At 31.2% G+C, this 57,671-nt stretch carries 54 protein-coding genes, 1 other RNA gene and 1 riboswitch (2 of these 56 only partly in view); of the genes, 30 read left to right on the top strand and 25 right to left on the bottom strand.

Going from position 1 to position 57,671, the window contains the following annotated elements; translation table 11 throughout:
- Positions 1-380: the start of an amidohydrolase family protein gene (locus tag ABHQ57_RS10135; protein WP_389863570.1), read on the bottom strand. Its footprint begins 2,566 nt before the window's first position; the window shows 380 of its 2,946 coding nt (coding positions 1-380); its start codon is at positions 378-380; its stop codon lies off the left edge, out of view.
- 178 nt (positions 381-558) lie between these two features.
- On the bottom strand, positions 559-1,605 hold the full coding sequence (locus ABHQ57_RS10130) for a WD40/YVTN/BNR-like repeat-containing protein (RefSeq protein WP_389863567.1): 1,047 nt from the start codon (positions 1,603-1,605) through the stop codon (positions 559-561).
- A gap of 150 nt (positions 1,606-1,755) precedes the next feature.
- Between ABHQ57_RS10130 and ABHQ57_RS10125 the strand changes: the two genes are divergently transcribed.
- Both ABHQ57_RS10125 and ABHQ57_RS10120 read left to right on the top strand, forming a co-directional pair.
- Entirely contained in the window at positions 1,756-2,715 is a 960-nt protein-coding gene (locus tag ABHQ57_RS10125; protein ID WP_125344893.1) for a patatin family protein, read from the top strand.
- Positions 2,712-3,605 (top strand): DUF72 domain-containing protein, encoded by an 894-nt coding sequence (locus tag ABHQ57_RS10120; protein WP_389863564.1) that lies wholly within the window; start codon positions 2,712-2,714, stop codon positions 3,603-3,605. Before ABHQ57_RS10125 ends, ABHQ57_RS10120 begins: the two co-directional genes overlap by 4 nt.
- A 162-nt stretch (positions 3,606-3,767) precedes the next feature.
- On the opposite strand, the gene ABHQ57_RS10115 is transcribed toward ABHQ57_RS10120, so the two are convergent.
- Complete coding sequence (locus ABHQ57_RS10115) at positions 3,768-5,216, bottom strand: S41 family peptidase (protein ID WP_389863561.1); 1,449 nt, start codon at positions 5,214-5,216, stop codon at positions 3,768-3,770.
- A 157-nt stretch (positions 5,217-5,373) separates the two neighbouring features.
- On the opposite strand from ABHQ57_RS10115, the gene ABHQ57_RS10110 reads away from it, so the two are divergent.
- From ABHQ57_RS10110 to ABHQ57_RS10075, 8 genes are all read left to right on the top strand, one after another.
- Positions 5,374-5,883: an RNA polymerase sigma factor gene (locus tag ABHQ57_RS10110; protein WP_253056514.1), complete on the top strand. Its 510-nt coding sequence runs from the start codon at positions 5,374-5,376 to the stop codon at positions 5,881-5,883.
- Entirely contained in the window at positions 5,870-6,340 is a 471-nt protein-coding gene (locus tag ABHQ57_RS10105; protein ID WP_047788703.1) for a hypothetical protein, read from the top strand. Before ABHQ57_RS10110 ends, ABHQ57_RS10105 begins: the two co-directional genes overlap by 14 nt.
- Before the next feature lie 40 nt (positions 6,341-6,380).
- Entirely contained in the window at positions 6,381-6,896 is a 516-nt protein-coding gene (locus ABHQ57_RS10100) for a DUF4252 domain-containing protein (RefSeq protein ID WP_047788704.1), read from the top strand.
- Positions 6,897-6,953: 57 nt separating this feature from the next.
- Positions 6,954-7,514 carry a DUF4252 domain-containing protein gene (locus ABHQ57_RS10095; RefSeq protein WP_281979225.1) on the top strand — a complete coding sequence of 187 codons (561 nt, stop codon included), beginning with the start codon at positions 6,954-6,956 and terminating at the stop codon, positions 7,512-7,514.
- Positions 7,515-7,596: 82 nt separating this feature from the next.
- Positions 7,597-10,329, top strand: coding sequence for an IPT/TIG domain-containing protein (locus ABHQ57_RS10090; RefSeq protein ID WP_167713771.1), 2,733 nt, complete (start codon positions 7,597-7,599; stop codon positions 10,327-10,329).
- 103 nt (positions 10,330-10,432) lie between these two features.
- The gene (locus tag ABHQ57_RS10085) at positions 10,433-12,880 is read left to right on the top strand and encodes a M1 family metallopeptidase (RefSeq protein ID WP_167713772.1); all 2,448 of its coding nucleotides are present in this window, start codon (positions 10,433-10,435) and stop codon (positions 12,878-12,880) included.
- Positions 12,881-12,964: 84 nt separating this feature from the next.
- Positions 12,965-14,161 (top strand): hypothetical protein, encoded by a 1,197-nt coding sequence (locus ABHQ57_RS10080; protein ID WP_159490994.1) that lies wholly within the window; start codon positions 12,965-12,967, stop codon positions 14,159-14,161.
- Positions 14,162-14,292: 131 nt separating this feature from the next.
- The gene (locus ABHQ57_RS10075; RefSeq protein ID WP_159490996.1) at positions 14,293-14,901 is read left to right on the top strand and encodes an alpha-ketoglutarate-dependent dioxygenase AlkB; all 609 of its coding nucleotides are present in this window, start codon (positions 14,293-14,295) and stop codon (positions 14,899-14,901) included.
- Positions 14,902-14,944: 43 nt separating this feature from the next.
- Here ABHQ57_RS10075 and ABHQ57_RS10070 read toward each other — a convergent pair whose 3' ends face one another.
- The 7 genes from ABHQ57_RS10070 to ABHQ57_RS10040 form a co-directional block, all read right to left on the bottom strand.
- Positions 14,945-15,265, bottom strand: coding sequence for a hypothetical protein (locus tag ABHQ57_RS10070; protein WP_047788709.1), 321 nt, complete (start codon positions 15,263-15,265; stop codon positions 14,945-14,947).
- A gap of 81 nt (positions 15,266-15,346) precedes the next feature.
- Positions 15,347-15,808: a hypothetical protein gene (locus tag ABHQ57_RS10065; RefSeq protein WP_047788710.1), complete on the bottom strand. Its 462-nt coding sequence runs from the start codon at positions 15,806-15,808 to the stop codon at positions 15,347-15,349.
- 89 nt (positions 15,809-15,897) lie between these two features.
- On the bottom strand, positions 15,898-17,004 hold the full coding sequence (locus tag ABHQ57_RS10060) for an ABC transporter substrate-binding protein (protein ID WP_167713773.1): 1,107 nt from the start codon (positions 17,002-17,004) through the stop codon (positions 15,898-15,900).
- Positions 17,005-17,016: 12 nt separating this feature from the next.
- A complete protein-coding gene (cobC, locus tag ABHQ57_RS10055) occupies positions 17,017-17,544 on the bottom strand; it encodes an alpha-ribazole phosphatase (protein ID WP_167713774.1) in 528 nt (175 codons plus the stop codon).
- On the bottom strand, positions 17,529-18,299 hold the full coding sequence (locus ABHQ57_RS10050) for an adenosylcobinamide-GDP ribazoletransferase (protein WP_196781624.1): 771 nt from the start codon (positions 18,297-18,299) through the stop codon (positions 17,529-17,531). The genes cobC and ABHQ57_RS10050 overlap by 16 nt, the downstream gene beginning before the upstream one ends.
- 2 nt (positions 18,300-18,301) lie before the next feature.
- Positions 18,302-19,339 carry a nicotinate-nucleotide--dimethylbenzimidazole phosphoribosyltransferase gene (gene cobT / locus ABHQ57_RS10045; RefSeq protein ID WP_167713775.1) on the bottom strand — a complete coding sequence of 346 codons (1,038 nt, stop codon included), beginning with the start codon at positions 19,337-19,339 and terminating at the stop codon, positions 18,302-18,304.
- Between the two features lie 3 nt (positions 19,340-19,342).
- Positions 19,343-19,846 (bottom strand): bifunctional adenosylcobinamide kinase/adenosylcobinamide-phosphate guanylyltransferase, encoded by a 504-nt coding sequence (locus ABHQ57_RS10040; protein WP_167713776.1) that lies wholly within the window; start codon positions 19,844-19,846, stop codon positions 19,343-19,345.
- 101 nt (positions 19,847-19,947) lie between these two features.
- On the opposite strand from ABHQ57_RS10040, the gene ABHQ57_RS10035 reads away from it, so the two are divergent.
- The 3 genes from ABHQ57_RS10035 (at position 19,948) to ABHQ57_RS10025 (ending at position 24,092) form a co-directional block, all read left to right on the top strand.
- The gene (locus ABHQ57_RS10035) at positions 19,948-20,886 is read left to right on the top strand and encodes an ABC transporter substrate-binding protein (protein ID WP_167713777.1); all 939 of its coding nucleotides are present in this window, start codon (positions 19,948-19,950) and stop codon (positions 20,884-20,886) included.
- Positions 20,887-20,895: 9 nt separating this feature from the next.
- Positions 20,896-21,091: riboswitch (cobalamin riboswitch) on the top strand.
- A 30-nt stretch (positions 21,092-21,121) separates the two neighbouring features.
- Positions 21,122-23,002, top strand: coding sequence for a TonB-dependent siderophore receptor (locus tag ABHQ57_RS10030; protein WP_167713778.1), 1,881 nt, complete (start codon positions 21,122-21,124; stop codon positions 23,000-23,002).
- Positions 23,003-23,006: 4 nt separating this feature from the next.
- Positions 23,007-24,092, top strand: a complete 1,086-nt coding sequence (locus tag ABHQ57_RS10025; RefSeq protein WP_047788716.1) for a YncE family protein — start codon at positions 23,007-23,009, stop codon at positions 24,090-24,092.
- Between the two features lie 63 nt (positions 24,093-24,155).
- Here the strand turns inward: ABHQ57_RS10025 and ABHQ57_RS10020 are convergent, their stop codons facing one another.
- The gene (locus ABHQ57_RS10020; RefSeq protein ID WP_167713779.1) at positions 24,156-24,569 is read right to left on the bottom strand and encodes a thiol-disulfide oxidoreductase DCC family protein; all 414 of its coding nucleotides are present in this window, start codon (positions 24,567-24,569) and stop codon (positions 24,156-24,158) included.
- 149 nt (positions 24,570-24,718) lie between these two features.
- On the opposite strand from ABHQ57_RS10020, the gene ABHQ57_RS10015 reads away from it, so the two are divergent.
- The 4 genes from ABHQ57_RS10015 to ABHQ57_RS10000 are packed head-to-tail and all read left to right on the top strand — an operon-like array spanning position 24,719 to position 29,031.
- Complete coding sequence (locus ABHQ57_RS10015) at positions 24,719-25,423, top strand: ABC transporter ATP-binding protein (protein WP_073183911.1); 705 nt, start codon at positions 24,719-24,721, stop codon at positions 25,421-25,423.
- 2 nt (positions 25,424-25,425) lie between these two features.
- A complete protein-coding gene (locus tag ABHQ57_RS10010) occupies positions 25,426-26,655 on the top strand; it encodes an ABC transporter permease (RefSeq protein WP_159615007.1) in 1,230 nt (409 codons plus the stop codon).
- A 2-nt stretch (positions 26,656-26,657) separates the two neighbouring features.
- The gene (locus ABHQ57_RS10005) at positions 26,658-27,902 is read left to right on the top strand and encodes an ABC transporter permease (protein ID WP_159491010.1); all 1,245 of its coding nucleotides are present in this window, start codon (positions 26,658-26,660) and stop codon (positions 27,900-27,902) included.
- Positions 27,903-27,924: 22 nt separating this feature from the next.
- Complete coding sequence (locus tag ABHQ57_RS10000; protein ID WP_047788721.1) at positions 27,925-29,031, top strand: efflux RND transporter periplasmic adaptor subunit; 1,107 nt, start codon at positions 27,925-27,927, stop codon at positions 29,029-29,031.
- Between the two features lie 259 nt (positions 29,032-29,290).
- Here the strand turns inward: ABHQ57_RS10000 and gcvT are convergent, their stop codons facing one another.
- On the bottom strand, positions 29,291-30,373 hold the full coding sequence (gene gcvT, locus ABHQ57_RS09995; protein ID WP_073183917.1) for a glycine cleavage system aminomethyltransferase GcvT: 1,083 nt from the start codon (positions 30,371-30,373) through the stop codon (positions 29,291-29,293).
- A 300-nt stretch (positions 30,374-30,673) separates the two neighbouring features.
- On the opposite strand from gcvT, the gene ABHQ57_RS09990 reads away from it, so the two are divergent.
- The 4 genes from ABHQ57_RS09990 to priA all read left to right on the top strand — a co-directional run bounded on the left by ABHQ57_RS09990 (position 30,674) and on the right by priA (position 34,721).
- Positions 30,674-31,219 carry a TlpA disulfide reductase family protein gene (locus tag ABHQ57_RS09990; RefSeq protein WP_073183919.1) on the top strand — a complete coding sequence of 182 codons (546 nt, stop codon included), beginning with the start codon at positions 30,674-30,676 and terminating at the stop codon, positions 31,217-31,219.
- 18 nt (positions 31,220-31,237) lie between these two features.
- The gene (locus ABHQ57_RS09985; RefSeq protein ID WP_173360259.1) at positions 31,238-31,459 is read left to right on the top strand and encodes a VF530 family DNA-binding protein; all 222 of its coding nucleotides are present in this window, start codon (positions 31,238-31,240) and stop codon (positions 31,457-31,459) included.
- A gap of 107 nt (positions 31,460-31,566) precedes the next feature.
- Complete coding sequence (locus ABHQ57_RS09980) at positions 31,567-32,277, top strand: hypothetical protein (protein ID WP_389863542.1); 711 nt, start codon at positions 31,567-31,569, stop codon at positions 32,275-32,277.
- Positions 32,277-34,721: a primosomal protein N' gene (gene priA / locus ABHQ57_RS09975; RefSeq protein WP_389863540.1), complete on the top strand. Its 2,445-nt coding sequence runs from the start codon at positions 32,277-32,279 to the stop codon at positions 34,719-34,721. The genes ABHQ57_RS09980 and priA overlap by 1 nt, the downstream gene beginning before the upstream one ends.
- An 83-nt stretch (positions 34,722-34,804) precedes the next feature.
- On the opposite strand, the gene ABHQ57_RS09970 is transcribed toward priA, so the two are convergent.
- The 6 genes from ABHQ57_RS09970 to ruvX form a co-directional block, all read right to left on the bottom strand.
- Positions 34,805-36,406, bottom strand: a complete 1,602-nt coding sequence (locus tag ABHQ57_RS09970; RefSeq protein WP_389863537.1) for a YecA family protein — start codon at positions 36,404-36,406, stop codon at positions 34,805-34,807.
- 108 nt (positions 36,407-36,514) lie between these two features.
- Positions 36,515-37,240, bottom strand: coding sequence for a (S)-benzoin forming benzil reductase (locus ABHQ57_RS09965; protein ID WP_389863534.1), 726 nt, complete (start codon positions 37,238-37,240; stop codon positions 36,515-36,517).
- Positions 37,241-38,280: 1,040 nt separating this feature from the next.
- Positions 38,281-39,060, bottom strand: a complete 780-nt coding sequence (mazG, locus tag ABHQ57_RS09960) for a nucleoside triphosphate pyrophosphohydrolase (RefSeq protein WP_121146917.1) — start codon at positions 39,058-39,060, stop codon at positions 38,281-38,283.
- Between the two features lie 3 nt (positions 39,061-39,063).
- Positions 39,064-39,486 (bottom strand): DUF5606 domain-containing protein, encoded by a 423-nt coding sequence (locus ABHQ57_RS09955; protein ID WP_273695109.1) that lies wholly within the window; start codon positions 39,484-39,486, stop codon positions 39,064-39,066.
- Positions 39,487-39,514: 28 nt separating this feature from the next.
- On the bottom strand, positions 39,515-40,099 hold the full coding sequence (gene def, locus ABHQ57_RS09950) for a peptide deformylase (protein ID WP_099214309.1): 585 nt from the start codon (positions 40,097-40,099) through the stop codon (positions 39,515-39,517).
- Between the two features lie 54 nt (positions 40,100-40,153).
- Positions 40,154-40,564 (bottom strand): Holliday junction resolvase RuvX, encoded by a 411-nt coding sequence (gene ruvX, locus ABHQ57_RS09945; protein ID WP_274639970.1) that lies wholly within the window; start codon positions 40,562-40,564, stop codon positions 40,154-40,156.
- Between the two features lie 120 nt (positions 40,565-40,684).
- Here ruvX and ABHQ57_RS09940 point away from each other — a divergent pair, with 120 nt between their 5' ends.
- The 5 genes from ABHQ57_RS09940 to ABHQ57_RS09920 all read left to right on the top strand — a co-directional run bounded on the left by ABHQ57_RS09940 (position 40,685) and on the right by ABHQ57_RS09920 (position 46,563).
- A complete protein-coding gene (locus tag ABHQ57_RS09940; protein WP_389863529.1) occupies positions 40,685-41,500 on the top strand; it encodes a 2,3,4,5-tetrahydropyridine-2,6-dicarboxylate N-succinyltransferase in 816 nt (271 codons plus the stop codon).
- 8 nt (positions 41,501-41,508) lie between these two features.
- Positions 41,509-42,474, top strand: a complete 966-nt coding sequence (locus ABHQ57_RS09935; RefSeq protein ID WP_047788734.1) for a Stealth CR1 domain-containing protein — start codon at positions 41,509-41,511, stop codon at positions 42,472-42,474.
- A 2-nt stretch (positions 42,475-42,476) separates the two neighbouring features.
- Positions 42,477-43,031, top strand: a complete 555-nt coding sequence (locus ABHQ57_RS09930) for an L-threonylcarbamoyladenylate synthase (protein ID WP_073183943.1) — start codon at positions 42,477-42,479, stop codon at positions 43,029-43,031.
- A gap of 72 nt (positions 43,032-43,103) precedes the next feature.
- A complete protein-coding gene (locus ABHQ57_RS09925; RefSeq protein ID WP_167713791.1) occupies positions 43,104-45,104 on the top strand; it encodes an LTA synthase family protein in 2,001 nt (666 codons plus the stop codon).
- Between the two features lie 34 nt (positions 45,105-45,138).
- Positions 45,139-46,563, top strand: coding sequence for a CCA tRNA nucleotidyltransferase (locus ABHQ57_RS09920; protein ID WP_047788737.1), 1,425 nt, complete (start codon positions 45,139-45,141; stop codon positions 46,561-46,563).
- 31 nt (positions 46,564-46,594) lie between these two features.
- On the opposite strand, the gene ABHQ57_RS09915 is transcribed toward ABHQ57_RS09920, so the two are convergent.
- The 4 genes from ABHQ57_RS09915 to ABHQ57_RS09900 all read right to left on the bottom strand — a co-directional run bounded on the left by ABHQ57_RS09915 (position 46,595) and on the right by ABHQ57_RS09900 (position 51,719).
- A complete protein-coding gene (locus tag ABHQ57_RS09915; protein WP_047788738.1) occupies positions 46,595-48,421 on the bottom strand; it encodes an ABC transporter ATP-binding protein in 1,827 nt (608 codons plus the stop codon).
- The gene (locus ABHQ57_RS09910; protein WP_389863524.1) at positions 48,421-50,130 is read right to left on the bottom strand and encodes a phospho-sugar mutase; all 1,710 of its coding nucleotides are present in this window, start codon (positions 50,128-50,130) and stop codon (positions 48,421-48,423) included. Before ABHQ57_RS09910 ends, ABHQ57_RS09915 begins: the two co-directional genes overlap by 1 nt.
- A gap of 33 nt (positions 50,131-50,163) precedes the next feature.
- Positions 50,164-51,120: a glycosyltransferase family 2 protein gene (locus ABHQ57_RS09905; protein WP_167713793.1), complete on the bottom strand. Its 957-nt coding sequence runs from the start codon at positions 51,118-51,120 to the stop codon at positions 50,164-50,166.
- Positions 51,121-51,197: 77 nt separating this feature from the next.
- Entirely contained in the window at positions 51,198-51,719 is a 522-nt protein-coding gene (locus ABHQ57_RS09900) for a DUF4199 domain-containing protein (protein ID WP_159491031.1), read from the bottom strand.
- Positions 51,720-51,895: 176 nt separating this feature from the next.
- Here ABHQ57_RS09900 and ffs point away from each other — a divergent pair.
- Positions 51,896-51,994: signal recognition particle sRNA small type (gene ffs, locus ABHQ57_RS09895), an RNA gene on the top strand.
- A gap of 20 nt (positions 51,995-52,014) precedes the next feature.
- Here ffs and ABHQ57_RS09890 read toward each other — a convergent pair.
- Positions 52,015-52,941, bottom strand: a complete 927-nt coding sequence (locus tag ABHQ57_RS09890) for a site-specific tyrosine recombinase (protein WP_167713794.1) — start codon at positions 52,939-52,941, stop codon at positions 52,015-52,017.
- Positions 52,942-53,684: 743 nt separating this feature from the next.
- Here ABHQ57_RS09890 and ABHQ57_RS09885 point away from each other — a divergent pair.
- Together ABHQ57_RS09885 and aroQ are read left to right on the top strand one after the other, a co-directional pair.
- Complete coding sequence (locus ABHQ57_RS09885; RefSeq protein ID WP_047788743.1) at positions 53,685-54,164, top strand: outer membrane beta-barrel protein; 480 nt, start codon at positions 53,685-53,687, stop codon at positions 54,162-54,164.
- Between the two features lie 97 nt (positions 54,165-54,261).
- Positions 54,262-54,678 (top strand): type II 3-dehydroquinate dehydratase, encoded by a 417-nt coding sequence (gene aroQ, locus ABHQ57_RS09880; protein ID WP_159614985.1) that lies wholly within the window; start codon positions 54,262-54,264, stop codon positions 54,676-54,678.
- Here aroQ and ABHQ57_RS09875 read toward each other — a convergent pair.
- A complete protein-coding gene (locus ABHQ57_RS09875) occupies positions 54,655-55,842 on the bottom strand; it encodes a DUF4105 domain-containing protein (RefSeq protein ID WP_231128410.1) in 1,188 nt (395 codons plus the stop codon). The genes aroQ and ABHQ57_RS09875 overlap by 24 nt on opposite strands.
- Before the next feature lie 82 nt (positions 55,843-55,924).
- Positions 55,925-56,902 carry a YheT family hydrolase gene (locus ABHQ57_RS09870; protein ID WP_167713795.1) on the bottom strand — a complete coding sequence of 326 codons (978 nt, stop codon included), beginning with the start codon at positions 56,900-56,902 and terminating at the stop codon, positions 55,925-55,927.
- Positions 56,903-57,001: 99 nt separating this feature from the next.
- Here ABHQ57_RS09870 and ABHQ57_RS09865 point away from each other — a divergent pair, with 99 nt between their 5' ends.
- On the top strand, positions 57,002-57,671 hold the 5' portion of the coding sequence (locus ABHQ57_RS09865; RefSeq protein ID WP_172644834.1) for a phosphatidylcholine/phosphatidylserine synthase. It continues 83 nt past the right edge of the window; only the first 670 of its 753 coding nucleotides appear in the window; the start codon lies at positions 57,002-57,004; the stop codon falls past the right edge of the window.

Raw genomic sequence — 57,671 nt, 5'->3', positions numbered from 1 at the left:
ATATGGTCGTTCCAGTAATATCCTTTTCTACCAGCATCGTATTGTGGTGTTTTACCACGACCACTTTCACGTTTAGGTTTTGCGATACCAAAGGTTGAATAGGCATCTACAAACGAAGGATACATAGACTTTCCGTCTAGGTTAATTACTTGTGCTTCGTTAGGTATGTTAACCGATTTACCTACAGCAACAACTTTTCCGTCTTTAATAAGTAGTGTTCCTTTTTTTACTACTTGGGTAGGGGTAACATAAATAGTAGCATTGGTAAATGCATACACGTTGTTTTTGGATGACTTTACTCCTGTGTTGGTAGGAAAGTACTCTTGTGCAAAAGAGGTACTAATACACAGGGATAAGAGTAAGAATAGTATTTTTTTCATTTAATATTGAGTTGATTAGCTTATAAAAATAGATAGTTAAAAAGGAAAAGAATTCCTTTTAACAAAACATTAAGAATTAATCACAGGGTGATAGCCAAGAATTTAATCCACCAAGGCTTACCTAATAGACTTAAAATGGGTTTTCTTATAGTTCTTTGTTTACTTACCCTAAGATAGTTTAGTTAAGAACTAGCTTTCCAATCTTTTCATGACCAGATAACCAGGCTGTATTACTATCAATAAACTGAATAGCATAGTAGCTTTCCTTACTTATTTGTTTCCAAGTATGTCCACCATCGTTAGAAAATGATATTCCTGTTTTTCCAACAGCAAAAACTTCATTTCCATTCGTGTTAGGTACATACTGTACGCAGCTTTTGTAATTAGGATTGGTATTATTAGCTACGAGTGTCCATGTTTTACCACCATCGGTAGTAATTGCTTTATTAGCGTTATTGTCTTCCGGTTTTGAGTAGTTTCCTCCAATAGCAATTCCATGGTTTTCATCATAAAAATCAATAGAGTAAATTCCTTGTGGTCCGTTACCTTGTACAATTGGGGTGTCAAAAATCTCCCAAGTGTTTCCAAAATCGGTAGATTTTAAAATACGTGCTTTGGTTCCTCCAGAACCTATCCAAACAGTATTGTTTACAATAGCAATATTGGTGTTACTAGCAGCAAAGAAGGCTTCTCCTTCTTCAAAAGTAGGCAGCTGTGAGCAAGGTAGTTTTGTCCACGTATTTCCTCCGTCTGAGGTAAGAATAATAGACGGACAATCTTCTGTAGGATCACCAACGGCAATACCATGTTTTCCATCGGCAAAGAATTGCATACAGTCGTAAAAAACCTTTTCGTGTTCTTCCTTATATACCAATTCATATTTGTTTTCATATCCTTTATATAGTAAGGCTGGGTTTGCTACCGATAAGGCAAATATATTTTCACCATTTTTAGCAATGCTTCTAAAGTGCGGTATAATAGTATCGTTATACTTTAAACTTTGTGTTTGCCATGTTCTACCACCATTTTTTGTTGTTGTAATATCTCCTTTAGAGCCTGCAAAAATTAACTCATCGTTACTAATAGCTAGTATAGCTCTAATACTGGTACTATCTTGTTTAAACTCGGTAATTTTAATAGTTTCAAAAGTTCTTGGGGTTTTCTTTTCTTGCTTACAAGATAGTATTGTTAAAGAGAATAAGAAAAGGAATGATAATCGTTTCATGTGTTTGTTTTAGTTGTTTTAAATGGAGCAAGTAACCTTAGAAATTTAAATTAATTAGTAAATATGTAGAGAAAGTTTACTTTACCTATGTTGGTTCCATATTTTTGATATTTTTACAGAACTAAAAATAGGAAAACCAAACTTAAATCAATGAAAAAAGCCCTAGTAATTTCAGGAGGAGGAAGTAAAGGAGCCTTTGCGGGCGGTGTTGCACAATACCTGATGAAAAATAAAAATAAAGATTACGACATGCTTTTAGGAACATCAACAGGTAGTTTAATGGTTTCGCATTTGGCTTTGGGTATGATTGATGAATTAAAAGAAATATATACATCGGTAGATCAAAAAGCTATTTTTAGTAACAGCCCATTCAGAGTAAAATCGGTACATGGAGAAAAGGTGGTTTCTATACGACATAGAAACACGATTTGGAACTTTTTAAATGGTCGTAAAACTTTTGGTGAGAGTAAAAACTTACGAAAGCTTATAAGTAAAAGTGTTACTAAAGAAATGTACGACGAAATTAGAAGGCTGAATAAAGAGGTTGTAGTAACAGTATCCAATTTAACCGCGAATCAAATTGAGTACAAATCTATCTTAGAATGTGAATATGAAGATTTTTGCGATTGGATTTGGGGTTCGTGCAATTATGTACCTTTTATGAGTTTACTAGAAAAAGATCATTGTCAGTATGCTGACGGTGGTTTTGGAAGTTTAATACCTATACGAGAAGCCATAGCAAGAGGAGCAACGGAGGTGGATGCCATTATTTTAGCAACAGAAGTAACACAAATGAACAGATTGCCTGCTAAGAACCCTTTTTCGCTGATGATGGATACCTTTGATTTTATGTTGGAGAATGTTGAGCGGCATAATATTACTATAGGAAAGCTTTCTGCAAAACAACACAATGTAAAACTGAATTTATACTATACGCCAACGGTATTAACAACCAATTCGTTAGTTTTTGATAAAGAGAAAATGAAGAAATGGTGGAAATCGGGCTATAAGTATGCGAAAAAGCTGAATGATGATAGAATGACAGAGTTTAGACCAGAGATGGTAGATAATCAAGAAATAGAGGAAGGAATAGAAAATAGTGAAGTATGAAGTTTGGAAAAGTAGCACAACCAGAGTTAATAGATTTTACATTACCTGAAACACACCCTAAAACAATAGAGCTATTAAACTCTTATGAAAAGAGTGGTAAACCTAATGTGTATGTGGGCTGTGCAAAATGGAATAAAGCAGATTTAAAAGGATTTTATCCGAGAGGAACCAAAGATGAATTGGAGTATTATTCGAAACAGTTTAACTCAATAGAGCTCAATGCTACTTTTTACCGACAGTTTCCTGCAGAACAGTTTGAAAAGTGGAAAGCTAAAACCCCTGAGAACTTTAAATTCTTTCCCAAACTAGGGCAGGAGATAAGCCATTGGAAGCGTTTACAGGGTGTACAAGATGCGGTGAATGTTTATTTAGATAATGCCTCGCATTTGCAAGAGAAGTTAGGTACCATCTTTTTACAGTTACATGCTAATTTTGGAAATAAAAACTTTGATAGATTACAAAACTTTGTAGTGAGCTGGCCTAAAGGTATACCATTAGCTATAGAGGTACGCCATCCAGATTGGTTTGAAGATACAATGGTGTTTGAAGAGTTTACACAGCTGTTTGAAGAACATAACATAGCCAATGTGTTAGTAGATACAGCAGGTAGAAGAGATATGATGCATATGCGTTTAACGAATAACGAGGCTTTTGTTCGTTATGTTGGAGCAAATCACCCATCAGATTATACACGTTTGGATGATTGGGTGGTTCGTTTAAAAGAATGGAATGATTTAGGATTAGAGAATATTCACTTTTTTATCCATCAAAACTTAGAAGTAGAATCACCATTGTTGGCAGCCTACTTTATAAAAAAGCTAAACAAGGAATTAGGGGTTGACTTAAAGATTCCTAATGAAGAGAATAACCAACAAATGAGTTTGTTGTAATTTGTCTTAAACTTCAGACAGTACTGTCTTTAATCACAAGACAATGGTGTCTAATGGTACCGTATGCTAGTGTCGTGTGTAATAAGATGGTAGGTTATTGAATAAATAGTATTAAAAAATCCAGCTGAGTAAGCTGGATTTTATTTTATATCGTTTTGTTCTTTATTTCAACTCCACATACATATTGTTATAATCAGGGCGCATCATATTTGAATTCCATGATGGAGAAAATTGAACTCCTTTTTTCATTGTAGGTACTCCTTTTGCTCCTGTAGTAATGTATTGAATGGTTCTTTGTAATAAAGGTTCGTTAGGGTCACCTAAAATACCTAAGTTACCTGGATCTTCATCAATGATAACCTCAGGAATAAACCCTTCAGGAGCATTTTCACCATCTTTATTTTGAATTTCTAATACGATAGGTTGCATTGCCCACGTATGACTCTTTAAGTTATCGCCATTACGAGTATAATCGTCAGAATCGTATAAGGTAATAGAACCAACATGCTTTCCGTAAGTTTGAGTTCCTACTAACTTTACATCAATATAAGGCTTTAGTGCATTGATAACTAATTCGGATGCAGAGGCAGAATCATCAGAAACTATAAAGTAAATAGTATTTAGGTTTAAGCTATTAATAGCTTCATCCAATACTACATTTCCTTGTTGGTCTTTATTTAAAATCTGATTCGTAAAGTTATTGATTAATAAATCTGGGTTTGTTACCTCCATTACTTTATGATTCCATACTTGTTTCGCAAATAACTCATTGTTAAACTGTCCGGTAATCATACTTCCTAAATAAGTAGCTGTTTGTACAGAACCACCACCGTTATAACGTAAATCGATGATTAAGTCGGTAAGACCTGCTGATTGAAACTTAGCAAATTCAGCATTTAACTCTCCATCAAAGTTTCTAGAGAATTGATTGTACATTAAATACCCAATGGTATGGCTACCACTAGTAATTACATTGGTAACTTTTACAGGGTTTTCTGTTACTTGAGATTTGGTAACTGTAATAGTTGTTCCGTTACTAACAGGATTTCCTCCGTTATAATCAGCTAAATGAATAGTGAATGTATCATTATCTAATAAATCATTTACGTTGCTTCTGGTTATAGTTGTTCCGTTAATCTCAGTAATAATCATTCCACGAGTAACTCCTTGTGCATCGGCATTAGAACCAGTAACAACATCGTATACATATATATAATAGCCTCCAGAACCATCAGCATAGTCAGCTCCTTCTAATTTCATCCCACTTGTAAGACGTATTCCCGCAAAAGATTCTTCTAATGCAATATAATCGTCTACAATCCATGAATAGGTTCTGTTAGGATCTTTAGGGTATTCATTAGGCATGTACAATAAACTGTAAAATAAATTAGTAGGATCGTCATATCCTGATAAATAACTATACAGTTCATTATCGTTATTAAAACGTCTGTCAGCTAAGTCAGGGACTAAGTCTTGCCATAAGTAGTAAGCGTTTAAACCTTTCCAAACGAAATTTTGGACTTCAATATTTTTGGGTGCATCGTCTTTTTCACTACATGAAACAAGTAGTATTGAAAAAAAGATGATTAGGGATGCTTTTAATAATTTCATAAGAGTATATTAGTTGTAACAACAACGCAATTTACTGAATAATATTATTTTTTTATTATTGATGTAACAAACTTGAAACTGCGTCGTCGTAGATATGTAAACCTGTTAAATAAGACGCAATTGTTTTAATAGGCTTACAAAACTAATTAACCAAACCATGAACCAATCGGACTTTTTAAAAGTTGTATTACCATTTAAAGACAAAGTCTTTCGTTTAGCGAAAAGATTATTGGTTTCTACCGAAGAAGCTGAGGACGCTACACAAGAGTTGTACTTTAAATTGTGGAGAAATAGAGAGAAGCTCTCTAATTATAAAAATGTAGAGGCATTTGCAATGACCATGACGAAGAATTACTGTTATGACAGATTAAAGTCTAAACAAGCAAGTAATTTAACATTGGTTCATAGTAATTATAAAGAGAAAGACACTCCTCTAGAAAAGAGAGTAGAACATAAAGACAGTGTAAACCGAGTACATGAGCTTATAGAGAAGTTACCAGAGCAGCAAAAAATAATCATACAATTAAGAGATATTGAACAATATGATTTTGATGAAATATGTAAAATGGTTGATATGAAACCGACAGCTGTAAGAGTAGCATTATCAAGAGCTAGAAAAGCAATAAGACAAGAATTAATAAAACAACACAACTATGGAGTTAGCTAACATAGAGAAGTTATTAGATAAATACCTAGACGCAGAAACAACATTGCAAGAAGAGCAAACGTTACAAGAGTATTTTACCTCAAACAACGTGGCACCGCATTTGCAAGAATATAGTATGATGTTTGGCTATTTTAAACAAAGTAAAGACGAAACCTTTACGAAAACCATTCAGTTAAAACCTGAGAAAACTAAGAAGAACTGGAAATGGTTATCAGTAGCAGCGTCAGTAGTCTTACTATTTAGTGTATTCATGGGTAATGAAGAGTACAAAAAGTATCAACAACGTAAACAGTTTGCACAAATTAAAGAAGCGTTGCAACTAGTTTCAGTCAATTTAAACAAAGGAAACGATGCATTATATGCAGTTTCAAACAACCTAAAAAAAGGAAATGATGCTATTGAACAATTAGGAGCCTATGAAGAAACAGTAAACAAAGTAATAAACACAGTAAATTAATTAAGAAAGTAAAACCAAGTACTTATAAACCAAGAAAATCATGAAAAAAGTAATATTATTATTCGCATTCGTATTTATAGCTAATGTTAGTTTCGGGCAATCAATGTTCGATAAATTAGAAGACCTAGATGAGGTATCATCAGTAGTAGTAAATAAAGATGCTTTTGAGATTTTATCTAAATTCAAAGTAGAGTCAGAAGATAATGAAGCAATGGAGGTTTTTAAAATGATTCAAGACTTACAAGAATTAAAAGTATTTTCAACTGAAAGCGCAAAAGTGTCTGCTGAAATGGAAAGCATGGTAAAGTCTGCTATTAAAAAAAGTAATTTAATAGAGTTAATGCGTGTAAAAGACAAAGATTCTCGTGTTAAAATCTATGTGAAGTCTACAAAAAACAAAGACTTTGTAAGCGAAGTATTAATGTTTGTAAAAGACAAAAATTCTAATGGTAACTCACCAGAATCTGTAATAGTTTCGTTAACTGGTAATATCGACATCAACAAAATGTCAAAATTAGCAGAGACGTTTTCTAAAGACGGAAAGAAGAACAAATAAAAACAAATAAGGCAGCGTTAACAAATTAACGCTGCTTTTAATCAAAAACTAACAACAATGAAAAAACTATTTATATACTCAATTTTACTAGTAGCGTTTGTAACAGTTTCTTGTAAAACAGAATCTTTACAAAGCTATTTGGTAGAAAGCCAAGAAAAGGAAGGCTTTATTACGTTTGATGTACCCGCTAGTGTATTACAGTTAAGTATGGATAAGGCATCTGAACAAGATAAAGAAGCGTATGAAAGCATAAAGAAAATAAATATTACAGGAGTTCCTTATAATAAATTAGATGAAGCTAGTTATGAGGCGGAAAAAGAAAAGCTGAAAGCTATCTTTAAAAAATCTAGTTATAAAGAATTAATGAAATTCAAAAAAGATGGAGCGAATGCAGCAATTTACTACACAGGAGATGCTGATGCTATTGACGAAATCGTAGCTTTTGGTTACGGAAAAGAAATGGGAGTGGGAGTTGCACGAATTTTAGGAGAAAACATGAATGTTGGAAAGATTATGGAAATGATGCAAAAAGCTAAGATGGATGCAGGGAATTTAGATTTAAAGCAATTTAAAATGATTTTCGATGATAAACATCGTTCATCTGAAGAAACAGAATAAAAATTAGTATTGAAAATATAGAGAAGCCATCAGATTACCTGGTGGCTTTTTTATATATTTGGCAAATTTTCAAAAAAATTATATGAAAAATATTACTTTAAAGTTATTTTTAGTGCCATTAATTACGTTTTGTATATTATCGTGTGACACTGAAGAAAATGAAGAGTCTTTAGTTGATGAGGTAAAAATTAGTTCTTACAATATTGTCGATAATACAATAAATGGAGTAAGTACAAAGACAGAACTAGAGTTTCACAATACAAGCTATGATAACATTGTTTCTTATGGAATAAAATGGTTTAGAAAATCTAAAAAAGAATTCTATGAGAAAGAATACACAGGATTACAGTCAAGTTTTTTTGATGCGTCTATAACAGAGAAGTTATTAAAAGACTCAATTTATAAAACCTTTTCTTTTGTAAAGTTTAAAGATAAGATTATTACTAGTGATACATTAGAATTTATAAGCAATTTTACAACACCTATAGTTATTGATAGTATCTATCCTAAGAATGGTTTTATTTACGATACTTTAACAGTAAAAGGTAAAAATTTTTGTGATTCTGAATTTCGTAATCTAATTTATTTCAATGGAGGAGGATATAGACCTTTTTCAGTCTCAGACTCCATAATGAAAGTTGTTATCCCTCCATATTTAAAAACTTCTAACCTAAGTTTAGGAGTAAGAACTTGTGCAATAACCAAAAACATAAAAGACATATATACAATAAACGCCCCTATATTAGATTCTATTGAGTCTAAAGAAAGGTATGTAGGAGAAGTATTAAAACTTTATGGTAAAAATTTACACCATTCTATATCAGAGTTATGGTTAGATAATATTAAAACAGAAATTAAGTATACTGATTATAAAGATACTTTATTGGTTATAGTACCAAAGGGTTTATCAAAAGGGAAAGTAGATTTAAAGTTAAAAGTTTTAGATAGAATTACAGAGAAGAAAAGTTTTTATCAAACTACTAGTCCATATATTATTTCTACTATCCCTGAAACAATAGGTTTTTTTGATATAGTTACGATTAAAGGAAATTATTTTAAACAAGGAAATGAAATTCCAAGAGTAACTATAGGAGGATCAAATCAAACTTTATTAAGTTACAATAAAGAAGAAATCAAAATATTAGTAAACAGATATTTTTATACCTCCAATCCAGAGTTAAAAATTGAGATTAATGGTTTTGTAGATGTAGCTACAGTAAAAATGAGAGCTCCAAAAATTTTAGAGTTTGGCAAACCAAAATATCACTTTACAGATGAAGTTGTTATTAAAACAGATGCTTTTATTGATAGAAATAATTTAAAAATAGGAAATACCCCTGTAAAGTATGGAAATAACTATCAAATAGATGATGATGGTGCTATAAAGATATCCTTAAACGAGTGGTTACATTTAAATACATATTACCCAAGTTTTGTTATGGAAGAAGAGGGTAAATTAAAAGTGGAACTAGAAAATCAATTTGGATATGACTCTTCTATGATACAAATTTATCCACCTCAAATTAACTCATTAGATAAAAAAGTTTACATGTACGCAGATAACGTTACTATTAAAGGAAACGACTTCGGATATGGCAGAATTAATAAAATTTATATAGATGGAGAGCTAGTTACAAACCCTAATAATTCTTCATATACAGTAAAGAATACCGAAATTAAATTTAGATTAGGAATTAATACAACTCCTGGTACACATAGATTATACGTAGAGGTTGGTGGACAAAAGTCAAATGAAGTAGAATATGAAATAGAGAAATCAGAAGTACATTCGGTTAGTAAAAATGAAGCTACAAGAAAAGATAATTATATCGTATATGGAGATAATATTGAAAGATTGTCCATTAAAGCAAATGGAGAAAATTGTGAAAATATATTGAGTAGCCCTACAAAATCTGAGTTTAAATTTCCTTATTATAGAAAACTAGAAGGTGATATAAAAATTACAGGATCTGTAGGAGATCAAAAATTTGATATAGCAACCTTAAAAGGAGTTGAGCCGCATAACCTGATCAATAATACGCTTGATAATATTAACCTTTTAGGAACTTGTATTTCTGGATCAAATTTTAAAGATTGGTATTTTATTAATTATTTAGGAGTCTTTAAATTTAATCACAGTTCTGAAAAATGGGATATGATTGATAATAATCCACCTCCTTTTTCAACTTTTATGGGAGAAGAAAGGGTGTTGACAGTTACAGATGCTGAATTAATATTACCTCTTAATGAATATATTTATAAATATGATATAATAAATAAAAGTTGGACTAGTCAAAAAAATGACATATTTGTTAATAAAGGAATCTTAATAGGAGATATACTTTATGGTATGGATTATAGTAAGTTATATGAATATAATGTAAAAACAAAAGAAAAAATTTATAGAGAAAAATTTAACACTTACAATTATGAAACAGTAACTTACGGAGACAATAAAATTTTTGTTAATCCTTGGCAAGGACAAGTATTCTATTTTGATATCATAACAAAACAATTTAATTATATAGGAAGACCAAGGAATCATTTTGGTACATATCAAAATGTAGCTTTAAAGTACTATAATGATAAACTTTATTATATAGGAGGTTTAACAGATGGAGGTAAAGAACATAGAATATATGAATATGATTTTACAGAAAATAATTGGAAAGAAAAAACCCCCATGCTAATTAAAGGCTTTGATAATTCTATACATATTAAAGATGGAGTCTTTTATATAGGTCTAGGAAAAGACTTATATGGCTATGATAATAAAACCTTAAATAAATATTATATAAATAAAGATTTATATTAAGTATATAAGAGCCATCAGATCATCTGGTGGCTTTTTCTTTTTAACGGCTCATTAACAAGCCTCCCAATAGAATTTCATATTTTTGAACTCTAAACAAAAACATATGAAATTTAACAAACTCCTTGTTTTTATCGCTGTTTTCTTTACAGCAAGCTTATTTTCCCAATCAAATAAAGTATATAGAGCTGAAAGAGATAAAGTTCATAATTTAGTTCATACGAAGTTAAAAGTAGATTTTAACTTTCAAGAAAAAGAAATGAATGGGGAAGAATGGGTAACCTTAACACCTCATTTTTATGAAACAGATAAAGTTACGTTAGATGCTAAAGCAATGGTTATTCATAAAGTAACAATGAATAATCAACCACTAGAGTATAATTATGACGACTATGAGTTAATTATCAACTTACCTCGTACCTATAAGCGAAACGAAGAGTTTACATTATATATTAAATATACGGCGCGACCAGAAAGGGTAAAACAAAAAGGAAGTGCAGCTATTACATCTGCAAAAGGGTTGTACTTTATCAATCCAACAGGTTTTGATAAAAACAAACCAACTCAAATTTGGACGCAAGGTGAAACCGAAGCAAGTAGTTGTTGGTTTCCAACAATTGATGCTCCAAACCAAAAGACATCACAGGAAATTTATATGACTGTTCCGCAAAAGTATGTAACGCTTTCTAACGGGAAATTAGAGAAGCAAACTACCAATGCTAATGGAACTCGTACCGATTATTGGAATTTTACTCAAAAACATGCACCATATCTGTTTTTTATGGGAGTAGGAGAATATGAGATTATTAAAGATAAATACAAAGATATTCCTGTAGATTATTATGTAGAGAAGGAATATGCTCCGTATGCAAAAGATATTTTTGGAAATACACCTGAAATGTTAGCGTTCTTCTCAAAAATTACAGGAATTGAATATCCATGGAATAAGTATTCACAAATTGTAGGGCGTGATTATGTAAGTGGAGCAATGGAGAATACTACGGCTGTAATTCATGGGGAAAGAGCGTATCAAACACCAGGACAATTAATTGATGAAAACGTACAAGAAAACACAATTGCACATGAAGTATTTCATCATTGGTTTGGTGATTTAGTAACTACCGAAAGTTGGAGTAACTTAACTGTAAACGAGAGTTTTGCTAATTACAGCGAGTATTTATGGTTAGAGTATAAATATGGAAAAGATGAGGCAGACGCGCATTTGTTTGAAGATATTGAAGGTTATAAAAGCGGACAAAATTTTGATAAACATTTAGTTCGTTTTTATTACGATGATAAAGAGGATATGTTTGATGCGGTTAGTTATAACAAAGGAGGCGCTATTTTACATATGTTACGTAACTATTTAGGAGATGAAGCTTTTTACGAAGGATTAAATACGTATTTAACAGATAATAAGTATGGAACAGGAGAAGCGCATCAATTACGTTTAGCTTTTGAAAAAGTAAGTGGTAAAGATTTAAATTGGTTTTTCAATCAGTGGTATTTTAACAGCGGACACCCGAAGTTATCTATTTCTTATGACTTTAATAAACTAAGAAAAACAGTAACCGTAAATATTATTCAATCTCAACTTAATGAATTTAAATTTCCGTTTGCTATTGATGTTTTTGAAGGAAGTAAAAGAACAAGACATAACGTGTTTGTTGAAGGAAGAGATGCGTCATTTACATTTCCTTTTACAAACCATCCAGATTTAATTCAAGTAAATGCAGACGGGGTATTGTTGTGCGATATTAACGAAAATAAAGTATTGAGCGATTATATTCATCAATTAAAATATGCTCAAAACTACGTGCATAAAAGAGAAGCTTTGTTAGAAGTAGCAAAACATCAAGATGATAAAAAAGCGTTTAATGCCGTTGCAGACGCTCTGAATAACGATTTTTATAAGATTAGGATTTTAGCCTTGGAGAACATTAATTTAATCAATAAATATTCAAAAAAGAATGTGATTGATCAAATAATGAAAATAGCTCAAAACGATCCAAAAACGTTGGTACAAGCAGCGGCAATTGAAACGTTAGGAAAGTTAACAGATCCAGCATTAAAACCGGTGTTTGAAAAAGGGTTAGAAAGTAAATCATATTCTGTGTTAGGAAAGTCGTTGGTAGGAATGTATTATATCGATAAGCAGCTAACCATTCAAAAATCAAAAACATTGCCTTTAGCAGTAAAAAAGATTATTGCAACACCATTAACGCGTATTTATTTAGAAGAAAATGATGATGATGAGTTAAGTTTCATTGCAAGTAATGTAATGTCTGGAATGTTTTTAAGTCCGAACAAGAAAATTCAATCATTGTATAAAAAAGCATTTGATAAGATTGGAAAAAGTAATAATACAGAGGCTATTCAAAACCTATCAGACGATATTGTAGCAAAAGGACTTCAATACAAACAATATAACTTTGATCAGGTAGGAGTTAACTTGTTACGTCAAATGGCTCAAATGCAAAAAACTAACAAACCATCAAATAAAGAAAAGCATCTTAAAGTTATTCAAATAGCTATGGCGAAGCTACTTGAATAAATAGTATAGTTTCATAAAGTTTAAGTTAAAAAGAATACTTAGTTTTGGCACAATAATTGAATTTTCTTGCGAAACTTAAACTTTATGAGAAAAACTACTTTACTACTTGTTTTATCAGTACTAGTACTAGCATCTTGTAGTAGTGTAAAAACTACTGAAAAGGCACTTAATTCTGGTAATTATGAGAAGGCAATTTCATTATCTATTGAAAAATTAGCTAAGAATAAAACCAAAGAAAAGAATCAACCACATGTGCTAATGCTTCAGGAAGCTTTTAGAAAAGCAACAGATAGAGATTTAGACAGAATTTCTTTTTTAGAAAAAGAGCAAAACCCTGAAAACTTTGAAACAATTTATACATTGTATCAACGTCTTAACAACAGACAAGAGCGAATAAAACCATTATTGCCATTACGAATTTTATCTTCTGGTAGAAATGCCAAGTTTAAACTTGTTAATTATACTGATGAAATTCTTGCGGCAAAAGAAAACTATGCTGGTTACTTGTACGAAAATGGTGTAGCCTTGCTAAATGAAGGATATAGAAATAAAATTAACTATAGAAGAGCTTTTGATGAATTAAGACACTTGGACAATATTAGTCCTAATTATAGAGATACAAGAAACTTAATAGAAGAAGCACATGCTAAAGGAATTGATTATGTACATGTTTCTGTTAGAAATAGAACAGATCAAATAATTCCAAAAAGATTAGAAAGAGATTTATTAGCGATTGATACGTATGGATTGAATGATTTATGGACACAATATCACGCTAAAAAGGATAGAAATATTCGTTATGATTTTGATTTAGAGTTAGATTTTACAGATATTTTAATTTCTCCTGAACAAGTACACGAAAAAGAAGTTATTAAAGAACGACGTATAAAAGATGGTTTTAAGTATTTAAGAGATAATAACGGAAACTATGTAAAAGACAGTTTAGGAAACAAAATAAAAGTAGATAAGTTTAAAAGAATACGTTGTAACTTTTATAAGTTTACACAATTTAAGAGTAGTAAAGTTACAGGTGTTGTAAAATATATTGACAATAGAACAAATCAGTTATTACATCGTTTTCCTATACAAAGTGAGTTTATTTTTGAACATATTTATGCTGATTATGATGGAGACAGAAGAGCTTTGGATAAATCGTTTATAGATTTACTAGATGAAACTTCAGTTGAGTTTCCTTCTAACGAGCAAATGGTATACGATACAGGAACCGACTTAAAACAGAAGCTCAAACATATTATCACACGAAATAAGTTTAGAAATTAAGACATCGTCATTCCGAATCCCGTTTCCAAAACTTCGGAGCGGGATGAAGGAATCTTTTCTAAATGATGAGATAGCCACGTCGCTGTTGCTCCTCGCTATGTCGTTTATTATTTAGTCGTATTTTTACAACGATGGATTTATTCTCACAATTTGATAATACCCCTAAAAACTTACTTCCGAAAGAAGGAACGGTAAACTATTATGGAATTGTTCTACCAAAAGAGGAAGCAGACCATTATTACGAAGCTTTATTAAATTCCATTGAATGGCGTAACGACGAAGCTATTATTTTTGGAAAACGCATGGTAACCAAACGAAAAGTAGCTTGGTATGCCGAACAGCCTTTTGAATATTCTTATTCTAACATTACAAAAACAGCCTTACCGTTTACGAGAGAATTGTTAGCGTTAAAAGAATTAGTTGAAAAAGAAACTGGAGAAACCTATAACTCTTGTTTACTGAACTTATACCACGATGGTTCAGAAGGAATGGCGTGGCATAGTGATGGGGAAAAAGATTTAAAAAAGAACGGAGCGATTGCGTCGTTGAGTTTTGGAGCAGAAAGACGTTTTGGTTTTAAACACAAACAGACGAAAGAAACGGTGTACAAAGTATTAGAACACGGTTCGTTATTGGTAATGAAGGACGAAACCCAAACCCATTGGCTTCACCGGTTACCACCTACAAAAAAAGTCCACCGACCACGAGTGAACTTAACGTTTAGAACGATTGTGAGATAGGGGTATATAATAGTAAATAGTTTACTTTTATTTTCTTTAGTATTTAGTCAATTTTTTCCAAAAGGAATTGATTATTACCTAAAACGGTTAAGTAGAACTTAGGAGGCATTCCCTTTTTCCAAAAAGCAAAATTATTTTCAATAAGCCACTCTCCGATTCTTTTATCTCTAAATTCCGGACAATCTTTCCAAAAACCACTTGTTATTTTTACCTTAAAGAAGCTGGAGTTTTCGATAGATAAATTAATTTCAGAGATGTTTTCTTCAAAAAAATCACGTCCTTTTACACCAACTCTAATTCCATATCCGTTTCCTTGTTGGTTATGTTTACCATCATTCCAAGCACTTACTGTTAATTTTTTCATTTAGATAATTTAAGTTCGAAAGTTTTATATTGAAAACTAATTCAAATATTGGTAGAATATAAAATAAAAAGAATAATTAAATTAAGTGTTTTTAGTTGTTGTTATTCCATGTAATTTTAAAACACCATTTTTAAATTCATATATTAATTCTTCAAAGTTTATATTTTCTATTAGTTGTTTTTCTTTTTCTTCTATTTCAAAACTCACCTTGGTTATCCAAGTATTAGAAATATTAGAAAAATCAGATTCAATCATTTTTTCATCTGATTCAATTTCAATTTCATAGTTTTCTGTTAATAGAATTATTTTTGCTCCTTTAGAAGTTTTTAAGTCTATTCTACTTAATAAAGTTGAATTCATGAATAAATAACCATTTAACTCCTGAAAACTTATCCAAAATTGCCCTTCTTTTGACTCAGCAATTTTAACACCAGAAATGTTTTTAATCTTTTCTTCAGTGTAGGTATCAACATGCAACCTTCGCATAGCTCTCATATTACCAAGAGCGGCTAATATCTTATCTTTTGTTTTTAAAATATTCATAGAGTAATTTTTACTTCAATATTAATAATAATTAACTTGTTCAAGTGTATAAGTCTGTTTTTGTAATTCATTAATCATAATTCGAAAAACTACTCCACTTCCTTATAAAAAGTTAATTCGTATTCTGGTAACAAATTAGGGTGCGTAATTTTTATCAAATCTTTTAATACCAAATCTGGTCGTACAGGAGAGAGTTCAAAGTAAATTAAACCACCTGTTTCTCCTTTGTTGTGTCCAATAGAAAAAATCTTGTTAAAGGCTTCAAATTCTTTGTAATGAATGTTTGCGGTAGTTAACTGTTCTTTGGTAGCATACAAGCCACAGTTAAACCAAAAATCAGCGTGTTGTGCTTTTTCCAATACACTTTCAAAACTTAGAGGTAAGCTACCTGTTCCTTTCGTGTCTTTCCATAAGTAATTTAAGTTCGCATCGTTGTAAAACGTCGCAATAAAGCTTTCACCCGCAGGAACATTCCAAACATCTTTAAACATGCTACCAGATAAAATAGTAGGCTGTTTATCGCTGTTTTTAGCAATTTCTTTCGCTTTTAGGTATTCCTTTTCTATGTTGTTGAAAATACTATCTGCTTCCTTTTCTTTTCCGTATAAAGCCCCAAAAAATTTAATCCATTCCGCTCTTCCTAACGGAGTTTCTTCCAACCAATCGCCATTAAAAATGACAGGAATTCCTGTTTTCTTGATGTTTTGGTATAGTTTCGTATTTGGATGCAAAGCAAAACCAACCACTAATTCAGGCTCCATATCAATCAATTTTTCAGTGTTCATGTCTTGTTCCAAGCCTAATTCAACAATAAAACCTTTGTCAATTCTATTTCTTGTTCTTTTTGAAGAAACATATTTGGTGTGCGGAAAACCAACAATAGTGTTTTCAGCATTCAAAAGTTCCAACATCGGAACATGTGTAGTACTAGTAACCACCATTTTTTCAATAGGAACTTTTATTTCTTTTTTAGAAAGGTTGGTTTTATCAGTAAGTGTGTAAGAAAAATATTCATGCGAGCTTTGAAAAGCTTTTTTAATCACTAATTTTTTCACTCCGTTTTCTAAGATAATATCAAACCCTTTGGCATATTTTACAGTGCTTTTAGCAGGTTTCTTTTCAGTTGTTTTTTTAGTTTCTTGTTTACATTGTGTAAAGAACACAAATAAGGAAAGAATAAATAAATAATGTTTCATAGTAAGATGTTTTTATAGATGGAAAGTAAGTGTATCTCCGTAATTTAGTTTTAATTCAAATGATTTTTCCAACGGAATTTCATTCATATAAGCCCAAAGACTTCTCATTACACCCGCATGGGTAACAAGCACCGCTTTTTGGAAGTTTTTAGCTTTTAATTCGGTTAAAAAACTGGTAGTTCTATTGTGTAAATTGATATAGGATTCTCCGTTTTTAGCAGGGGTTTTTACAAAATCGTTCATCCAAATATCGAGTTCTTTTTTATCAATATCGTTCCATTTTTGGAGCTCCCAATCACCAAAATCAAGTTCTTTTAATCGATTGTCAAAAATTACTGTGGATGAAAGTTTTTCAGCCAAAAGCTTACAACGTTGTAAGGGACTGCTATAATACCTTACATCAGCGTCGTTGACAGGAACTTTTTTTAGAATATCGCTCGCTTCTTCCTCAAAAGTAGTCGCAACCCCTATATCTGCCTGACCATAGCATATACCTTTGGCAATATCAGGTGTGGTATGTCGTACTAAAATAACTTCCATAAGGCGAGTAGGCTTAGATAAAAAACAATTTCAGATACTTGTTGCAAAGCACCAGCGCAATCTCCTGTTTGACCACCAATCCATTTTTTAAAAAAGTGCCCCATATAAAAATAGGTGAGCAATAATGGAAGTAATACTAAAAATACCGTTGGTTTTTGAAAGAAAAATAAGGGAACTACTCCGAAAATAGCTGATATGAGTAGCGATTTACTACTCATTTGTTTGGTGGTTGGTTTTATTTTAGAACTGTCAATATCTCTTACATAGTCATGTGTATACAATAAAACCGTTGCGATAAATCGGCTAATACTATGTCCTGAGATAATTGCTAAAATTAAATTAACGGATAGGTTTTGTAAATGATATAGAGCTAAAAACTTTATAGCTAGGATAAAGACCAAACCGCTTACTCCGAAAGTTCCGAGTCTGGAATCTTTCATAATGGTTAAAATCTTTTCTTTGGTCCATCCGCCGCCAAAACCATCACAAACATCGGCAAATCCATCTTCATGAAAAGCTCCTGTAATCCAAACGGAACTAATCATACTAATTACAATAGCAATATCCGTAGGAAAAATATAAGAAAAAGCAAAATAGGCTAATGCTGCAATGCTTCCGACTACAATTCCTACTAAAGAAAAATAGCGACTGCTTTTGTTGAGTATTTCAGGAGAATGATCTACCCATTTAGGACACGGAATTCGTGTAAAAAACAATACAGCAGTTAAAAAATAATGGATTTGTCTTTTTATCATAACTAGGCTTCGCTAACATTGGCACTTTTAAAAGTAGCCATTTCGTTTAAAAAGTTTACACTCGATTGAATAATAGGAAATGCAACCGCACAACCTGTGCCTTCACCTAAACGTAAACCTAAGTTTAAAAGTGGTTCAGCATTTAAAAATTCTAACATTTTTTGATGTCCTTGTTCTCCTGAATTATGACAGAAAATACAATAGTCTAAAATATCAGATTCCATAGCATGAGCGGCCAATAGGGCAGCAGTAACAATAAAACCATCAATAAGTAAAGTCATTTTTAAAGAAGCAGCTTCTAACATGGCTCCACACATCATTACAATTTCAAATCCGCCAAAAGCAGTTAAGGCTTCCATAGGTGTTGAAATAGAATCGGCGTGTAACTTATAAACCTCACATAATGTGTCGACTTTTGTTTGTAGTCCTTTGTCATCCACTCCAGTACCTCTACCCACACAGTTTTCAATAGGTGTATTGGTAAAATAACTCATTAACAAAGCCGCAGATGATGTGTTGCTAATTCCCATTTCACCAAAACCAATAACATTACAACCTTCGCTATACACCTTTCTTACCAATTGTCTTCCTTTTTCTAAAGCTTCTTGGCATTGTTCTAGCGTCATGGCTTTGGTAGTGCTATAATCTTGTGTCCCTTTTGCTATTTTGGCATTGGTAAGTTGTGGATGCTCTTCAAAATCAGCATTTACACCAGCATCTATAATATTTAAATGAATGTTATTCTGTTTACAAAACACATTAATAGCAGCACCTCCTTGCAAAAAGTTAAACACCATTTGTTGCGTAACTTCTTGTGGGTACGGACTCACTTTTCCTGTGGTAGCAATTCCATGATCTCCTGCAAAAACCATAATAGTAGGTTTTGAGAGTACAGGTGTAGTGGTATTTTGAATTAAACCAATTTGCATGGCGATTTTTTCTAAACTTCCTAAAGCACCAATAGGTTTGGTTTTGAAGTTGATTTCTTCTTGAAGTTCGTTCTGTAAATCTTTTGATAGAGGAGTTATTGTTGTTGTCATGTGTTATTTTAAAGTTAAAGGAAGTCCAGATACCATAAAAGTAGCTTTATCAGCTAGTTTAGCTATGTGTTGGTTCGTCCAGCCTTGTAGTTGTGTGAATTTTATTCCAGATTCAGAATTGGCATGTAATCCCATACCAATTTCATTAGAAATGATGATAATATTGGCGTCAATTTCAACCAACTTGTTAATTTCTTCTTTAGCAATTTCTAATGCCTTTTCAATATCGTATTTTGTATCTACAAAGAAGTTTGTTAGCCATAGTGTAACACAATCAACAACCACCGTTTGTTTGTCAGAGATCACCTTACTTAACCATTTTTCTTCTTCAACAGTGCTCCAGCGTTCATCTCTATCAGAAATATGTCTGTCAACTCGTTGTTTGAAATCTTCATCCCAAATACGAGAGGTGGCTAGGTAAATAGGGGTGTCAGATAAAGATTCTGCTAGCTTTTGAGCATAGCTGCTTTTACCTGAGCGTTCACCTCCTGAGATATAATATATCATGAAATCGTATTTTATGTTGACACAAAGATTGGAAAGATTTTTAATAAAAAACAAATTAAAATAGAGAACTGTTTATTTTTGCTGAACTAAAACCACGAATTATGACAGTATCTTCTTTTATGCCAGCAGTAACCCAAATGATTTATGACATGGGCTTACAGAACTATTTAAACGGAATTACTTTTGAGTGTCCAGAAGTAGCTTTACAAGAAAAAGAAGTAGCTGTTCGATATAAGTTGGAAGGAAAAGTGTTAACGAGTAAAGAAATAACGGCTATTTTTTCTAAAACCAAGGCAGAAGGAAAGACGTTGTACTATGTTGATGAACCTGTTTTGGAAAGTATCGCACCCGACATTGTTTTTACACAAGATGTATGTGATGTTTGCCAGATAGATACAGAATCTGTGGCAAAATCAGCTTATAAATTACCTAAAGTTCCAGAATTAATATCAATTACTCCCAATTCTTTAGAAGACGTTTTTGAGAATGCGTTAACCATTGCAAAAGCGATGAAGCAGGAAGCGGTAGGAGAGGTATATGTGAGTGGATTGAAAAAACGTATTTATGATATTGTGGATGTACAACGTGAACACAGAATCCAGTCGAAAAGTGTGATGTTGTTAGAGTGGATTGATCCGTTGTTCAACTGCGGACACTGGATTCCTCATCAAATAGGATATGCAGGTGGAATCGATTTGTTATCGCATCCATCAGGAGATAGCATTGTAATTTCTTGGGATAAAATTGTAAAATACGATCCAGAGGTATTGATTATCGCTCCTTGCGGATACGGAATTGATAGAACACTTGAAGATATGAAGTTTTTAGAAGAAAGAGAAGAATGGAAGTCTTTGAGATCTGTAAAAAATAAACAAGTGTACATTGCCGACTTTGCCATGTTTACACAATCTTCTGCTGGTACTTTGGTGGAAGGAATTGAATGTTTGGCAAAAATGATTCACCCAGAATATTATATGCTTCCAGAAAACCTACAAACAAAATTCGCAAATTATCATGACTTGATGGTTGCTAATTTATAAGAATACTATACATTTGCCGTGATTTTTGGTTTTTCTTTAATTATCTATTAAAGAGAATTAAAAGGGAATTCGGTGCAAAACCGAAGCTGTTCCCGCAACTGTAAGCTATTAAGCTTGTAACAAATACTCAAACCACTGTTTTTTTAATGGGAAGGTATGTTACAAGACGCAAGCCAGGAGACCTGCCAATTATTATAATTTAATTAAAACTTTCGGGATAAAAGTTTAATGTATAATGAAGAAAATAACAATAATATTTATACTGTTTTTTACGATTAATCTTTTTTCTCAAAAAGATACAATAGCTATTAACAAATTAAAAGAGGTAATAGTTAACGGGAAGAGAAATGTAGAAAAAAAACGCATTGCTACAAAAGAATTAAAGATTGGGATAAAAGAACAAACAAAAAACCCTATCAACTTAACAAACCTTCTACGATATAATAGTCCAATAGCTTTTAGAGATTATGGAAATGGAGGTGTGAGTACCGCTCGTTTTAGAGGAACATCGGCTTCAAATACATTAGTGTTATGGAATGGTATTCCTATTAATGCTGTAGGAAGCGGACAAACAGATTTTAATTCATTATCTGCAAGCTTGAATGATAATATCATTGTTCAAAGTGGAGGAAATAGTGCTGAATATGGTTCTGGTGCCATTGGTGGTACGGTACACTTGAAAGATGAATTGTTGTTTAAAGAGCATCAAAAATTTCAATTATTTACTTCTTACGGAAGTTACAATACAACGTCTAATTTTTTTAAAAGCTCAGTAGGAACAGATAAGTGGAGTATAAAATTAGCTTCTACGTTTAATTATTCCGATAATGATTACACATATATTGATGAGCGGTATAAAGATGATTATGGAAACCTACTAACTAATGAAAATGGTAATTACAAAAACTACGGAATTAATTTTGTCATAGGTTATAAGTTTACTCCTACAAATACTTTATCGTTTTATTCGACCGCTTACTATGGAAATCGTTTTTTTTCCAACGGTTTCCCAAATCCATCTGCGAGTAGCGAACGAAATGAAGATTTCAATGAACGAAATTTATTACAATGGAAGTATGCGTTTTCGTCACAGTTTAAACAGGAGTTAAACTTAGCCTATCTAACACAAAAGTATAGTTATTATAGGAATAAGGATGTTGAAAATTTTGAATTTGGAAAGTCAAAAAATGTATTTATAAACCACTCTTTAACTTATAGATCATCTAATGTTTTGTCGTTTAATTACAAAACTATTTATGAAAATATAAACGGCAGTAGTTCTGATATAGGTACTGAAATAAGAAATTCAGTTGCTTTTGTAGGAAGTGTTAAATATCAACCTACTGAAAAATTAATAACGAATTTACAAGTTAGAAAAGAAATTAATTCAGATTTTAATGTGCCTCTGTCTTTATTCGTAGGAGGAGAATATAGATTAGCTAATCAATTAAACATCCTAGCCAATTTTTCAACAAATTATCGAGTACCTACTTATAATGAAATGTATTGGCCTGTAGTAGGAAATTTAAACTTAATACCAGAAAATTCAAAACAAGGGGAATTGGGAGCTTCTCTTAAAAATGAAAATATAAATATAACATCTACATTATTTTATATCCATATTAATGATAAAATTCTTTGGTTACCAACAGGTGGCAGCAATTTGTGGAGACCAAGAAATGTAGGTGATGTGGTTAATAAAGGAATTGAAACTTATGTGAGTTTTAAGAAAGAGATAGGAGAACATATAGTTGACTTCTCTTCCAATTATACGTTTACGTTAGCGGAAAATATAGAAACAAGAAAAGTATTACCATTTGCACCAAAGCATTTATTAAATTTTAATGTGGGATATGATTATAAAAGGATGAAAATTTTTATACAAAGTTTATATCAAAGTAGTGTATATACAAACCCAACAAACTCAAAAACTTATTCTGTAAAATCGGTAAATGTTCAAAACTTAGGAGTAACCTTTAAGTTATCTAGAGAACAATCAAAACTTCCAACGATAGGATTCATGCTTAATAATATATTTAATGAAGTGTATTATTTCTCAAATTTGCGTCCTATGCCAGGAACAAATTTTAATATCAATTTAAATTATAAATTTTAAACCAATGAAAATAACAAAACTACTTTTACAACTTTTTTTAATAAGTATAGTACTTATCTCTTGTTCTAGTGAAGATAAAATAGTTGAAGTAATTAGAGACAAATACGATAATGGAGTTATTGTAAGTGGAGAAGGACTTTATGGAAATAAAGATGGATTTATTTCTTACGTGAATAATGAGTTATCTGAGTCACAAAATTTTATTTATGCAGGTAAAAATGGAGCATTGTTAGCAGGATTAATTCAATCAATAGCTTTTTCTGAAACAGATGCTTATATCATTTTAAATGATGCTAATATGATTGTAATTGCAGATAGATATACTTTTAAAAAGAAGGGACAAATTACAACAGGGTTAAACAATCCAAGATATATGACTATTGTAAATGGAAAAGGATATGTTACAAACTGGGGTGATGGTGCAAATGAGAATGATGATTATGTAGCTATTATAGATATTGAAACTAATACTATTGAAGAGAATACAATTTCACTAGCTAATGGTGTAGAGCAAATTGTAAATAAAGGTAATAAATTATATATCTCACATAAAGGAGGTTGGTCATCAAACAACATTGTTTCTGTAGTAGATTTAAATAATAATAATGTAGTATCAACAATAACAGTAAAAGATAATCCTGATGATATGGCTTTTGATGCTACAGGTAATTTAATTGTTTTGTCTGAAGGTAAACCTTTAGAATATGGACCAGCTCCATACTATAAAGCTACTAAAAATACTCCTTCTTCAATTTCTATTATTAATACAACTGATAATACAATAATCAAAGAATTAGCTTTTCCTGAAAATAAAAGGGCTACTTATTTAGCATATTCTAATAACAAAATATATTATTATCAAGGAAATACAGATAAAGTTTACGGTATTAAAGAGACAGCAAATGAGTTAGCTGAAGAAGGTATTGATGTAGGAGTTATTTATGGAATGAATGTAAGAGATAATCAATTATTTGTTGCTGAATATGAATTTCAAGAAGTAAGTGAGTTAATGGTGTATGATATTAATACTAAGAATAAAATATATTCAACAGAAGTAGGAGTAGGAGCTTCAAAAATTTATTTTAATTAAGTCGTCCCCTAGAAAAGGGAAATATTGCTATGCATAAGCTCACCAATTTGGTGAGCTTGTTTTTTATAAAAACTTTTCTTGTATTTCTTTAGAAGGAACCATACAGGCATCTTTTTTACCAAACCATTTATAGCGATTTTTAGCAATGTAATCGTATACTAAGTTTCTAAAACTCTCTGGAAATATCAAAAAAAATTGCGTTAATTTCCAAACTCCACCAAAATCATTCATAATTTTTAACGCAGCTGTAGATTTAATATCATAAGCAACATTTGGCTCGTATAAAATAATAGAATCAACCTTGGAAGTGTCTATCCCTAAATATTGTGTTATTTCTTTTCCTATATCCGATTGAAGAGAAGTAAAAACAAACTGATTTTTAACATCATATTTTATAACTTTTAGCACACTATCGTTGCAAAAATTACAGACACCATCAAATAAAATCACTTTTTTATTACTAGGTAAATTGTTCATATTTAATTTTTTTCAAAAAATTAAGTGTTAACTTGTAACATAAATCAAAATTAAGCGTCTTGTAAGAAAGTAAATAATGATTTAACAATAATTTATTAGTAGATTAGAAGAATTAGTATTTATTTTTTATTTAAAAATTAACTAACACTATGATTCGAATAGAAAATCTTCACAAATCTTATCCTATAGGAAAAGACTCACTTCATGTTTTAAAAGGATTAGATTTACATATAAAAGAAGGCGAATTTGTATCAATTATGGGGTCTTCAGGATCGGGGAAATCTACCTTATTAAATATTGTAGGTTTATTAGATACACATGATGAAGGAAACTATTACTTAAACGGACAGTTGATAGAAAACTTAAATGAAAAGAAAGCTGCAGTATTACGTAATAAGTTTTTAGGATTCGTTTTTCAGTCATTCAATTTGATTTCTTATAAGACAGCCTTAGAGAATGTAGCATTACCATTATACTATAAAGGAGTTGGCAGAAAAGAACGATTAGAAATAGCCTTAGAATATCTTGAAAAAGTAGGGTTAAAAGAATGGGCTAATCACTTACCAAATGAACTTTCTGGAGGTCAAAAGCAACGTGTAGCAATTGCAAGAGCTTTAGCTACCAAGCCAAAAGTTGTATTAGCAGATGAACCAACAGGAGCGTTAGATTCTACAACAACCGATTCGGTAATGGATTTATTAAAAGAAATTAACGATGAAGGTATGACTGTTTTTGTAATTACACACGAAGAAGAAGTAGCAGAACAAACTAATAGAGTTGTTCGGTTAAAAGATGGTGTTATTATTAGCGATGAGTTAACAAAAACAGCAACGAATAAAGCAAAAGCAATTTAATTATGTTTGATTTAGATCGCTGGAGAGAAATATTTCAAAGTATTGGTAAAAATAAGCTGCGTTCGGTTTTATCAGGATTTACGGTAGCTTTTGCAATTTTATTGTTTACACTATTATTTGGAATTGTATCTGGATTACAAAATCAGTTTAAAACAGCTTTTGTAGACGATGCAACCAATGCTATGTTTGTAAGAGTGTGGAAAACCTCTAAGCCATACAAAGGGTTACAAACAGGAAGAAGAATTCAGCTAAAAAATAAGGATTTTGATTATGTTAAAGATGAATATGAAAACAAGATTCAACATTTAACAGCAAGAATATACAAGAGTGTAAATATAACTTATAAGAACAATCAAAATAATTATCAATTACGAGCTGTACATCCAGATCATCAATTTTTAGAAAAAACAATTATTGATGAAGGAAGGTATATTAACGAGTTAGATTTAAAAAATAATGCAAAGGTTATTATTATTGGTCGTCTTGTTAAACAAGATTTATTTGGAGAAAAACCAGCTTTAGGAAAAAGAGTAAATGTTGATGGTATTTCATATAAAGTAGTCGGAATATTTTCAGATAAAGGAGGAGATAATGAAGAACGATTAACCTACATGCCTGTAACAACAGCACAAAAACTATACGGAAATAACGATTATATCAGTCAAATTAATATAGGGTATAATCCAGATTTAAATTTAGATCAGGCTATTACGTTTGGTAATCGACTAGAAAGAGATTTACGTAAAAAGTTAGACATTCACCCTGATGACCAAAGTGCTTTATCCGTAAGAAATATGGCAGAAGCAAACAAAGGAATCAACCAATTTATGTTTGCATTGTACTTTATTGTCATATTTGTAGGCTCTGGAACTTTAATAGCAGGAATTATTGGTATTAGTAATATTATGATTTTTGTTATTAAAGAACGTACAAAAGAATTCGGAATTCGTAAGGCTTTAGGAGCAAAACCATCTTCAATAATTGGTATGGTAATTCAAGAATCTATTTTAATAACAACCATAGCAGGGTACTTAGGTTTAAGTTTAGGAACCTATATTTTAAGTGCTATTGGAGATAGTTTAGAAAAATACTTTATAAAAGACCCAAGTGTAAGTCCGGGAATTGTAATAGGAGCTACCATTATTTTAATCTTATCAGGATTAATAGCAGGGTATTTACCAGCAAAAAAGGCAGCACAAATTAAACCAATTGTAGCACTAAGAGCAGACTAATTATGAAGTTTTTATTTGATTCAGACACTTGGCAAGAAATTTACGGAAGTATTCGTAAAAATAAATTAAGAACAGGTATTACTATTGTAGGGGTACTATGGGGAATTTTCATATTAGTAGTCTTGTTAGGCGCTGCTCGTGGTATGGAAAATAACTTTAAAAGAATTTTTGGAGATTTTGCTACCAACAGTGTTTTTTTATGGACACAGAGAACAGACATGCCTTTTAAAGGGTTTCAAAAAGGAAGAAGATTTGATTTAACATTTAAAGATATTGAAGTTCTTGAAAAAGAATATAGTAATGAAATAAAGTTATTGGCGCCTAGAAATCAAACTAATGGTACTGTTGTTAAAGATTTTAAATCAGGTGATTTTCAGGTTAGTGGAGATTATCCCGTTTTAGATCGTGTACAAAAGAAAGATTTGATCTATGGAAGATTTCTCAATCAGAATGATATAAAGAACAACTCTAAAGTTTGTGTTATTTCTGAAGATATGTACAAACAACTCTTTGATAAAAAAGAAGTACCTATTGGGCAGTATGTAAAAATTAGTAACGTTAATTACAAAGTTGTAGGTGTATATAAACCTTCAAATACTATAGATATTGATGGAGATACAGCTTACATTCCATTTACAACCTTTCAAAAAGTATACAACACATCTAATAAAGTAGATTGGATGATGATTACAGCTAATGAAGGAGTAGATATCAAGCAGATGGAAAAAGATATTTTGTTAACCTTAAAAAACTTGCATAAAGTACACCCAGAAGATAAAAGAGCTTTTGGAAGTGTAAATTTAGGAGACCAAATAGATAAATTAATGGGCTTTTTAACAGGAATGCAGTTTTTAACATGGTTTGTTGGGATTGCAACCTTAATAGCAGGAGTTTTTGCCATTGGTAACATTTTATTAATTACCGTAAAAGAGCGTACGAAAGAAATTGGAATTAGACGAGCTTTAGGAGCAACTCCAATAAGTATTAAAAGACAAATAGTATTAGAGTCAGTGTTTTTAACCACTGTGGCAGGAATGCTAGGAATTATTTTTGGAGGACTTGTTCTATTCCTATTAGATCTTTTAGTAGGAGGAGGAGACGATCCAACATTAGTAAATCCAACCGTAAATATACCCATAGTAATGCTAGCCTTTTCAATCCTAGTAATTTTAGGAACTTTAATAGGATTAATACCAGCATATATGGCAACAGTAGTAAAACCAATCGAAGCATTAAGAGAAGAATAAAAAAAGAAATAATCAATTAATCATGAGCAAAAGAGCAAAAATTATCTTAGGAATAGTAGCACTATTATTTGTAGTCATCCTAATTTGGTTAGGAAAGAAAAATCAAAAAAGTGTGGTAACCTATGAAACAGAGAAACCATTCAGAACTACAATTGTTAAAAAAGCAGTAGCTACAGGAAAAGTTGTTCCTTTAGAAGAAGTTGAAATAAAACCTCAAATAGCAGGAATTATAGATAAAATAGTTGTTGAAGAAGGAGCAATAGTGAAAGCAGGTGATTTGTTAGCAACGGTAAGAGTAGTACCTAACGAACAATCGTTACAAAGTGCCAGAGGAATGATTAACTCTATACAAATTAGACTAAACAATGCAAAAACGCAATATGATAGAAATAAAAACTTATTCGACAAAGGCGTAATTTCTAGTCAAGATTTTGAAGCATCGCAATTATCATACAATCAAGCAAAAAATGACTTAAGAAATGCTCAAAACGATTATCAAATAATTAAGAAAGGATCTGTAGGTTCTGCCGGAGCTAATACAAATATTAGAGCGACAACCTCTGGTATGGTTGTAGAAATTCCTGTAAAAAAAGGATATCAAGTTATTCAATCAAATAACTTTAATGAAGGTACAACCATAGCAACAATAGCTGATATGGAGAAAATGATTTTTGAAGGTAAAGTAGATGAATCAGAAGTAGGAAAATTAGTAAAAGGATCAAACATTGAAGTTTCATTAGGAGCCATTGAAAATAAAAAATTTCCAGCAATATTAAACTTTATAGCACCAAAAGGAACAGAAGAAAACGGAGCTGTACAGTTTAAAATTAAAGCAGATGTAAAACTTGATGATAATTATTTTGTAAGAGCAGGATACAGTGCGAATGCAGATATAGTATTAGAGAAAAAAGATAGTGTTTTATCTATTAAAGAATCGTTATTACGTTTTGATAAGAAAACAGAAGAGCCTTATGTAGAAATAAAAAAGGGAGATGAGGAGTTTGAAAAGCGTGAGTTAAAACTAGGAGTTTCAGACGGAGTAAATATTGAAGTTTTAGAAGGAGTTACTGCTTCTGATGAAATTAAAATCTGGAACAAAGCATCAAAAGACGATGAGAAAAAAGATTAATAATATTTAAATTATTGATTTACAGTGTTAAAGCAGTTCTTTTAGGAGCTGCTTTTTTACTTTTAAGGAATAAAATAACACACTCATATCTAAAAAGGTGTCATTTAAGGAAGTTAAAACTAAAAAGGCTTTTTTGTTCTAGATATTTGAAGTGCTCAAAGTAAAAATGAGCATTTAATTTAATTTTTTGGGGAAAATTAAATTATTCTTTAAGGGGTAAAAGCAGCTTTTAAAAGCTGCTTTTTTTTAAGAAATATTATTAACCTTTATAAAAAGGTAACTTCACTACTTTAGCAGGAATTTGTTTCTTACGAACTTGGATAAAAATATCACTATCAACTTTAGAGTTTTCAATAGTAACATATCCTAATCCAATTCCTTTTCCTAACGACGGACTCATCGTTCCTGAAGTAACACGACCAATATTGTTTCCATCGGTATCAACAATTTCGTAATCATGACGAGGAACACCACGCTCAGTTAATTCAAATGCAACTAATTTACGAGTAACACCCGCTTCTTTTTGAGCTTTTAAAGCTTCAGCATTTACAAAGTCTTTCGTAAACTTAGTAATCCATCCTAAGCCAGCTTCTAAAGGAGAGGTCGTATCATCAATATCGTTACCATATAAGCAATATCCCATTTCTAAACGTAAAGTATCACGAGCAGCCAACCCAATAGGCTTAATTCCCCAATCTTTACCAGCTTCAAAAACCTTGTTCCAAAGTTGTTCAACATCTTCATTTTTTACATATACTTCAAATCCACCAGAACCAGTATATCCAGTAGCAGAAACTACTACATTCGGAATTCCAGCAAAATCAGTGATTTCAAAAGTATAGAATTTAATATTCGATAAATCAACTGAAGTTAACGATTGCATTGCTTCTGCAGCTTTAGGACCTTGAATAGCTAATAACGACCAATCTTCAGAACGATTTTCCATTTCAACATTCAAATCGTTGTGTTGAGAAATCCAGTTCCAATCTTTTTCAATATTAGAAGCGTTTACTACCAACATATACTCATTTTCAGCAATCATGTAAATAATTAAATCATCTACAATTCCTCCATCAGCATTAGGCATACAGCTATATTGTGCTTTACCAGGAACTAATTTAGAAGCGTCGTTAGAAGATATTTTTTGAATTAAAGCCAAAGCGTTTTCTCCTTTTAAAAAGAACTCTCCCATATGGCTTACATCAAAAACACCAACTCCTTTTCTAACAGTTTCGTGTTCAGCAGTTACTCCTTCGTATTGTACAGGCATATTATAACCTGCAAAAGGAACCATTTTTGCTCCCAAAGCCTCATGTACATGTGATAAAGCTGTATTTTTCATGTGTTTGTTTTTTATTGTTTTTGTAACCTTTTAACGAATAAAATAATAAGTAAACATTATTTTATTCATGTTGGTTTTATTATTGTGTATTGTTTGTTTAAAAAAGTGATGCTAAAGTATTGAAAAATTAGCAAACAATACAGTTGAATTTGAGTAATATGTAAGAGTATATTACCCAAATGTTTGTTAATATTTTCTTTGTTTTAGCTAAGAATAGTAGATTTGATGAAAAATTAAAAGAAAAAGTTGTTGTAATTTCTTAACGTTTGAAACGACAACCTGAATCAAAGGATAAACTTAATGAAGCTGAACAAAAAAACAATCTTAAACATTGCATTTGTTATAATAATTGGCCTATTATTATACCCACCAACTAAAATTTATTTTATTAGGTTAGTTTCGTTTTCTCCTTCAACTATTACTGAAGAAAAAAGAGAAATGTTAAACGACTACAATTGGAATCTTAAAGGCTTAAATACTTCGAATATAGATTTTAATGAAACTAAGAATAAAGTAGTTTTTGTAAATTTTTGGGCAACTTGGTGTCCACCTTGTATTGCCGAAATGCCAAGTATTCAAAAGTTATATGACGATTATAAAGACAAGGTTGAATTTGTATTTGTGAGTAACGAAGACTGGACGACTATTGAGGCTTTTTATAAAGACAAAGGGTATGATTTACCAACGTATAACATTTTATCAAAAGTACCAGATCAACTAGTAAGCAATTCAATTCCTGCGACGTTTATAATTGATAAAAACGGAACTATTGTCGTAGATAAAAAAGGACCTGCCGATTGGAATAGTGATAAATTTAGAATTTTGTTAGACGAATTACTACAATAGAATATTTACCTTTGTAGCATGAGTCAAGAACAACCAAACAATCCGCTTCACGGAATAAAACTAGCCACCATGTTAGAAGAATTATATTTAGAGTATGGTTGGGAAGAAATGGGAGAGATGTTAAATATAAATGCTTTTAAAAAGAATCCAACCTATACATCTAGTTTAAAATTTTTAAGAACAACACCTTGGGCGAGAGCTAAAGTAGAAAGGTTGTACTTAGAAATGATAAGTAATTAAATCAAACAACCCTATAGAGTTTAGTATAAAATACCGTACAAACTAAAGGTTAAATACACAAACTTAGTATTTATAGTCTGCTCATTTTTGTGTAGTTTTGATGTTAGATGAAGAAAACCACTTTTTACATACTTCCTGTTTTATTTCTGCTAATTATTTCTTGTTACAAAACAGTAAAGGAACAAGCCTTAACTATGAAAGATGTTTTTCCTACACAGAAAAATACAGACTCAACTTTTGTTTTTGATTTAGATACGGTGAAGAACTTTGAGTCACTAACCTCAGTTTTTTGTAAGAACTATTATAAAAAGAAAACAAGATATTTTATAAAAACATCTAAAAATGATATTCCTTTTTCAATTAGAAAAATTATTGTTTGTGGTAATGCAGCTTGTGGATTAATTAAATTTAAAAATATATTATATATTGATTCTTCTATAGATAGTTTGTTTTATCATAACCGAATAAAATATAATTTTAATACAGTTAGCTTAGAAAAGATGTTGGAGAAACAGTTTTTTAATAATAGAGAAAATCCTGAATTTGCTGATAGTCCACATAAAAGTTTGCTGTTTTTAGAATTTTCAGAAAGCATAGATAGTTCTAAAGAAAGTTTAAAAAATAAAATGGATACTATTTCAACATCATATTATAATTTTATTACTGGTTTTAATAAGAAAAATACAGATTCTCTTAAGAAAAAATATCCATTACAGATCATATTAGAAAAAGCTTTTCCGTTTATAGATGAAAATGGGAATCGTACTAATTTTTACAATTCACCCCCACCACCAGCTCCATTAGAAATAGTAGAATAATGTCATATTTCATCGACGTCATATTACCCATTCCGTTACAAAAAACGTTTACCTATACGGTAACCGAAGCAGAAGCCTCTTTCCTAAAAAAAGGAATGCGTGTAGCGGTTTCTTTCGGAAAAAGTAAGATATATACCGCATTGGTGTTTAACATTCACCAAAATGCACCCGAAGTATACGAAGCCAAAGACATTCATCAAATATTAGATGATACGCCTATTATAACGGAACAACAGTTAAAACATTGGCAGTGGATTTCGAGCTATTATATGTGTTCGTTAGGCGATGTGTATAGAGCAGCTTTACCATCCGCTTTTCTGTTAGAAAGTGAAACCATCATCTATAAAAATGAAAACTTTGAAGAGGAAGCAATACTAACTGATGAAGAGTTTTTAATTTTTGAAGCCTTACAACATCATTCACAGTTAACCATTCATCAAGTTGCTGATATTTTAGGAAAGAAAACCGTACTTCCTATCATTAACGGATTGATTGAGAAGAACGCAATTTACATTAAAGAAGAAATTTACGAAACGTACAAACCTAAACTGGTTAAGTATGTTCGGTTACATAACAACTATAACTCAAATGAAGGCTTACAAACGCTTCTAGAGGAACTTTCAAGAGCGAAAAAGCAACGAGAAGCTGTGTTAACGTATTTTCAGTTAGCAGCGGCTAAAAAGCCAATAAAAGCAAAAGATTTAGAAGAACAATCGGGAGCTTCTTCCGCAGTTTTAAAAGCCTTGGTAGAGAAAGATATTTTTGAATTTTATCATATTCAAACCGATCGAATTAACTATCAAGGGGAAACGAATCAGATAAAAGAACTGAATGAGTTTCAACAAGAAGCTTTCAATCAAATAAAAACTTCTTTTGAAACACAACAAGTAAGTTTATTACACGGGGTTACAGGTTCTGGTAAGACAGAAATTTATGTAAAACTGATTAAAGAAGTGATTGCTGAAGGAAAACAGGTATTGTTTTTACTACCAGAAATCGCCTTAACAACCCAAATCATTACCCGTTTACAAAATTATTTTGGAAACTTTATTTCGGTATTCCATTCAAAATACTCGATGAACGAACGAGTAGAGGTGTGGAATAATGTGTTAGAAAATAAACCGAAAGCGCAGGTTATTTTAGGAGCGCGTTCTTCGTTGTTTTTACCGTTTTCAAATTTAGGGTTGATTGTTGTGGATGAAGAGCACGAAACGTCTTACAAACAGTTTGAACCGTCACCCCGTTACAACGCACGTGATGCTTCAGTAGTATTAGGACATTTACACCAAGCAAAAGTATTGTTAGGCTCTGCAACACCATCAATAGAGAGTTATTTTAACGCTGAGCAAAACAAATACGGATTTATAGAATTAACTCGTCGTTTCGGAAACATTCAGTTGCCTAAAATCGAGCTGATAGACATAAAAGAAAAGCATCGAAAAAAGGAAATGAACGGTCATTTTTCGGATCGTTTGTTAAAAATGATTACCGAAGCTTTAGACGAAAAAGAGCAGGTCATTTTATTTCAAAACCGACGTGGGTTTTCGCCTGTGGTTGAATGTACTACTTGTGGGGTGTCTCCTCAATGTCCGAATTGTGATGTGAGTTTAACCTATCATAAATTCCGTAAAGAGTTAAAATGTCATTATTGTCATTACCAACGTGCGATGCCAAACAGTTGCGGTGCTTGTGGAAGTGCTACCTTAGACACCAAAGGTTTTGGAACGGAGCAAATAGAACTAGAATTAAAAGAACTATTTCCAAATCATAACATTGGACGAATGGATTTAGATACCACGCGCGGTAAATATGGGTATCAAAAGATTATTGGGGCTTTTGAAGCGCAAGAAATTGATATTTTGGTAGGAACGCAAATGCTTTCGAAAGGATTGGATTTTGAAAACGTATCGTTGGTAGGAATCTTAAATGCAGATGCTATGCTCAATTTCCCTGATTTTAGAGCACATGAACGTGCCTTTCAGTTGATGGTACAAGTATCGGGTAGGGCAGGACGTACTAAAAAGCAAGGAAATGTAGCCATACAAACTTACAATCCGTATCATCAGATTTTACAGCAGGTATCTACTAACAACTATACAGAAATGTATAAAGAGCAGTTGCAAGATCGTTGGCAGTTTCATTATCCGCCGTACTATCGTTTGATAAAAATTACCTTAAAACACAAAGATTACACGCGTGTTGATAACGGTATCAACTGGTTAGCCAAAGCTTTACAAAATGTGTTTCATGAAAATGTATTAGGCCCCACAGCGCCTGCAGTTTCTCGTATTCGAAACCAGTACATTAAGAATTTAGTAATTAAAATACCGCCAAAACAATCGTTAGGAAAAACCAAAGAACAACTACAAAAAATTAAAAATACTTTTGAAGCCGTCAAAGATTTTAGACCCATCCGTTTTATTGTGGATGTGGATGCTTATTAGAATTTAAATTGATATTGGATTAAGAAAATTTGTTAGTAGGAGGAAACCGCAGCAAATTACCATATACTTTGTTGGTAACTAGTTTATAAACAACATTTTTTAAATTTAATTCCACTACCACAAAAACAAAAATCATTTCTACCAATGTTTTTAATTAATTCAATAAAGTTAGGTTCATTTCTATTTAAGAGTTTAGGATAATAATCTTTATCAAACTTTTGAGCAAAATCGTTATCAATTCCAACAAAATCTGAATTCGGAAACTTTTTTAAATCATTTTTTAAGTACATTCCAAAATACGTTAATTCATTATCGGCAAAGAAATATTTTGAATTAATTGTTCTTTTTTTTAGATAATCAAATAAATTATCAAAATCATTAATGTAATGTAAGATGATTTCTAAATCAAAGATACTCATTGCGACTGGAATAGTGTTTTCTTGGTGGAAGAATAATCTTGTATGAGCTGTTATAGAAGCATAATTATCAAGAACTATACAAGCATGATATATTTCTTCTATTTTTCCATAATCAATCTTTTTTCCACTTTCTTTTGATAGTAAAAAGCAATTATTTTTTAATATGTATTCATAGGGTATTAAAGCTTGATTATTGGCATCTTGAATAGCAAGTTTAAAATCTTTATGAAACTGTTTAATGTTACCTTCTTTGGAAAGCTGAGTTAATCGTTTAGCTTTTACTTGAAAGATTAGCATTTTATTATTTTCAATAATGCAAACATCAATGTCGGTTAATGTTTCTGTTTTTTTTTGTTTAACTTCAAGTTCTGTGTGTATGTTTGTCTTATTAATTTTTCTCTCTAAAATTTCTTTGACAATTTTTTCTGCTGAATCTCCTCTGTTTTTAAGAGCAATAGACGAATATTTTTTGTCATTATTCATCCAATAAAATGGACTGTCATAAATCGTTTCTGCTAATAAATAAGGGATTGGAATTGTGTAATTATTTCCGTTTTTTAATACAGGTCTAATTCTAAAAGTATTAAAATCTCCAAATTCATTAAAGTTTTGATTCAAAACTTCATCGTCTTTTATAGATATACTATCTAATATTTTTATAAAATTTGGATTCTTTTTGAACACATAGTTATTTGCAGAAATAGTGTAAAATTTAGAAATATCTTTTCTGAATTTTTCCGTATTGAGTTTATAGTTCAGTAATGTTTTAATATAATTAAAAAGCTCTTTAGCCTCTTTTAATTTAAATCCTTTATTTTCCAATATCCAGTTTTCATCGAGTTTGTATTTCTTCTCATAAAAATTAAAATATTGATAATCATATGCACCTGAACCAGCATAATATATTGTTTCTTTTATAGCTTCAGGACTATTTAAAAAATCAATTTGATAATCAGTTTTTGTAGGGTCAAGTTTTGGGAAAAAAGATAAAAAAGTCATGTGATAATCATCCATGAGTTGATGGATAATTTTTGCATGCTTTTCAATGGTTAAGTTTTTGTTTAGGACTTTGTTTCTGTTCTTTAACCAAAGACCTAAAAGGAATGAAACCTCATATTCATTCAGTATCACTTTCAAATCTCTAGTTTCTAATTCTTTAAAATTACAATTTAAATTCTTGTCTATAAGAAATAACACAAGTTTTAGAAAATTAGAATAAGATGATAATTCGTTTAATTTATTCAGGATTTTTTCTTTTTCGTCCATAATTTTCTAAAACTTGTTGCAACTCGTTTGAGAATATGAATTCATTTTAATGATTTATATTCAATAACAGACAAGTTACTAGAAAGTAATTTATAATCAAATTATATTTTAAAAATTCCGAATATCCACAATATCCCCATTTTGTAGTTTGTTTTGGGTGTCTATGGTAAAAATAGTTTCTGCAACGTACTCAGGAGTGTACAACTGGTCGTTTTCTTTTAAATCGATAAAACGTTGTACGTTTTTAAAATCTTTTTCATTGGTACTTCTAATATCAGTTTGCATGTTGGTATCAACCACACCAGGGTAAATAGCATTGCATTTTACGCCATTTTTAAGCTCGTTTTGTTCCGCAGCAATGGTTTTGGTCATCATATCAATCGCAGCTTTAGACGTACAGTAAATACTCCAACCTTCATAAGGTTTTACCGCAGCCCCAGAAGAAATACTAATAATCTGTTTTTTACAGGTTAACTGTTGTGTGGCTTTGATAAACAAACTGGATAAAATCAGTGGAGTAGTGGTATTCAAATGAATACTTTTGGCAATATCTTCCGAAGGAATATTTTCTAGGTTCGCTATGGTACCGAGTCTTCCCGCATTATTCACCAAGGTAATCGATGAAACTTCCAATTTCTGAATTTCGTCTAATAACATTTTAAACGTGTTGTGTGTGGCTTTGGTATCAGATAAATCCACAGAAAGCTGTACCACATTTTCTAAATCGACAATGCTTCTGGATAGTGAGTATACTCTGTAATTTTCTTGTGCGTATTTTTCGGCTAAGGCTCTACCAATTCCTTTACTTCCTCCGGTGATGATGATAATGTTCATAGGGTAAAAATAGGGAAATATTAGTAGTTGTACTCTAAATTGTGAGATTTCTCCCTTCGGTCGAAATGTCGAGTAACGTTATAGCGAGGAGTGATAACGACGTGGCTATTTTTTAGTGGATACAAAGATTGCTTCGTTCTCACTCGCAATGACGGTTGGGTTCTTAGTTGTCATTTCGAAGGAGGTACGACTGATAAATTTTATAATAGAGTGTTTGTGACTCTAAAGAGTACTTGGAACTTCATTAGATGAGATTCCTCTCTCGCGTTCGGAATGACAGGGAACATCATAGCAAGGAGTAGTAACAATTAAAGGAATTGGTAGCGGATGTTACTATTCTTTTTATATTATGTAGATGTTGTCTTAACCTTCAGACAGTAGTGTCTAAAGTCATAGGATAGTACTGTCTGGTGCCAACGGACAGCAGTGTCGTGTGTTATGGTACTTATAATGACGTTCGAGAGTTGTCATTTCGAACCAAGCGATAGCGAAGTGTGAGAAATCTTATAATCGAATATTTGTAACTCTAAATGTATCTGTGACTTTATTGGCTGAGATTTCTCCCTTCGGTCGCAATGACGAGTAACGTTATAGCGAGGAGTGATAACGACGTGGCTATCTTTTAGTGGATACAAAGATTGCTTCGTTCTCACTCGCAATGACGGTTGGGTTGTTAGTTGTCCTTTCGAAGGAGGTACAACTGCGAAATCTTATAGTTGATTGTTTGTGACTCCAAAGAGTACTTGGAACTTCATTGGCTGAGATTCCTCTCTCGCGTTCGGAATGACAGGAAATATCATAGCGGGGAGGTCATTGAACCTAAACTTAACTCGAAACGAGCTAAAGTACTATTAAACTTGATATGTATAGTGGAAAAGCCTTTTCGTGCATAGTGGAAAAGACATTTAGTGCCTAATAGAAGTGGTATTTAGTGCCTACTAAAAATGTCTTTATTCCCAATTATGATTATTTGAAGAATTCTTTTGAATTTTCTCAATTATGACTATTTGAATAATTCTTTCGAATTCTCCCAATTATGACTATTTGAAAAATTCCTTAGAATTTTCCCAATGCACATCCATTTCAGCGAGGGTCATGTCAGAAAGTTGCTTGCCTTCTTTTTTGGCAGCTTCTTCTAAAAACTGAAAGCGGTTGATGAATTTCTTATTGGTTTTTTCTAGGGCATTTTCAGGATTTACCCCAATAAAACGAGCGTAGTTAATCATGGAGAACAAAACGTCTCCAAACTCTTTTTCTATTTTCTCCTGATTGTTGTTTTTGATTTCTTCGTTCAACTCAGAAAGCTCTTCTTGAACTTTTTCCCACACTTGATGTGGTTCTTCCCAATCAAAACCAACACCTGCAACTTTATCTTGAATACGATTGGCTTTTACTACTGCAGGTAAACTTTTTGGAACGCCTTCTAAAACCGATTTATTCCCTTCTTTTAGTTTGAGCTTTTCCCAGTTTTTCTTAACGTCTTCTTCGTTTTCAACCACCACATCACCATAAATATGCGGATGACGGTCAATAAGTTTATCTGAGATTGCATTGGCAACATCAGCAATATCGAAAGCTTGTTTTTCGCTTCCTATTTTAGCATAAAAGACGATGTGCAAAAGCACATCGCCTAATTCTTTTTTTATTTCTTGTAAATCGTTGTCTAAAATAGCATCTGCTAACTCGTAGGTTTCTTCAATAGTTAAATGACGTAGACTTTGTAAGGTTTGTTTTTTATCCCACGGGCACTTCTCACGAAGATCGTCCATGATGTCTAACAAACGATTAAAGGCGGCTAACTGTTGCTTACGAGTATTCACGATTTAAGCTTCTTCTGTAGTTGTTTCTTCAGCTTCAGCTAACGTACTAAAGTCAAATTCAGCTTTCGCTAAGATGTTGTACCACTGAATTACTTTTTTAATGTTTGAAGCGTACACACGTTCTTCATCAAATCCAGGTAATACTTCTCCAAAATAAGTAGTTAATTTATTAGCGCTCTCTTTGTGAGAAATAGCTTCTTTACCATCTTCTTTATCAGCAATATTTTTAAGTACTTGTGCTAAAGGCACTTCTTCTTCGTACGTGTAAATAGCGATATTTTCTAATAAGCTTACGTTATGAGTAGCAGTAATAGGAAAACGTTTACCGTCAACAATAGATTTTACGATAACTCCTGTTTTAGTTTGTGATAAGATTTCATACAAACCTGGCTTACCTGTTACAGCTATAATTTTGTTAAATTCCATGTCTTAATGTTTTTTTAGTGTATAACTATTATCTTTTAGCATTAGGAAAACGCATGCGATATCCAGCGTTTACTTTCCCTTTAGAAATATTGTCTAATTTCTTTTTAATTAATCTCTTTTTTAATGAAGAAAGTTTATCGGTAAACAAAATTCCTTCAATATGGTCATATTCATGTTGAAAAACACGTGCAGGTAATCCGCTTAACGTTTCTGTGTGTTTTTCAAAATTTTCATCTTGGTATTCAATAGTAACTTTTTCTTGACGAAAAACATCTTCGTTAATGGTTGGAATACTTAAACACCCTTCATTAAAAGCCCATTCGTCACCTTCTTCTTCAATAATTTTAGCATTGATAAATACGCGATTAAAGTTTTTGAAAACTTCTTTTTCTTCTTCACTTATATCGTCATCTTCTGCAAAAGGAGAAGCATCAATAACAAATAAACGGATGTCTTTTCCTATTTGAGGAGCTGCTAAACCAAGTCCGTTAGCATTGTACATAGTCTCTCTCATATCAGCAATTAATTTGTCTAACTGCGGATAGTCTTTATCGATTTCTTTTCCTACTTTACGTAAAACGGGATCTCCGTATGCTACAATGGGTAAAATCATTTACTTTTTAATTTTAAGGAATGCAAAAATACAAAGAATGCTTTTGGTAGAAAATTATTTGTTGTATAAATACGACTGTAAGATGATTGTAGCACTTATTTCGTCTACTAAAGCTTTATTTTGACGTTGTTTTTTCTTTAAACCGCTATCAATCATTGTTTGAAAAGCCATTTTAGAGGTAAAACGCTCATCTACACGTTTTATAGGGATAGAAGGGATAGCTTTTTCAAGCTTTTGTAGAAAAGGAGTTATGAGTACTTCACTTTCACTATCAGAATTATCCATCTGCTTTGGTTTTCCTACTAAAAAAAGTTCAACATTTTCTTTTTGAGTATACTCTTTTAAAAATGTGATAAGTTCAGAAGTATCTACAGTTGTTAAACCCGAAGCAATAATTTGAAGTTCATCGGTTACAGCAATACCTGTTCTTTTTTTTCCAAAATCTATGGCTAATATCCTGCCCATTCTATAAGTTTTTGCAAAGGTAGCTAAATTAAACAAGGAAGAAATATCTGTTTAAAAAATGTATCTTCGCAGTATATTATGGAAAGCAACTTTATTTTTGCTGAAAAATATTATTAAAAAATGACAGAATTACAATCAATTATAGAAAAAGCGTGGGATAACCGCGATTTATTGAAAGAAGAAACTACGATTAATGCTATTAGAAAAGTAGTAGATTTATTAGACGCAGGAGATTTACGTGTTGCTGAGCCAACTGATAAAGGATGGCAAGTAAATGAATGGGTAAAAAAGGCAGTAGTGTTATATTTTCCTATTCAAAAAATGGAAACTTTAGAGGCTGGTATTTTTGAATATCACGATAAAATTCCATTAAAAAGAGGTTATGAAGCAAAAGGAATTCGTGTAGTACCAAATGCTGTAGCTCGTCACGGAGCCTATATTTCAGCAGGAACTATTTTAATGCCTAGTTATGTGAATATAGGAGCGTATGTTGATGAAGGTACGATGGTCGATACTTGGGCGACTGTAGGTTCTTGTGCACAAATTGGTAAAAACGTACACTTATCTGGTGGAGTAGGAATTGGAGGGGTTTTAGAGCCTTTACAAGCAGCACCAGTAATTATTGAAGATGGAGCTTTTATCGGTTCTCGTTGTATTGTTGTAGAGGGGGTTAGAGTAGAGAAGGAGGCTGTTTTAGGTGCGAATGTTGTATTAACAATGAGTACTAAAATTATTGATGTAACAGGTGATGAACCAGTTGAAATGAAAGGAGTAGTGCCAGCACGTTCTGTAGTAATTCCTGGAAGTTACACCAAGAAGTTTGCTGCAGGTGAATATCAAGTTCCTTGTGCTTTAATTATTGGTAAACGTAAAGAGAGTACAAATAAAAAGACTTCGTTAAATGATGCTCTTAGAGAGTATGATGTAGCGGTTTAAGAACGTATATGGAAATAGATGTAGTTTTTATGTGGGTTGATGGAAGTGATCCTAAGCATAGGAATAAGATGAACACTTATTTAAATGCAAAGAAAGAGCTTTCGAGTAAAGAAATAAAATCTAGATATAATCAAGTAGATGAAATTGAGTTTGCTGTTAAATCTGTAATTAAAAATGCAAGTTTTGTAAGGAATATTTTTATACTTACAGATAATCAAGTACCTAAATTTTTGTTAGATAAAGAACAGAGAAATAGTTTGTACAAGAAGGTTAAAATGGTTGATCATACAGATGTCTTTAAAGGGTATGAAGAATATTTACCAACATTTAATTCTAGAGCAATAGCAAGCATGCTATATAAAATTCCAGGTTTATCTGAACATTTTATATGTATGTGCGATGATTTTTTTTTAATAAATAAAACATCTCCTGAAGATTATTTCAAAAATAATGTACCTAGGTTAAGAGGGGAATGGAAATCTTTTGATGAAAATATATTACATAAAAAAGTGTATAGATCTTTTTTAAAGTTAATAGGTAAACCAAAAAAAGAAAATTTCGCAGGACATTTTAAAGCTCAACAAATCATAGCAAAAAAGTTAGGATTTAAAAAGTATTATAAGCTACATCATGTTCCTATGCCTATGAGAAAATCTACTTTTGAAGAATATTTTAAAGAAAATCAAAATGAATTTATAAATAATATTAAACATCGATTTAGACACCCTTCCCAGTTCTTAATAGAGTCTTTGGTTAATCACTTAGAGATTAAAAACAATTCAAGTGAGTTGTTGAAAGATTATCAACTTATATATATACAGAATTTTAAAAAACCGATTCTTTGGTTAAAGTATAAGGTGTTAATAAAATCAAAAAATAAAGACAAGCTATTTTTATGTCTTCAAAGTCTAGATCAAGCTTCTAAGAGTAAGCTCAACTTTATTTTAAATTGGTTTGAATTGAAATTTAAATAGCTTTGAATAGAATATCAGAAATATTATTTTTTTTAAAAAAAGGAAGTACAATTCTTTATCCAACCGATACAGTTTGGGGAGTAGGTTGTGATGCTACAAATGAAGAAGCTGTAAAAAAGGTTTATAAATTAAAAAACAGGGAAGAATCGAAGAGCCTTATCATTTTGGTAGACTCTATTGAAATGTTGCAAAATTATATAGAAAACATCCCTGAAAAAGCTTTTGAAATTTTAAAGACATCAGAAAAACCAACTACTATTATTTATAATAGTCCAAAAGGTTTAGCTCCCAATACGATTGCAGTTGATAATACAATTGCTATTCGTATTCCAAAGGACGAGTTTTGTATTCAGTTAATTAGAGAATTTGGAAAACCTATTGTTTCTACTTCTGCAAATGTAAGTGGAGAGCCTACGCCAAAATCATTTTTAGAAATAAGTGAAGAAATAAAACAAAATGTTGATTTTGTTGTAAAGGTCAATATAGATAAGGTTTCAACAAAAGCTTCTACAATTTTAAAAATAGAAAAAGGGAGTATTATAACAATAAGAAAATAGTTTAATAATCATTTTCCTTATACTGTGTTTTGTGATATTAAGTTTATATTTTTGCAAACTTAATATTACTTTATGAGTGCTAAAATACCGAATTATCTAAAATACATCTTTACAAATGTTTTTGTGCTATTTGTATTGCTTTTTATTTTTAGAATTATTTTTTATGTTTTTTTTATAAATAATCTACCTGTAGATGCTAATGATATTAGTAAAGCTCTTTTTTTAGGTGCTAGGTTTGATTTAAGATTAGCAGTTTTTTCTTATGTGCCTTTGGCATTATGTTATCTTTTCATTAAAAATTTCTTTGAAAATAAAAAGTATAAATCTTTTAGCGTTTATTATAGTGTTATATTATATTTTATAATTCTGGTATTTTATTTGTTTGATTTTGGTCATTTTAGTTATTTAAATTTAAGAGTCAATGCAAACGCACTTCGTTTCCTAGAAAACTTAGGAATTTCTTCAAAAGTTTTTTGGGAAAGTTATCCTGTTTTTAAAGGAGGAATAGGAATTCTTATATTTCTGTTTTTAGTGATAAAACTCCATAAAATAATCTACTCGATTTTCAAAAAGATAGATTTTATATCACCTAAAAAAAATCGAATTGTTTTTGGAGTTTTAGCAGTATTGCTATTAAGCTTAGGAGGTTATGGTAGTTTAAAACATTATCCATTACGTTGGAGTGAAGCTTTTTTTTCAAAAGATAAAAAAATCAATCAGTTTGCACTTAACCCAGTATTATATTTTTTTGATAGTTTTAAATTTAGGTCTGAAGGTTTTGATTTAGAAAAGACAAAAGAATATATAAAAATAACAAACAAACATTTAGGTATAAATTCAGACACGTTAAACTTTACAAGAAAAATAAGCTATAACGATTCTATTAAGCATCAAAAAAAACCTAATATTGTTTTTGTTATGTTAGAATCAACAGGGAATGGAGCATTGAGTTACTATGGAAATCCTGCAAATAGTACTCCTGTATTGGATAGCCTTTTGGATAATAGTATTAATTTTACTAACCATTATGTACATAAATCTACCACAGCAGGTAGTGTATTTTCTAGTGTAACTGGTTTACCAGATGTAGACAATATAAAATCAGCTTCAAGAAACCCTATGATTATTGATCAACGTATATTATTTGACCAATTTAAAGGTTATAAAAAGTTGTATTTTTTAGGAGGTAGTGCTAATTGGGCTAATATTAGAGCTGTTTTTCAATCTAATATAAAAGATTTAAAGATATTTGAAGAAGGTAGTTATGAAGAAGAAAATAGAGCAGATGTTTGGGGTATTGATGATTATGATTTGTTTAAAGAATCAGATAAAGAACTTCAAAAATTACACAATAAAAATATCCCATTTGTAGCTTACATACAAACAGCTACAAATCATATGCCTTTTACAGTACCAGAGGTAAAGGACACCTACCGACCTATACATGAAAAGGAAATAGATGAAGAATTATTAAATAAATCAGCATACCGAAGTTTAGCACAGTTAAATGCTATTCGTTATTTAGATTTTAATATTAAACGATTCTTAGAAAGAGCACAAAAAAGTGGATATTTTGACAATACAATTTTTGTGTTTTTTGGAGATCATCAAGGAGGAATGAAAGATATTAATTATTATAAACCTACAGAAGATAAACTAGGTATCTTAAGGCATAATACACCTTTTTTTATCCATGCTCCAAAATTGGTAAAAACACAAAAAATTACAAAGAATACTCATTTAGTAGATGTTGTACCTACTGTAATGTCCCTAGCTAAAATAAATCATATAAATTATACTTTAGGTATTAATGCTTTAGACTCTACGAGGACAAACCATTTTTCTTTTATTTATAGAGATATTGATGGAGAACCTGCTTCAGGAGTTATTCAAGACTCTTTATACTTTTATCAAACAGTATTTAATAAAAAATCGAAACTCATTAATTTAAACACCAATAGTTTAGATGATATTAGTAAAGAATATCCTACTAAAACAAAAGAAATGGATAGTTTATTAAATGGTTTTTATCATAGTACAAAGTATTTGTATTATAAAAATAAAAAGAAATAACACAATATAATATAAGGTTATTACAGCGTAGTATATGCAAAAACAATATTTTAAAGAAGCCATTTCTGCAGAAATATTTCAATATATATCTCAAGCAGCCAAAGAATTGCAATTAGAGAGTTATGTAATTGGTGGCTTTGTACGTGACTTTATCTTACAACGTGGTACAGCCAAAGATGTAGATGTGGTTGCAGTTGGAAGTGGAATAGATCTAGCACAAAAAGTAGCTGAATTACTACCCAATAAGCCAAAGGTTCAAGTATTTAAGACTTACGGAACAGCTATGTTACGTTTTCAAGATATTGAAATAGAATTTGTTGGGGCTAGAAAAGAATCATATTCAGAAGAAAGTAGAAACCCTAAAGTTTCTGAAGGAACTTTAGAAGACGATCAAAATAGGAGAGATTTTACAATTAATGCTTTAGCATTAAGTTTAAATGAAGATGATTTCGGATTGTTGCTTGATCCTTTCGGAGGAATGGCTGATTTGGAAGCTAAAATAATTAGAACTCCGTTAGATCCAGATATTACCTATTCTGACGATCCACTACGCATGATGCGTGCCATTCGTTTTGCTACACAATTGAACTTTGAAATAGAAGAACAATCATTAAATGCAATAACAAAAAATTCTTCGAGAATTAAAATTATAACTCGTGAACGCATTGTGGTTGAACTGAATAAAATATTGGAAGCTCCAGTTCCATCAACTGGATTCTTGTTACTTGAAAAAACAGGCTTATTAGATCTAATTATTCCTGAATTAACTGCTTTAAAAGGGGTAGAAGAAGTAGAGGGACAAAAGCACAAAGATAATTTTTACCACACCTTAGAAGTAGTTGATAATATTTCTGAGAATACGGAGGATGTTTGGCTTCGTTGGGCAGCATTGTTGCACGATATTGGTAAAGCGCCAACGAAACGTTATCACAAAAAAATAGGTTGGACGTTCCACTCTCATGAATTTGTAGGATCGAAGATGGTATACAAGTTATTTAAACGTTTAAAAATGCCATTGAACAATAAGATGAAATTTGTTCAAAAGATGGTGATGTTGAGCTCTCGTCCGATTGTTTTAGCGAGTGAAGTGACAGACTCTGCTGTACGTCGTTTAATTTTCGATGCAGGAGATGATGTAGAGTCTTTAATGACTTTATGCGAAGCAGATATTACAACGAAAAACCCAAAGAAATTTAAACGTTATCACAAGAATTTTGAGATTGTTCGTCAAAAAATTAAAGAAGTTGAAGAACGTGATAGAGTGCGTAACTTTCAACCTCCAATTACTGGAGAAGAAATAATGGAAGCTTTCAATTTGCAGCCTTGTAGAGAAATAGGTCAGATAAAAGAAGCGATTAAAGAAGCCATTTTAGATGGCAAAATACCTAATGAACACGAGGCTTCTTACCAGTTTATGTTGGAAAAAGGAGTACAGTTAGGATTAAAAACAAATCAATAAAAAAAGAGAAGCATTAGCTTCTCTTTTTTTATTATCCTAAAGACTGCATTTCTACAAGTTTTTTATATGTTCCGCTTTTAGATATTAATTCTTCATGAGTTCCCTGTTCTACAATTTTACCTTTTTTCATTACTACAATCATATCTGCTTTTTGAATGGTAGATAAACGATGTGCAATTACAACTGAAGTTCTATTTTGCATCATTTTTTCTAAAGCATCTTGTACTAATTTTTCTGATTCTGTATCTAAAGCCGATGTTGCTTCATCTAAAATCATGATCGGAGGATTTTTAAGTACAGCACGCGCAATACTTAAACGTTGCTTTTGCCCTCCAGACAATTTATTTCCACTATCTCCAATATTGGTGTCATAACCATTTGGTAAATCTTTAATAAACTCGTGTGCATTGGCTATTTTAGCAGCTTCAATAATTTCTTCGTTGCTTTTACCTTCAACTCCTAAAGTAATGTTGTTTTTTACAGTATCGTTAAATAAAATAGAGTCTTGTGTAACTAGGCCCTCTAGTTGTCTTAATGACTGTTTTTTAAGGTTTCTTATATCTATTCCATCAAGTAGAATGGTACCTTTATTTACATCATAAAAACGAGTTAATAAATTAGCAATGGTTGATTTACCACTTCCTGATTGCCCTACTAAAGCAATCATTTTTCCTTTAGGAATAGTTAAGGAGAAATCTTTTAAAACATATTCATTTTCGTATTTAAAAGAAACGTTTTCTATAACAATTTTAGTATCAAAAGTCTTCTTATCAACAGCATTGTGAATATCTTTTAAAGGATTGCTAGTTTCTAAAACTTCTAAGATACGTTCAGCAGCAGCGTTTCCTTTTTTAACTCCGTAGCTAGCTTTAGAAATAGCTTTAGCAGGTGTTAAAATATTATAAGCTAATCCCATATAAGCAATGAAGTCTTCTCCTTGTAACGTGCCTTCTTCTAAAACTAATATACCTCCATACCAAAGTAATACAGCAATAACACCAATTCCCAAAAACTCACTAGCTGGACTTGCTAAATTTGTTCTATTAAGTAGAGTATTAGAAAAATGGTAAAAACGATTGGTTGATTTTTCAAATTTCTGTTGAAATTCTTTTTCAGCAGTGAAGCCTTTAATTACTTTTAGTCCTCCTAAAGTTTCTTCTAAAAGCGATAAGAAATATCCCTGTTCTTTTTGTACACTATCTGATTTTCGCTTTAAGCTTTTACCAATTAGAGAAATAACATATCCGGAAATAGGAATAAAAACAAACACAAAAAGAGTAAGTTTAAAGCTAATAGCTATCATTGCAGTAATGGTGAAAATAATAGTTAAAGGCTCTCTTACCAACATTTCCAAGATAGATAAAAATGAATGCTGGATTTCCAATACATCAGTCCCTATTCTAGCCATGGTGTCACCTTTTCTTTTTTCAGAAAAATAGGAGATAGGTAATTCTATAGTCTTTCTATATAAATCATTTCGAATATCTTTTAAAACACCATTTCTTAAAAAAGTAATGAAATACATAGCTAAGTAGTTGAAAATATTCTTAAAAAAGAACGTAGTTATAACTAAACCTACAACAACCATTAATGTTTTTGATTTATCGTCACCAGCAATTTCATATACATAATAAGAAACATTAGCCTTAAAATAGTCGATTATTTTTGTAACACTTTCAAAAACTGGTTTTTCAGTTACTTTAATAGTATTTGGTTTAAAGATAACCTCTAACATAGGCATTAATACCAAGAAAGAAAGTGTAGAAAAAAGAGCATATAAGATATTAAATAATACATTTAAATAGCCATACTTTTTATATGGAATAGCATATTTAATAATCTTTTTAAAGTAGTCCATTATAGGTTTAATTCTTTTATAATTCGTTGTATTTTGGTGTCTAGCTCTTCTTCTACTGCCTTAGCATTGGAAATATCATTTAATTTACTGTTAACGCTAAAGTAGAATTTAATCTTTGGTTCAGTACCACTTGGGCGAGCGGCAATTTTAGTTCCGTCTTGGGTTTGATAGATTAATACATTTGATTTAGGAATATCAATTACAGTTTCTTCACCAGTTAGTAAGTTTTTTCTTATTGAAGATTGATAATCATACAAATATTCAACTTTAGTACCATCTATTTCAGTTAATGGATTGTTGCGTAAATCAATCATCATTTGTTTGATTTGTTGCGCACCGTCCATTCCTTTTTTCACTAAAGAAATCAAATGTTCTTTGTATAAATGATGACGTGTGTATAAGTTTAATAATTCTTTATAAAAAGAACTATTATTAGCTTTTGCATTAGCTGCAATTTCACAAGCAAGTAGGGCAGAGGTAACTGCATCTTTATCGCGAACAAAGTCACCTACCATATAGCCAAAACTCTCTTCGCCACCACCAATAAAATTAAGATCTGGGTGATCTTTGATCATTTTAGCAATCCATTTGAAACCTGTTAAACCAACTTTAGTTTCAACTCCATAAGAATCGGCGATTTCATTGACCAAATTAGTAGAAACTATCGTAGAACCTACGAATTGCTTTCCGTTTAGTTTTCCTCGTTTTTTCCAATCGTTGATTAAGAAATTGGTCATCATACTCATGGTTTGATTTCCGTTTAACAAGGTCATGTTTCCATCTATATCTCTTACTGCTATTCCAATTCTATCTGAATCTGGATCAGTTCCTAAAACAATATCGGCGTCAATTTTATTAGCTAAATCTACGGCCATTTTAAGAGCTGCTGGTTCTTCAGGATTTGGAGATTCAACCGTAGAAAAATCACCATCAGGAATGGCTTGTTCTTCAACAATATGAACCTGTGTATATCCCGCACGTTTTAAAACTTCAGGAATTAATTTGATTGAAGTTCCGTGTAATGAAGTAAATACAATTTTTAAATCTTCACGTCCTTTTATATCAAAAGTACCATTGGCTAAGGAAGCTTTCCAAAAAGCTTCATCTATTTCACTTCCTGTAGAAGTAATTAATTCTTCTTTCGTATTGAAATTGATTTCAGAAAAAGCTAACGAATTTACTTCATTAATGATTTCTGTATCTTGTGGAGGTACTATTTGTCCGCCATCATTCCAATATACTTTATATCCGTTATATTCTGGTGGGTTATGAGAAGCTGTTAAAACAATTCCAGCATCACACCCTAAGTAATTTACAGCGAAAGACAATTCTGGAGTTGGACGCATATCTTCAAATAAAAATACTTGAATGTTATTTGCTGATAATACATCGGCAACCACCTTTGCTAACCATTCACTATCATGACGGCAATCATAACCGATAGCTACTTTTAACGCTTTATTAGGGTATGTTTTATGTAAGTAATTACTTAACCCTTGGGTAGCCTTTCCTAAGGTATATTTATTAATTCGGTTAGTACCTGCACCTACAACTCCACGCATTCCACCCGTTCCGAATTCTAGGTTTTTATAAAAGCGATCAGCTAAATCCTCAGCACTAGAGCTGATTAATTGCTGAATTTCTTGTTGTGTTTCTGAATCGAAAGTGTCAGAAAGCCATTGTTTAGCGTTGTTTAAAATCTCTTTCATGTGTAAAATTTAAAAACATACAAAGATACGGGTTTAAAAGTTCAGTTTTTCTTTGATTGTATAATGTTTTTGTTGCGGATTACTCTTAATAATCAGCTCGCCTAAAAAGCCTGCTAAAAATAAAAGTGTACCTAAAACCATAGAGGTTAAGGCAATATAAAACCAAGGGTTACTGGTAACAAGTATTGTTTTGGTACCTGTAGAGAGATGGTAAATTTTCATCGCTCCAATATAAAAGGCTGAAAGGAAACCAAATATGAACATTAATGTTCCCCACAAGCCAAAAAAGTGCATAGGACGTTTTCCAAATTTAGATAAAAATGAAATGGTTATTAAGTCTAAAAATCCATTTACAAAGCGATCCATACCAAATTTTGTCTCTCCATATTTTCTAGCTTGATGCTGTACTATCTTTTCATCAATACGGTTGAATCCTTCATTTTTAGCTAGCACAGGAATGTATCTGTGCATTTCACCACTTACTTTTACAGCTTTCACTACTTCATTTTTATAAGCTTTTAGTCCGCAGTTAAAATCATGTAATTTTAACCCTGATGTTTTACGTGCTGCCCAATTGAATAGCTTAGATGGAATATTTTTAGTGACTACATTGTCATAGCGTTTTCTCTTCCATCCAGAAATTAAATCAAAATTATCTTCAGTGATTAAACGGTATAGTTCAGGAATTTCATCCGGACTGTCTTGTAAATCGGCATCCATGGTAATTACAACGCGCCCTTGTACTAAGCTAAAACCAGCGTCTAAGGCTTGGGATTTCCCATAATTCTTCTGGAATCGTAAGCCTTTTACTTCTTGGTATTGTTGCGATAACTCATGTATTATTTTCCAAGAATTATCAGTACTACCATCGTCAATAAAGATAAGTTCATATAAAAATTGATTGGATTGCATAACTTTTGCAATCCAATCATATAATTCTGGTAAAGATTCTTCTTCGTTAAGAAGTGGTATTACTACCGATATATCCATATATTTTATTCATGTTAAAAAAGGTAAAGTTACGAAGTATTACTTTTATGTAAAACTTTTACTACTTTAAACTATTTTTAATATTGATTTTCTTCTGTTTTTTTCATGATAGCTCCTCCGATGGCAGAAATAATAAATCCAAAAAAAGCTGAAATAACTAAAGCTAAAGGTGCTGTGATTACAGGGCTATTAAACTTTTCAGCCATGGCTTCAGAGGCTTCTACTTGTTCGTCTGTCATACCAGCATCTATCCAACCTTGTTTTTGGATTTCCATCATTTGTGCTTGAAAGTCAGGTTCTATAATATTGGTGAATATTAATGTATAGATAGTTGAAATTACAGCACTAATTACTGCTATACCAACACCAACTTTTAAAGCTTGACCAAAAGTTAAAAAACCATTGTTATCAGTTTTAAACTTTTTGATGCCTAAAATGATAAGAGCAATCATTGCTAAAAAACTGATTATTCCATTTAACCATCCAAATTTAATTAAGGTTCCAGTAGCATAAAATACTAAATGAATAAAAACTCCGATAATTCCTAAATATAAACCATAGTTTAAAATGATGTTTTTGCTGTTTGTTTGATTTTCCATTGTGTGATTTTAGTTAGTGATACAAATATATTCTTTTTTAATGTTACGTTTATTTAATACTGGTAAAAGCAAAAAATAACAACAACAAACTATTAGTATTCAAAAACTTAGAAATGTTACAGTTTTTTTATTGAAATTTTGTTGTTTTTTACGAAAAAATGGTTGTAAATTTGCATCGGCAAGTCCTACACAACCAGCTCCCTTTGAATCCCCCAGGGCGGGAACGCAGCAAGGGTATTAGGTCGTAGCGGTGTGATGTAGGTAGCTTGCCTTTTTTTGTATTCAATAGTTTCGTTTATTCCTCTTCTTCGTTTTTTATTTTCTTATCACTTCTAGGGTGATGATCTTCTACTACTTTTTTAAGAAAACTAGTATCTAAATGCACATAAATCTCTGTAGTTGTAATACTTTCATGTCCTAATAATTGTTGAATAACACGTAAATCAGCTCCATTCTTAAGTAAATAGGTGGCAAAAGAATGCCTTAATGTATGCGGACCAATACTTTTTTGAAGATCGATTTTTTGGGCTAACTCTTTTAGAATTATAAAAATCATTTGTCTAGTTAAACGTTTTCCTCTTCTATTTAAGAAAACAGTGTCTTCATCTTCTTTTTTTGGAGTAATTTGAGACCTGATTTCATTAATATAAAAGCTAAGTCTATGAATTGTTGTAATGTGTATTGGAACAAAACGATATTTACTTCCTTTTCCTAGTATGCGTATATATCCTTCGTCGAAGAATAAATCGGATAATTGTAAATTAATCAACTCACTCACACGAAGACCACAACTATAAATAGTTTCAATAATAGTCTTGTTGCGTTCTCCTTGTGGATGACTTAAATCGATGGCAGCTATTAATTTATCTATATCTTCTTTTTCTAAAGTATCTGGTAACTTTTTAATAATGTTAGGGCTTTCTACTAAATCAGTTGGGTTGTCTTCTCGATAATCTTCAAATACCAGAAAATCAAAAAAGCTACGTAAACCTGAAATTAATCTAGCTTGACTACGAGCATTGATACTTTTGCTAGTTTCATAGATGAATTGCTGAATAGTATCTGCAGCTATATAAATTGGGGAAGGAGAGTTTTCTAGATTATCTAAAAATAAGAATAGCTTATTTACATCCCTTTGATAGCTGTCTATAGAGTTTTTTGAAAGTCCTCTTTCAATTTTTAAAAAGTTAGTATAATCAGATATAGCTTGTTTCCAGTTCATTATAAAAAGAAGTGCTTTTATTAGAAAAAGACATTATTAAGAATAGAAATAAAATTATTTTAGTGCAGCACAAAATTAAAATTATAAATTAAAAAACTATAAAAAAAATATTAGTAGTAATTACTATGGTAGCTGCTGGTTTTACAGCGAATGCACAAGAAGCTAATGGATAAACAGCAAAAGGGAAATGGGTTATTGAAGTAAATACAGGTAATACTTCTTTTTCTTAGGCTATTTCGAATGGAAACACGTAATGGAGTTTAGGTTTAGGTGGAGGTTATTTTGTAGCAGATGATTTAGCTATAAAAGCTGGAATTGGGTATGCAGATAATGGTTTTATTGATGCATTCGTATATAAATTAGGAGCAGAATACTATATTGATAGTCAATTTCCTGTAAGTGTAGATTTCACTGGAAACACTAATTCTAATTTAAAACGGTTAGGCTTACAAACAAGTTATGCATGGTTTTTAGGAGAAAACGTAAGTTTAAAACCAGATGTTAGATATAATGTTGATTTAGATAATCAAAGTGTTGTTTTTAAAGGATTTATAGGTTTCGCTTTGTGTTTTTAAGAATAAACAAGAAATAAGTAAAAAATATTTTTTTAGTTAACTTTTTTATTCTTAGTGTTTTAAATGGTGTTGTGTGTTTTAACCTCTTTTTTATTAAAAAAAGAGCAATTAGATTCTTAATTAAATGTATATTTGCCGGCTCAAAACAAAACTTATAAAACAAAAATTATGAAAAAATTTTTAGTAGTTGCTATGATGGCTTTCGGTTTAGCTGTTAATGCACAAGAAACAGAATTAAACGTTGGTGGAACTATTGGTTTACCTGTTGGAGATGCTGATAAAGCTAATGTAACTGGAGCAATTGAAGCTAACTATTTATTCAAGCTTAATGATAAGTTTAAGGTTGGACCATCTGTATCTTATTTGCATTTTCAACAAGAAATAGCTGATGTAGCTTTTATTCCAGTAGCTGTAGCAGGTCGTTATAGTTTTGCTGATAAATTTTCAGTAGGTACTGATTTAGGGTATGGTATTGGTGTAAGACCTTCAGCAAATAAAGAAAGTGGTTTTTACTACCGTGCTTTAGTTGGTTACCAAGTAACTGAAAAAATTAATTTACATGTAGATTATACAGGTGTTTCAGGTGATGACCTTTTAGGTAACCCAGCTACAATTGGAATTGGAGGAACTTATTCTTTCTCTTTATAGTAACAGACTTTACAATAAGAAAAAAGGAAGCAAATTTGCTTCCTTTTTTTATGCTTAAAAGTTAAAAAGAGTATTTTTACTTTAGAAAATATTAAGAATGAAAAAAGTAATCATAATTAATGGGCCTAATTTGAATTTATTAGGGAAGCGTGAACCAACTATTTATGGAGCAAGCACTTTTGAGGACTATTTGAAAGAATTAAAAAATAAATATGTAGATATTCAGTTAGAATATTTTCAGTCGAATATTGAAGGAGAAATAATAGATAAACTGCATGAAGTTGGTTTTGATTATAATGGTATTATTCTAAATGCAGCAGCGTACACCCATACTTCTGTTGGTATTGGCGACGCTGTAAAAGGTATTGAAACACCTGTAGTTGAAGTACATATATCTAATATACATGCCAGAGAAGAGTTTCGTCATGTAAGTTATATAGCTCCGAATGCAAAAGGAGTTATTTTTGGTTTTGGCTTGAAAGGGTATGAATTAGCACTTCAAAGTTTGTTGTAAATACCAATAACGTATTCCTAACAATACAAATAAAGGAATCGTAGGGTAAGTATATAACTGTACTTTAGTTAACCATACAATTGGTATAATTATTAAAAAAAATAATAGAACTAGACAGTATTTGTAAATCCAAAGAGGCGGCTCATTTTTTAACAAGAAAAAAGCTATGATAAGATTTGGAGCAAACGCCCATAAAAAGTTAAAGTTATTTGGAGCTGTGGAGTGATTGGTAAAGAACCATAAGAACACAATTAACAATCCTAAAGTTCCTGTGGTGAAAAATAAAACAAAATCAAGCCATTTACTTCTTTTAGAGTTTTTAATGTCTTTATAAGTAATAAATAATCCCAGTAGAGAGAATAATAAAATAATTAAAAACGGACTAAAAGCATCACTTTTTGATTCTTTCTCTTTAAAATCGAGCAAGATATTAGTTTTTTGTACTAATTTTTCTTCTTTTTCACCTTTAATTACCCTAGATGCTTTTAAAGCTTCAAAAACATAATCGGGCAGATATAAATATTCTAAAGGTGTTGCAATTTTATCTAATTTACTTCCCAATGCAATATTAATTCCTAAACTACCCCAAGTGTTCGGATTGATTTCTTTGTTCATTAATTGTCTTAGAGATTGTTTTTTAGTAACAAAATCATCCTTAAAAACTAAATTATCACTTGTGATTTTTTGAATTATATCACGAGGTCTAGTAGCGCAGTTATCAAAAAAAGGGTCGTAAAAATAGCTTGCATTTTCAGGTAGAGAATTTGTTTCTAAAAACTGAAAGAACTCATTTCTTTGTTGCTGTGTTAAATTTAAAATTTGCTCTTTAACCCAACGTTTGTCTTGTTGAGCACTTTTTAAAGATAAATGAAACGGATAACGAGCTAATTTATATTTCATATATCCTTTAGTAAAGTTTACATAAAAGTTAGGGTCGTCAAAATCAAAAATACCATAGTTGTAGAGTAAATCTAACTGTAAAACAGGATCTTTCACACGAATAGCTGTGTGTCCAAATTTCTCGTATAAAGCTTCTCCAGGACCAGAAGTAATGATACTGATTTGAGAAAACTTAGATAAACCTAAAGTATTAACTCTTTGAGAAAAACCTAGGTTAATAACTACTAAACAAAGTAAAAGAAATACATGTTTTTTTATCATCATAAGGACCTGAGAGGGTTATTGTTGGTGTTTATACAAATATCATAAATCTGATTAATATAATTGGGGTTTTTAAGGTTATTGTTTAAGGTTTAATTCCAAGAGTTTCATGAATAAACTTTGAAATCCGTTGTTCTAGCCACCTGTTTTCTGTATTAGAAAAAGAAGATATAAAGCCAACATGTCCACCATAATTTGGTGTGGATAAATAAAAGTTTTTCATGTTTTTAGCTTCTTTTATTGGGTAACACTCTTTTGATAAAAAACTATCATCTAAAGCATTTATGAGTAGGGTAGGTACTTTTATTTCAGGAATGAAAGGTTTTGCACTTGCTTTTTCCCAATAATCCTCTGAACTTTTAAATCCAAAAACAGGAACTGTATATTGTTTTTCTAAATGTCTGAATTTATTTGCTTTGAATAAAAGTTCTTTATCAAGCTGAAAATCAGTAAACTTTTCGGCTTTTTGTAACAGTTTCAACTTCATGGTACGTAAAAACTCATTTAGGTAAATTTTGTTTTTTAGTTTGTTTAATTCGGCTTGAGATGATGTTAAATCCACAGGGACAGATACAGCTATTCCTCCTTTTATTTCGGAAGGAATATTGTTATACTCTCCTAAAAACTTCAGTGTTAGGTTACCTCCTAAGCTAAAACCAATAATTATAATATTTTCGTAATTATAATTGCTGTTTAAATGTTTAATAATAAACTCAACATCATCAGTTTTTCCACTATGGTAAGTTTCTAAAAGTAAATTATCTTCTCCGCTACAACCTCTTAAGTTCATGCAAACTGTATCGAAACCAATATTGCTTAAATGATTAGATGTTCTGATCATATAGTTTGATTGAGAACTTCCTTCTAGTCCGTGAATTAATAGCACAAGTGATTTAGATTCTACTATGGAAAAATCTAAATCAATAAAATCAGCATCCCACGTTGTGACTCTTTTTCGGTTATATTCAATAGTGTCTTTCATGAATAAAGGTCGGTAAACAGTGTTGAAATGAGCACTTTTAAAAGGTAAACTAGGAGAAAATGTATCTGAAATGATTGGCATAATACTATTTTATAGCTTTTTAAACAAAGATGACAAAAAATAGCTAAAATGTAAAAACCATTGAATGATTTCTTATTTTAGCTGTAAATTATGAATACTATGAATATTAAAAAATATATCCCTAATTTATTAACTTTAGGAAACCTGTTATGTGGTACTATTGCTACTATTTTTGCTATAAAAGGTGATTTTTTTGCTACAGCAATTTTGGTAATGCTAGGGATACTTTTTGATTTTTTTGATGGATTTGCCGCTCGTATGTTAAAGGTACAGGGTGAATTAGGAAAACAGTTAGATAGTTTAGCAGATATGGTAACGAGTGGGGTAGTACCGGGAATTGTAATGATGCAAATGTTGGTGAATGCTTTAGACATAGATGCTGTTGGATATTTTGGAGTTGATGAATACGGAGCAACAGGTAGTAACTTACCATATTTAGGATTATTGTTAACACTGGGAGCTGGATATCGTTTAGCGAAGTTTAATATTGATGAGCGTCAATCTGATAGTTTTATAGGTGTGCCGACACCAGCAATGAGTTTATTTGTAATTTCATTACCATTAATAGCTCAATTTGATAAAGAATCGTTTTTAATAGGTTTTATTGAAAATCAATACTTTTTGATATTAATTACAATACTATTTACGTACCTAATGAATGCTGAAATTCCGTTATTCTCTTTAAAGTTTAAAAACTTTTATTTTAAAGATAATGTGATTAAGTATGTGTTTTTAACTTTGTCGGTTATATTAATTGTAACGCTAAAAA

This window comes from Tenacibaculum sp. ZH5_bin.1, assembly GCF_042865525.1.
Taxonomy (GTDB): Bacteria; Bacteroidota; Bacteroidia; order Flavobacteriales; family Flavobacteriaceae; genus Polaribacter; species Polaribacter mesophilus.
This window is presented reverse-complemented; position numbering and strand designations above follow the sequence as displayed.

What these genes read in the sequence shown, in the direction of transcription:
- ABHQ57_RS10060 (WP_167713773.1), bottom strand. Translation starts at nt 17,004, where the DNA reads ATGAAACATTATTTATTTATTCTTTCCTTATTTGTGTTCTTTACACAA.
- ABHQ57_RS09990 (WP_073183919.1), top strand. Translation starts at nt 30,674, where the DNA reads ATGAAGCTGAACAAAAAAACAATCTTAAACATTGCATTTGTTATAATA.
- ABHQ57_RS10085 (WP_167713772.1), top strand. Translation starts at nt 10,433, where the DNA reads ATGAAATTTAACAAACTCCTTGTTTTTATCGCTGTTTTCTTTACAGCA.
- ABHQ57_RS10110 (WP_253056514.1), top strand. Translation starts at nt 5,374, where the DNA reads ATGAACCAATCGGACTTTTTAAAAGTTGTATTACCATTTAAAGACAAA.
- ABHQ57_RS10020 (WP_167713779.1), bottom strand. Translation starts at nt 24,569, where the DNA reads ATGAACAATTTACCTAGTAATAAAAAAGTGATTTTATTTGATGGTGTC.
- aroQ (WP_159614985.1), top strand. Translation starts at nt 54,262, where the DNA reads ATGAAAAAAGTAATCATAATTAATGGGCCTAATTTGAATTTATTAGGG.
- ABHQ57_RS10100 (WP_047788704.1), top strand. Translation starts at nt 6,381, where the DNA reads ATGAAAAAAGTAATATTATTATTCGCATTCGTATTTATAGCTAATGTT.
- ABHQ57_RS09925 (WP_167713791.1), top strand. Translation starts at nt 43,104, where the DNA reads ATGAGTGCTAAAATACCGAATTATCTAAAATACATCTTTACAAATGTT.
- ABHQ57_RS09970 (WP_389863537.1), bottom strand. Translation starts at nt 36,406, where the DNA reads ATGGACGAAAAAGAAAAAATCCTGAATAAATTAAACGAATTATCATCT.
- ABHQ57_RS09915 (WP_047788738.1), bottom strand. Translation starts at nt 48,421, where the DNA reads ATGGACTACTTTAAAAAGATTATTAAATATGCTATTCCATATAAAAAG.
- def (WP_099214309.1), bottom strand. Translation starts at nt 40,099, where the DNA reads ATGATTTTACCCATTGTAGCATACGGAGATCCCGTTTTACGTAAAGTA.
- ABHQ57_RS09980 (WP_389863542.1), top strand. Translation starts at nt 31,567, where the DNA reads ATGAAGAAAACCACTTTTTACATACTTCCTGTTTTATTTCTGCTAATT.
- ABHQ57_RS10025 (WP_047788716.1), top strand. Translation starts at nt 23,007, where the DNA reads ATGAAAATAACAAAACTACTTTTACAACTTTTTTTAATAAGTATAGTA.
- ABHQ57_RS09905 (WP_167713793.1), bottom strand. Translation starts at nt 51,120, where the DNA reads ATGGATATATCGGTAGTAATACCACTTCTTAACGAAGAAGAATCTTTA.
- ABHQ57_RS10125 (WP_125344893.1), top strand. Translation starts at nt 1,756, where the DNA reads ATGAAAAAAGCCCTAGTAATTTCAGGAGGAGGAAGTAAAGGAGCCTTT.
- ABHQ57_RS10120 (WP_389863564.1), top strand. Translation starts at nt 2,712, where the DNA reads ATGAAGTTTGGAAAAGTAGCACAACCAGAGTTAATAGATTTTACATTA.
- ABHQ57_RS10015 (WP_073183911.1), top strand. Translation starts at nt 24,719, where the DNA reads ATGATTCGAATAGAAAATCTTCACAAATCTTATCCTATAGGAAAAGAC.
- ABHQ57_RS10130 (WP_389863567.1), bottom strand. Translation starts at nt 1,605, where the DNA reads ATGAAACGATTATCATTCCTTTTCTTATTCTCTTTAACAATACTATCT.
- ABHQ57_RS09940 (WP_389863529.1), top strand. Translation starts at nt 40,685, where the DNA reads ATGACAGAATTACAATCAATTATAGAAAAAGCGTGGGATAACCGCGAT.
- ABHQ57_RS10095 (WP_281979225.1), top strand. Translation starts at nt 6,954, where the DNA reads ATGAAAAAACTATTTATATACTCAATTTTACTAGTAGCGTTTGTAACA.
- ABHQ57_RS10075 (WP_159490996.1), top strand. Translation starts at nt 14,293, where the DNA reads ATGGATTTATTCTCACAATTTGATAATACCCCTAAAAACTTACTTCCG.
- ABHQ57_RS10010 (WP_159615007.1), top strand. Translation starts at nt 25,426, where the DNA reads ATGTTTGATTTAGATCGCTGGAGAGAAATATTTCAAAGTATTGGTAAA.
- ABHQ57_RS10005 (WP_159491010.1), top strand. Translation starts at nt 26,658, where the DNA reads ATGAAGTTTTTATTTGATTCAGACACTTGGCAAGAAATTTACGGAAGT.
- ABHQ57_RS09920 (WP_047788737.1), top strand. Translation starts at nt 45,139, where the DNA reads ATGCAAAAACAATATTTTAAAGAAGCCATTTCTGCAGAAATATTTCAA.
- ABHQ57_RS09985 (WP_173360259.1), top strand. Translation starts at nt 31,238, where the DNA reads ATGAGTCAAGAACAACCAAACAATCCGCTTCACGGAATAAAACTAGCC.
- ABHQ57_RS10000 (WP_047788721.1), top strand. Translation starts at nt 27,925, where the DNA reads ATGAGCAAAAGAGCAAAAATTATCTTAGGAATAGTAGCACTATTATTT.
- ABHQ57_RS10090 (WP_167713771.1), top strand. Translation starts at nt 7,597, where the DNA reads ATGAAAAATATTACTTTAAAGTTATTTTTAGTGCCATTAATTACGTTT.
- ABHQ57_RS09955 (WP_273695109.1), bottom strand. Translation starts at nt 39,486, where the DNA reads ATGGAATTTAACAAAATTATAGCTGTAACAGGTAAGCCAGGTTTGTAT.
- ABHQ57_RS10115 (WP_389863561.1), bottom strand. Translation starts at nt 5,216, where the DNA reads ATGAAATTATTAAAAGCATCCCTAATCATCTTTTTTTCAATACTACTT.
- ABHQ57_RS10050 (WP_196781624.1), bottom strand. Translation starts at nt 18,299, where the DNA reads ATGATAAAAAGACAAATCCATTATTTTTTAACTGCTGTATTGTTTTTT.
- ABHQ57_RS10030 (WP_167713778.1), top strand. Translation starts at nt 21,122, where the DNA reads ATGAAGAAAATAACAATAATATTTATACTGTTTTTTACGATTAATCTT.
- ABHQ57_RS09910 (WP_389863524.1), bottom strand. Translation starts at nt 50,130, where the DNA reads ATGAAAGAGATTTTAAACAACGCTAAACAATGGCTTTCTGACACTTTC.
- ABHQ57_RS10105 (WP_047788703.1), top strand. Translation starts at nt 5,870, where the DNA reads ATGGAGTTAGCTAACATAGAGAAGTTATTAGATAAATACCTAGACGCA.
- ABHQ57_RS09900 (WP_159491031.1), bottom strand. Translation starts at nt 51,719, where the DNA reads ATGGAAAATCAAACAAACAGCAAAAACATCATTTTAAACTATGGTTTA.
- ABHQ57_RS10080 (WP_159490994.1), top strand. Translation starts at nt 12,965, where the DNA reads ATGAGAAAAACTACTTTACTACTTGTTTTATCAGTACTAGTACTAGCA.
- ABHQ57_RS09890 (WP_167713794.1), bottom strand. Translation starts at nt 52,941, where the DNA reads ATGAACTGGAAACAAGCTATATCTGATTATACTAACTTTTTAAAAATT.
- ABHQ57_RS09965 (WP_389863534.1), bottom strand. Translation starts at nt 37,240, where the DNA reads ATGAACATTATCATCATCACCGGAGGAAGTAAAGGAATTGGTAGAGCC.
- ABHQ57_RS10035 (WP_167713777.1), top strand. Translation starts at nt 19,948, where the DNA reads ATGACAGTATCTTCTTTTATGCCAGCAGTAACCCAAATGATTTATGAC.
- ABHQ57_RS09885 (WP_047788743.1), top strand. Translation starts at nt 53,685, where the DNA reads ATGAAAAAATTTTTAGTAGTTGCTATGATGGCTTTCGGTTTAGCTGTT.
- cobT (WP_167713775.1), bottom strand. Translation starts at nt 19,339, where the DNA reads ATGACAACAACAATAACTCCTCTATCAAAAGATTTACAGAACGAACTT.
- gcvT (WP_073183917.1), bottom strand. Translation starts at nt 30,373, where the DNA reads ATGAAAAATACAGCTTTATCACATGTACATGAGGCTTTGGGAGCAAAA.
- priA (WP_389863540.1), top strand. Translation starts at nt 32,277, where the DNA reads ATGTCATATTTCATCGACGTCATATTACCCATTCCGTTACAAAAAACG.
- ABHQ57_RS09875 (WP_231128410.1), bottom strand. Translation starts at nt 55,842, where the DNA reads ATGATGATAAAAAAACATGTATTTCTTTTACTTTGTTTAGTAGTTATT.
- ABHQ57_RS09870 (WP_167713795.1), bottom strand. Translation starts at nt 56,902, where the DNA reads ATGCCAATCATTTCAGATACATTTTCTCCTAGTTTACCTTTTAAAAGT.
- ABHQ57_RS10065 (WP_047788710.1), bottom strand. Translation starts at nt 15,808, where the DNA reads ATGAATATTTTAAAAACAAAAGATAAGATATTAGCCGCTCTTGGTAAT.
- ABHQ57_RS10040 (WP_167713776.1), bottom strand. Translation starts at nt 19,846, where the DNA reads ATGATATATTATATCTCAGGAGGTGAACGCTCAGGTAAAAGCAGCTAT.
- ruvX (WP_274639970.1), bottom strand. Translation starts at nt 40,564, where the DNA reads ATGGGCAGGATATTAGCCATAGATTTTGGAAAAAAAAGAACAGGTATT.
- ABHQ57_RS09935 (WP_047788734.1), top strand. Translation starts at nt 41,509, where the DNA reads ATGGAAATAGATGTAGTTTTTATGTGGGTTGATGGAAGTGATCCTAAG.
- cobC (WP_167713774.1), bottom strand. Translation starts at nt 17,544, where the DNA reads ATGGAAGTTATTTTAGTACGACATACCACACCTGATATTGCCAAAGGT.
- ABHQ57_RS10070 (WP_047788709.1), bottom strand. Translation starts at nt 15,265, where the DNA reads ATGAAAAAATTAACAGTAAGTGCTTGGAATGATGGTAAACATAACCAA.